General features: G+C 68.2%; 48 protein-coding genes (1 of these 48 cut by a window edge). 28 read left to right on the top strand and 20 right to left on the bottom strand.

Going from position 1 to position 50,944, the window contains the following annotated elements; all coding sequences use genetic code 11:
• The 8 genes from ACM14_RS12905 to acs form a co-directional block, all read left to right on the top strand.
• Positions 1 to 462 (top strand): malonate decarboxylase subunit alpha (locus ACM14_RS12905; RefSeq protein ID WP_175403268.1); only part of this gene is annotated, 462 nt, incomplete at its 5' end.
• 10 nt (positions 463 to 472) lie between these two features.
• Positions 473 to 805, top strand: a complete 333-nt coding sequence (gene mdcC / locus ACM14_RS12900; RefSeq protein WP_012203694.1) for a malonate decarboxylase acyl carrier protein — start codon at positions 473 to 475, stop codon at positions 803 to 805.
• A complete protein-coding gene (locus ACM14_RS12895; protein WP_063327115.1) occupies positions 802 to 1,719 on the top strand; it encodes a biotin-independent malonate decarboxylase subunit beta in 918 nt (305 codons plus the stop codon). Before mdcC ends, ACM14_RS12895 begins: the two co-directional genes overlap by 4 nt.
• Before the next feature lie 5 nt (positions 1,720 to 1,724).
• Complete coding sequence (locus ACM14_RS12890) at positions 1,725 to 2,426, top strand: biotin-independent malonate decarboxylase subunit gamma (RefSeq protein WP_065346339.1); 702 nt, start codon at positions 1,725 to 1,727, stop codon at positions 2,424 to 2,426.
• A gap of 14 nt (positions 2,427 to 2,440) precedes the next feature.
• Positions 2,441 to 3,139, top strand: a complete 699-nt coding sequence (gene mdcG, locus ACM14_RS12885) for a malonate decarboxylase holo-[acyl-carrier-protein] synthase (RefSeq protein WP_254662047.1) — start codon at positions 2,441 to 2,443, stop codon at positions 3,137 to 3,139.
• Positions 3,136 to 3,996 (top strand): triphosphoribosyl-dephospho-CoA synthase MdcB, encoded by an 861-nt coding sequence (mdcB, locus tag ACM14_RS12880; protein ID WP_065346337.1) that lies wholly within the window; start codon positions 3,136 to 3,138, stop codon positions 3,994 to 3,996. The genes mdcG and mdcB overlap by 4 nt, the downstream gene beginning before the upstream one ends.
• Positions 3,993 to 4,904, top strand: a complete 912-nt coding sequence (locus ACM14_RS12875; protein WP_065346336.1) for an acyltransferase domain-containing protein — start codon at positions 3,993 to 3,995, stop codon at positions 4,902 to 4,904. Before mdcB ends, ACM14_RS12875 begins: the two co-directional genes overlap by 4 nt.
• Positions 4,905 to 4,981: 77 nt before the next feature.
• Complete coding sequence (gene acs, locus ACM14_RS12870) at positions 4,982 to 6,952, top strand: acetate--CoA ligase (RefSeq protein ID WP_065346335.1); 1,971 nt, start codon at positions 4,982 to 4,984, stop codon at positions 6,950 to 6,952.
• 35 nt (positions 6,953 to 6,987) lie between these two features.
• On the opposite strand, the gene ACM14_RS12865 is transcribed toward acs, so the two are convergent.
• From ACM14_RS12865 to ACM14_RS12850, 4 genes are all read right to left on the bottom strand, one after another.
• A complete protein-coding gene (locus ACM14_RS12865; protein WP_065346334.1) occupies positions 6,988 to 8,325 on the bottom strand; it encodes an MmgE/PrpD family protein in 1,338 nt (445 codons plus the stop codon).
• 71 nt (positions 8,326 to 8,396) lie between these two features.
• The gene (locus tag ACM14_RS12860; protein ID WP_065346333.1) at positions 8,397 to 10,499 is read right to left on the bottom strand and encodes an acetate--CoA ligase family protein; all 2,103 of its coding nucleotides are present in this window, start codon (positions 10,497 to 10,499) and stop codon (positions 8,397 to 8,399) included.
• 4 nt (positions 10,500 to 10,503) lie between these two features.
• A complete protein-coding gene (locus tag ACM14_RS12855; RefSeq protein WP_065346332.1) occupies positions 10,504 to 11,295 on the bottom strand; it encodes an enoyl-CoA hydratase/isomerase family protein in 792 nt (263 codons plus the stop codon).
• A gap of 33 nt (positions 11,296 to 11,328) precedes the next feature.
• Entirely contained in the window at positions 11,329 to 12,306 is a 978-nt protein-coding gene (locus ACM14_RS12850) for a tripartite tricarboxylate transporter substrate binding protein (RefSeq protein WP_065346331.1), read from the bottom strand.
• 276 nt (positions 12,307 to 12,582) lie between these two features.
• On the opposite strand from ACM14_RS12850, the gene ACM14_RS12845 reads away from it, so the two are divergent.
• The 8 genes from ACM14_RS12845 to ACM14_RS12810 all read left to right on the top strand — a co-directional run bounded on the left by ACM14_RS12845 (position 12,583) and on the right by ACM14_RS12810 (position 21,163).
• Positions 12,583 to 13,371, top strand: a complete 789-nt coding sequence (locus tag ACM14_RS12845) for an IclR family transcriptional regulator (RefSeq protein ID WP_065346330.1) — start codon at positions 12,583 to 12,585, stop codon at positions 13,369 to 13,371.
• Positions 13,372 to 13,557: 186 nt separating this feature from the next.
• The gene (rpoH, locus tag ACM14_RS12840) at positions 13,558 to 14,502 is read left to right on the top strand and encodes an RNA polymerase sigma factor RpoH (RefSeq protein ID WP_012203622.1); all 945 of its coding nucleotides are present in this window, start codon (positions 13,558 to 13,560) and stop codon (positions 14,500 to 14,502) included.
• 97 nt (positions 14,503 to 14,599) lie between these two features.
• Complete coding sequence (locus ACM14_RS12835) at positions 14,600 to 15,592, top strand: tripartite tricarboxylate transporter substrate binding protein (protein WP_034390683.1); 993 nt, start codon at positions 14,600 to 14,602, stop codon at positions 15,590 to 15,592.
• A gap of 19 nt (positions 15,593 to 15,611) precedes the next feature.
• Complete coding sequence (locus tag ACM14_RS12830) at positions 15,612 to 16,358, top strand: sterol desaturase family protein (protein WP_012203620.1); 747 nt, start codon at positions 15,612 to 15,614, stop codon at positions 16,356 to 16,358.
• Positions 16,355 to 17,299: a fatty acid desaturase gene (locus ACM14_RS12825; RefSeq protein ID WP_065346329.1), complete on the top strand. Its 945-nt coding sequence runs from the start codon at positions 16,355 to 16,357 to the stop codon at positions 17,297 to 17,299. The genes ACM14_RS12830 and ACM14_RS12825 overlap by 4 nt, the downstream gene beginning before the upstream one ends.
• 15 nt (positions 17,300 to 17,314) lie before the next feature.
• Positions 17,315 to 19,267 (top strand): StlD/DarB family beta-ketosynthase, encoded by a 1,953-nt coding sequence (locus tag ACM14_RS12820; protein ID WP_065346328.1) that lies wholly within the window; start codon positions 17,315 to 17,317, stop codon positions 19,265 to 19,267.
• Positions 19,267 to 20,244 carry a hypothetical protein gene (locus tag ACM14_RS12815; RefSeq protein WP_043824665.1) on the top strand — a complete coding sequence of 326 codons (978 nt, stop codon included), beginning with the start codon at positions 19,267 to 19,269 and terminating at the stop codon, positions 20,242 to 20,244. Before ACM14_RS12820 ends, ACM14_RS12815 begins: the two co-directional genes overlap by 1 nt.
• Positions 20,245 to 20,479: 235 nt before the next feature.
• Complete coding sequence (locus tag ACM14_RS12810) at positions 20,480 to 21,163, top strand: Crp/Fnr family transcriptional regulator (protein WP_065346327.1); 684 nt, start codon at positions 20,480 to 20,482, stop codon at positions 21,161 to 21,163.
• 115 nt (positions 21,164 to 21,278) lie between these two features.
• Here the strand turns inward: ACM14_RS12810 and ACM14_RS12805 are convergent, their stop codons facing one another.
• From ACM14_RS12805 to ACM14_RS12785, 5 genes are all read right to left on the bottom strand, one after another.
• Entirely contained in the window at positions 21,279 to 23,039 is a 1,761-nt protein-coding gene (locus ACM14_RS12805; RefSeq protein WP_254662046.1) for a bifunctional diguanylate cyclase/phosphodiesterase, read from the bottom strand.
• A 17-nt stretch (positions 23,040 to 23,056) separates the two neighbouring features.
• Entirely contained in the window at positions 23,057 to 24,634 is a 1,578-nt protein-coding gene (locus tag ACM14_RS12800) for a PAS domain-containing methyl-accepting chemotaxis protein (protein WP_065346325.1), read from the bottom strand.
• Positions 24,635 to 24,795: 161 nt separating this feature from the next.
• Positions 24,796 to 25,410, bottom strand: a complete 615-nt coding sequence (locus ACM14_RS12795; RefSeq protein WP_084027359.1) for an SCO family protein — start codon at positions 25,408 to 25,410, stop codon at positions 24,796 to 24,798.
• 210 nt (positions 25,411 to 25,620) lie between these two features.
• Positions 25,621 to 26,310 (bottom strand): hypothetical protein, encoded by a 690-nt coding sequence (locus ACM14_RS12790; protein WP_065346344.1) that lies wholly within the window; start codon positions 26,308 to 26,310, stop codon positions 25,621 to 25,623.
• Positions 26,297 to 27,070 (bottom strand): SURF1 family protein, encoded by a 774-nt coding sequence (locus tag ACM14_RS12785; RefSeq protein WP_065346324.1) that lies wholly within the window; start codon positions 27,068 to 27,070, stop codon positions 26,297 to 26,299. The genes ACM14_RS12790 and ACM14_RS12785 overlap by 14 nt, the downstream gene beginning before the upstream one ends.
• 29 nt (positions 27,071 to 27,099) lie before the next feature.
• Here ACM14_RS12785 and ACM14_RS12780 point away from each other — a divergent pair, with 29 nt between their 5' ends.
• A complete protein-coding gene (locus ACM14_RS12780) occupies positions 27,100 to 27,342 on the top strand; it encodes a twin transmembrane helix small protein (protein ID WP_013803982.1) in 243 nt (80 codons plus the stop codon).
• A 70-nt stretch (positions 27,343 to 27,412) separates the two neighbouring features.
• On the opposite strand, the gene ACM14_RS12775 is transcribed toward ACM14_RS12780, so the two are convergent.
• The 7 genes from ACM14_RS12775 to ACM14_RS12745 form a co-directional block, all read right to left on the bottom strand.
• Entirely contained in the window at positions 27,413 to 28,294 is an 882-nt protein-coding gene (locus tag ACM14_RS12775; protein ID WP_012203607.1) for a cytochrome c oxidase subunit 3, read from the bottom strand.
• A gap of 70 nt (positions 28,295 to 28,364) precedes the next feature.
• Positions 28,365 to 28,577, bottom strand: coding sequence for a DUF2970 domain-containing protein (locus ACM14_RS12770; RefSeq protein WP_013803984.1), 213 nt, complete (start codon positions 28,575 to 28,577; stop codon positions 28,365 to 28,367).
• Complete coding sequence (locus tag ACM14_RS12765) at positions 28,574 to 29,194, bottom strand: cytochrome c oxidase assembly protein (RefSeq protein WP_013803985.1); 621 nt, start codon at positions 29,192 to 29,194, stop codon at positions 28,574 to 28,576. Before ACM14_RS12765 ends, ACM14_RS12770 begins: the two co-directional genes overlap by 4 nt.
• A gap of 24 nt (positions 29,195 to 29,218) precedes the next feature.
• Positions 29,219 to 29,326 carry a cytochrome oxidase small assembly protein gene (locus ACM14_RS32250; RefSeq protein ID WP_012203604.1) on the bottom strand — a complete coding sequence of 36 codons (108 nt, stop codon included), beginning with the start codon at positions 29,324 to 29,326 and terminating at the stop codon, positions 29,219 to 29,221.
• A gap of 23 nt (positions 29,327 to 29,349) precedes the next feature.
• On the bottom strand, positions 29,350 to 31,020 hold the full coding sequence (gene ctaD / locus ACM14_RS12760) for a cytochrome c oxidase subunit I (protein ID WP_012203603.1): 1,671 nt from the start codon (positions 31,018 to 31,020) through the stop codon (positions 29,350 to 29,352).
• Positions 31,021 to 31,055: 35 nt separating this feature from the next.
• Positions 31,056 to 32,237, bottom strand: a complete 1,182-nt coding sequence (coxB, locus tag ACM14_RS12755) for a cytochrome c oxidase subunit II (protein WP_013803986.1) — start codon at positions 32,235 to 32,237, stop codon at positions 31,056 to 31,058.
• 664 nt (positions 32,238 to 32,901) lie between these two features.
• Positions 32,902 to 33,804 (bottom strand): trans-aconitate 2-methyltransferase, encoded by a 903-nt coding sequence (locus ACM14_RS12745; RefSeq protein ID WP_065346322.1) that lies wholly within the window; start codon positions 33,802 to 33,804, stop codon positions 32,902 to 32,904.
• Between the two features lie 89 nt (positions 33,805 to 33,893).
• Here ACM14_RS12745 and ACM14_RS12740 point away from each other — a divergent pair, with 89 nt between their 5' ends.
• The 3 genes from ACM14_RS12740 to ACM14_RS12730 all read left to right on the top strand — a co-directional run bounded on the left by ACM14_RS12740 (position 33,894) and on the right by ACM14_RS12730 (position 35,667).
• A complete protein-coding gene (locus ACM14_RS12740) occupies positions 33,894 to 34,628 on the top strand; it encodes a ComF family protein (protein WP_065346321.1) in 735 nt (244 codons plus the stop codon).
• 52 nt (positions 34,629 to 34,680) lie between these two features.
• A complete protein-coding gene (gene trmL, locus ACM14_RS12735) occupies positions 34,681 to 35,178 on the top strand; it encodes a tRNA (uridine(34)/cytosine(34)/5-carboxymethylaminomethyluridine(34)-2'-O)-methyltransferase TrmL (protein WP_065346320.1) in 498 nt (165 codons plus the stop codon).
• 183 nt (positions 35,179 to 35,361) lie between these two features.
• Positions 35,362 to 35,667 carry a DUF4148 domain-containing protein gene (locus tag ACM14_RS12730; RefSeq protein WP_013803990.1) on the top strand — a complete coding sequence of 102 codons (306 nt, stop codon included), beginning with the start codon at positions 35,362 to 35,364 and terminating at the stop codon, positions 35,665 to 35,667.
• A 154-nt stretch (positions 35,668 to 35,821) separates the two neighbouring features.
• Here ACM14_RS12730 and ACM14_RS12725 read toward each other — a convergent pair whose 3' ends face one another.
• Both ACM14_RS12725 and ACM14_RS12720 read right to left on the bottom strand, forming a co-directional pair.
• Positions 35,822 to 36,286, bottom strand: coding sequence for a MaoC family dehydratase (locus ACM14_RS12725; protein ID WP_034390662.1), 465 nt, complete (start codon positions 36,284 to 36,286; stop codon positions 35,822 to 35,824).
• Between the two features lie 76 nt (positions 36,287 to 36,362).
• Complete coding sequence (locus ACM14_RS12720) at positions 36,363 to 36,992, bottom strand: LysE family transporter (RefSeq protein WP_012203595.1); 630 nt, start codon at positions 36,990 to 36,992, stop codon at positions 36,363 to 36,365.
• Positions 36,993 to 37,275: 283 nt separating this feature from the next.
• Here ACM14_RS12720 and kefC point away from each other — a divergent pair, with 283 nt between their 5' ends.
• A complete protein-coding gene (gene kefC, locus ACM14_RS12715) occupies positions 37,276 to 39,159 on the top strand; it encodes a glutathione-regulated potassium-efflux system protein KefC (protein WP_065346319.1) in 1,884 nt (627 codons plus the stop codon).
• A gap of 10 nt (positions 39,160 to 39,169) precedes the next feature.
• Here kefC and ACM14_RS12710 read toward each other — a convergent pair whose 3' ends face one another.
• Complete coding sequence (locus ACM14_RS12710; protein ID WP_017405387.1) at positions 39,170 to 40,060, bottom strand: LysR family transcriptional regulator; 891 nt, start codon at positions 40,058 to 40,060, stop codon at positions 39,170 to 39,172.
• Between the two features lie 106 nt (positions 40,061 to 40,166).
• Here ACM14_RS12710 and ACM14_RS12705 point away from each other — a divergent pair, with 106 nt between their 5' ends.
• The gene (locus ACM14_RS12705) at positions 40,167 to 40,766 is read left to right on the top strand and encodes a short chain dehydrogenase (RefSeq protein ID WP_012203592.1); all 600 of its coding nucleotides are present in this window, start codon (positions 40,167 to 40,169) and stop codon (positions 40,764 to 40,766) included.
• Between the two features lie 78 nt (positions 40,767 to 40,844).
• Positions 40,845 to 41,303, top strand: coding sequence for a DUF1841 family protein (locus tag ACM14_RS12700; protein ID WP_012203591.1), 459 nt, complete (start codon positions 40,845 to 40,847; stop codon positions 41,301 to 41,303).
• Between the two features lie 92 nt (positions 41,304 to 41,395).
• Here ACM14_RS12700 and ACM14_RS12695 read toward each other — a convergent pair whose 3' ends face one another.
• A complete protein-coding gene (locus ACM14_RS12695; protein WP_012203590.1) occupies positions 41,396 to 42,070 on the bottom strand; it encodes a cytochrome c in 675 nt (224 codons plus the stop codon).
• 116 nt (positions 42,071 to 42,186) lie between these two features.
• On the opposite strand from ACM14_RS12695, the gene ACM14_RS12690 reads away from it, so the two are divergent.
• The 5 genes in view from ACM14_RS12690 to ACM14_RS12670 are tightly spaced (at most 31 nt apart) and all read left to right on the top strand, a layout consistent with a single transcriptional unit that may run on beyond the window.
• Entirely contained in the window at positions 42,187 to 43,041 is an 855-nt protein-coding gene (locus ACM14_RS12690; RefSeq protein WP_012203589.1) for a MoxR family ATPase, read from the top strand.
• Positions 43,042 to 43,052: 11 nt separating this feature from the next.
• Positions 43,053 to 43,763, top strand: a complete 711-nt coding sequence (locus ACM14_RS12685; protein WP_065346318.1) for a GNAT family N-acetyltransferase — start codon at positions 43,053 to 43,055, stop codon at positions 43,761 to 43,763.
• A gap of 31 nt (positions 43,764 to 43,794) precedes the next feature.
• A complete protein-coding gene (locus ACM14_RS12680) occupies positions 43,795 to 44,982 on the top strand; it encodes a VWA domain-containing protein (protein ID WP_012203587.1) in 1,188 nt (395 codons plus the stop codon).
• A gap of 4 nt (positions 44,983 to 44,986) precedes the next feature.
• The gene (locus ACM14_RS12675) at positions 44,987 to 46,909 is read left to right on the top strand and encodes an autotransporter assembly complex family protein (RefSeq protein WP_175403267.1); all 1,923 of its coding nucleotides are present in this window, start codon (positions 44,987 to 44,989) and stop codon (positions 46,907 to 46,909) included.
• 2 nt (positions 46,910 to 46,911) lie between these two features.
• On the top strand, positions 46,912 to 50,944 hold the 5' portion of the coding sequence (locus ACM14_RS12670; protein ID WP_065346317.1) for a translocation/assembly module TamB domain-containing protein. Its footprint extends 326 nt past the window's final position; the window shows 4,033 of its 4,359 coding nt (coding positions 1–4,033); the start codon lies at positions 46,912 to 46,914; the stop codon falls past the right edge of the window.

Here is a 50,944-nt window from a genome sequence, read left to right as displayed (position 1 = left end):
GCGGGCCGCAGCGGCGCGGCAGGCACGCCGCGCGGGCAAAAGCTGGTGGTGCAGATGGTGGAGACCTTCCGCGAGCACATGCAGCCCGCCTTCGTGGAGCGGCTCGATGCCTGGACGCTGCAGGAGCAGGCCGGCATGGACCTGCCGCCCATCATGATCTACGGCGAGGACGTGACCCACATCCTGACGGAGGAAGGCATTGCCAACCTGCTGCTGTGCCGCAGCGACGAAGAGCGCGAGCAGGCCATCCGCGGCGTGGCCGGCTACACGGCCGTGGGCCTGGCGCGCGACCGTCGCATGGTGGAGAACCTGCGTGACCGCGGGGTGATCCGCCGTCCGCAGGACCTGGGCATCGACCCGCGCCAGGCCACGCGCAATCTGCTGGCCGCGCGCAGCATGCGCGATCTGGCCCAGGCCTCGGGCGGGCTGTACCAGCCTCCCCGCCGATTCAGGAACTGGTAGGAGAGACGATATGAGCGAGATACCCGCAGGGCTGGAGTCCCTGAGCTATTGCTTCGCAGGCGGCCGGCCGGCCGGCGCCTTTGCCCCCGTCCTGGTCGGCGTGGTCGGCTCGGGCAACCTGGAGGTGATGCTGGAGAGCACGGGCGGCGATGGCTGCGAAGTGCAGGTGCAGACCTCGGCACACGGCTTCGGCGCCATCTGGCAGGCCGTGGTGGAGGATTTCCGCGAACGCCACCCCGTGGGCGGCGTGCGCGTGTCCATCAACGACATGGGGGCCACGCCGGCCGTGGTCAGCCTGCGGCTGGACCAGGCACTGGCCGAACTGCAGGGAGGCCAGCCATGATCAGCTACGCGGAATGCACGGCGCGCGAGCGCCTGGCGAAGCTGCTGGATGCCGGCAGCTTCCATGAATGGCTGCCGCCCTCCGAGCGGCTGACCAGCCCGCATCTGGCACAGCTGGGCGTGCCCAGCGCCTTTGACGACGGCGTGGCCATCGGCCGGGGCCTGCTGGGCGGGCGCACGGTGTTCGTGGCCGCGCAGGAGGGCGAATTCATGGGCGGGGGCGTGGGCGAGGTGCATGGCGCCAAGCTCGTGGGCCTGCTGCGCCGCGCCCTGCTGGAGCGGCCCGCGGCCGTGCTGCTGCTGGCCGAGTCGGGCGGCGTTCGGCTGCATGAGGCCAATGCCGGGCTGATCGCGGTGTCGGAGGTCATGCGCGCCCTGCTGGACGTGCGCGCCTCTGGCATCCCTGTGGTGGTCCTCATCGGCGGGGCCAACGGCTGCTTCGGCGGCATGGGCATCGTGGCGCGCTGTGCCGACCAGGTGGTGATGAGCGACATCGGCCGCCTGGCCATGTCGGGACCGGAGGTGATCGAGGCCTCGCACGGCGTCGATGAATTCGATGCGCGCGACCGCGCCCTGGTCTGGCGCACCACGGGCGGCAAGCACCGCTGGCTGTGCGGCGACTGCGATGCGCTGGTGGCCGACGATGTCGAGGCCTTCCGCGCCGCCGCCATCGCCGCGCTGGACCACTCCCGTCCGGTGAGTCTTGAAGGGCTGCTGCAGGAGCATGCGCTGCTGCGCGCGAGGCTGGACACCCTGGACGCTCTCAAGGCGGGCAGCGCCATCGGCCCGCAGGACGAGGCCATGCGCCTGTGGCAGGCCCTGGGCGTGCCTGACGCCTGGCGCGTGCCCGACCTGGACGCCGCCGCCGTGCGGGCCTTGCGCACGACGCCCGCCACGGGCATTTCACAGGAGTAGCCGCCATGCAATGGAACACACTTGCCGAGCACCTGTTCGGCCCGGGCCACCAGATTCGCGCCAACGGCGATTTCCTCGAAGGCCACGCCGTGTTCGATGGCCAGCCCCTCACCATCGTCGGCACCACGGGCCACGCGCCCATCGGCGTGCGGCTGGCCCTGGCCCAGGCCCGCGTGGTGCTGGAGACGGTCAGCGCGCACCCTGGCCGCCCCATCGTGCTGCTGATCGACACGCAGGGCCAGCAACTGCGCCGCCATGACGAGCTGCTGGGCATCAACCGCGCCATGGCCCACCTGGGCACCTGCATCGACCTGGCACGGCGCCGGGGCCACCGCGTCATCGGCCTGGTCTATGACCAGGCGCTGTCGGGCGGCTTCATCACCTCGGGCCTGATCGCCGATGCCTGCTACGCCCTGCCCGAGGCCGAGATCCGCGTGATGCGCATCCCCGCCATGTCGCGCATCACCAAGCTGCCCGAGTCCCTGCTCAATGCCCTGTCCGAGTCCAACCCGGTGTTCGCGCCCGGCGTGGGCAACTACGTGGCCATGGGCGGCGTGCGCGGCCTGTGGCAAGGCGATCTGCAGGCGGCGCTGCGCGACGCCCTGGCCCACAGCCCGCGCGAGGACATGCGCGCACTGGACGGCGCCGAGCGCGGCGGCCGCAAGCTGGCCGCCGAGGTGGTGCAGCGCGTCCTGGCCGCTGGATGAAGGCAGGCCGCAGCATGCTGGACACCCTGCACCGCCACCAGCTGGTGAACCTCGGCCCACAGGCCTGGGCGGACCTGCTGGAACGCCCCTGGGATGCGCAGGCGCGCGAGATCCTCACGCACTGGCGCGACCATGCACTGCCGCTGGTGGTCGCGCGGCAGTCGGCCGACCATGCCGCAGCCGGCCTGATGGCGCTGGGCCTGCCTGCGCCCGGGCGCTGGCAGCGGCGGCGCATGGGCTTCGATGTGGCGCGCGGCGCGGCCATCGGCACCCGCGAATTTCCCTCGCTGGACGAGCTGATGGCCTCGCACACGATCTCGTACTCGGCCTCGCCCCTCGCCACATACGGCGCCTTGCAGCAGTGCCTGCGCGCTGCCGGGGCGACGGGCTCTGTCTTCGGCAGCCACGGGTGGCAGTGCATCACGGGCCTGCCCTATCTGCGGCCCGGCTCGGACATCGACCTCTGGGTGCCGGTCGATGGCGCCGAACAGGGCGATCGGCTGGCCAGCCTGCTGCAGGCCGTGCCGCAGGAAGGCCCGCGCGTGGATGCCGAGCTGGTGTTTCCCGGCGGCTGGGCCGTGGCCTGGCGCGAATGGGCCGCCTGGCGTGCAGGCAGGGTGCGATCGGTCCTGGTCAAGGGCCTGCACGGGGTGGCACTGCGTGAAGACCATGACTGGTGTGCGTCGGCTGCGGCGCCTGGAGTTCCTGCATGAAACCTGCCCTTCTCCACCCGGCCCGGACCTTGACATCGACCGGGCATATCGGCCGCGCGGCCACGCTGGCCCTCTACGACGAGCTGTCGCTGACACCCAAGCCCGGCCTGGTGACCCTGGTGAACCGCGGCAGCCATGACGACATGGATGCCCACAGCTTCATGCGCAGCCTGTTCGCGCTGCGCAGCTACTTCCCCAAAATGGCCCAGGCAGGCAGCCAGAGCGCATCGTTTCCCGTGCTGGAGCGCCTGGGCATCGAGGCGGAGCAGCGCATGCTGGCCGCCACCGGCGGCATCAACACCCACCGTGGCGCCGTCTTCATGCTGGGCCTGCTGTGCGCGGCCGGCGGCGCGGTGCTGGCCGAGCAGGCCTGCATTCCCGGCGCCGCATGGCTGCGCGAGGCCCTTTGCCGCAACTGGGGCGATGCGCTGCAGCAGCGCAGCCTGCGGGCCTCCGCCCTGCCCGGCGGCGTCGCCGCGCGCCGCCACGGCCTGCGGGGCGCATCGCAGGAGGCGGCCCTGGGTTTCCCCGTCCTGTTCGACACCGCCGTGCCGGCGCTGGCCAGAGCGCATGCCAGCGGGCTGCCCGCTCCCTTGGCGCGGCTGGAGGCCCTGTTCCACATCATGGCGGTGCTGGACGACTGCAACCTCGCCCACCGCGCGGGCATGCAGGGGCTGCGCCATGGCCAGGATGCCGCGCGGCGCTTTCTCCAGGCCGGCGGCTGCGCGCATCCCGACGGCCTGTCCAGGGCGCAGGCCATTTGCGACGATTTCGTGGCGCGCCGCCTTTCACCAGGCGGCGCGGCTGACACCCTGGCGGCGGCCTGCTGGGTGCTGCGTGTCTGCGAGCGGCCATGAGCTTTGCACTGCTGTTTTCGGGCCAGGGTACGCAGCATCCCGCCATGCTTCCCTGGCTGGCGGACGATGCATGGACACAGGCAGTCTGCGAACAGCTGCAGGTTGCGCACTGGCGCGACAGGTTGGCGGATGCGCCGTGGGCCGAGTCCAACGCCGTGGCCCAGCCCCTGCTGGCAGGCCTGGCCATGGCCGCGTGGATGCAGCTGTCCCCGCAACTGCCCGCGCCTTCGGCCGTGGCGGGCTACAGCGTGGGGGAACTGCCCGCATTCGGTGCCGCGCGCGCGCTGGATGCCTGCGACATCGTTGCCCTGGCCGCGCGCCGCGCGGCGGCCATGGACCGCTGCGCGCAGCAAATGCCCGGCGGCGGGCTGCTTGCCGTCAGCGGCCTGCCGCCCGCACGCATGGCCGCCTTGCTGGAGACGATCGGGCTGGCCGTGGCCATACGCAACGGCCCAGAGAACCTCATCCTGGGCGGCTCCCATGCGGCGCTGGAGCAGGCGCAGGCGCTGGCAGTGCGCCAGGGCGCGCATGCCACCCGGCTGCGCGTGCAGGTGGCTTCCCACACCCCGTGGATGCGCCAGGCCGCCCAGGCCTTCGCACAGGACCTGGGCCAGGTGGCCGTGCACGCGCCCGCCGTGGCGCTTTTCAGCAACACGGCCCGGCGGGTGCGTGACGCCGCAGGTGCCCGTGCAGCCCTGTCCGAGCAGATAGCGGGCACGGTGCACTGGGACGACTGCATGGACAGCATTGCCGCACGCCAGGTGCGGTGCGTTCTGGAAATCGGCCCCGGCCAGGCGCTGGCACGCCTGTGGAACCAGCGCCATCCGGACATTCCGGCCCGCTCCTGCGACGACTTCCGCAGCGCGGCGGCCATTGCCGGCTGGATAGGCCGGCACTGCGGGGACTGACGCCCCGGGGCCTTGCGCCTGAGCCTTTGCGCCGGCTTCGTGACCCCCTTGATTTCTAGACCCAGGAGACAACCACCATGAGCCAAGACCTTGCACCGTCCTATCCCCCATCTGCAGAGCTGGCCCGCAATGCGCGCGTGAGCGGGCGCGCCGCCTACGACCGGCTCGTCGCAGAGGCGGACGCCGATCCCCAGGCGTTCTGGGGCCGGCTCGCGCGCGAGTTCGTCGCGTGGAAGCGCCCGTTCACGCGCGTGCTCGATGAAAGCCGCGCCCCGTTCTACGAATGGTTCAATGACGGCACGCTCAACGCCAGCTGGAACTGCCTGGAGCGCAACATCCAGCGGGGGCTGGGCGAGCGCACGGCCCTCATCTTCGAAGCCGATGACGGCGCGGTGACGCAGGTGACCTATGCGCAGCTTCTTGCCCGGGTCAATCGCCTGGCCAACGCCCTGCGCAGCCTGGGTGTCGGCAAGGGCGACCGCGTCGTCATCTACATGGCCATGTCGATTGCCGGCGTGGCCGCCATGCAGGCCTGTGCACGCATAGGTGCCATTCACTGCGTGGTGTTCGGCGGCTTCTCCGCCACGGCGCTGCGCGACCGCATTGCGGACACGGGGGCCTGCGCCGTCATCACGGCAGACCAGCAAGTGCGGGGAGGACGGCAATTGCCCCTCAAGAGCATCGTGGACGAGGCCCTGGCCCAGCCCGGCTGCGAGCAGGTCCGCCACGTGCTGGTGGCACGGCGCACGGGCGGCGCCATCGCCATGCACCAGCCCCGAGACCTGTGGCTTGAAGAAATCACTGCAGCCCAGAGCGATGTCTGCGAACCGGAATGGGTGCAGGCTGAGCATCCGCTGTTCCTGCTCTACACCTCGGGCTCTACCGGAACCCCCAAGGGCGTCCAGCACGCCACGGGAGGCTATCTGCTGCATGCCGCCGTGACCTGCGCCTGGACCTTTGACATGCAGCCCTGCGATGTCTTCTGGTGTACGGCGGACATCGGATGGGTGACCGGCCATACCTATATCGCCTACGGCCCGCTGGCGCTGGGCGCCACGCAGGTGGTGTTCGAGGGCGTGCCCACCTACCCGGACGCGGGACGCTTCTGGAAAATGATCGAGGCCCACGGGGTGACGGTCTTCTACACGGCGCCCACGGCCATTCGCTCGCTGATCAAGGCTGCCGACGCCGATGCGCAGGTGCACCCCGCGCGCTACGACCTGGGCAGCCTGCGCATCCTGGGGTCCGTGGGCGAGCCGATCAATCCCGCCGCCTGGCACTGGTACCACGAGCAGGTGGGCGGGGGCCGCTGCCCCATCGTCGATACGTTCTGGCAGACGGAGACGGGCGGGCACATGATCACGCCGCTGCCCGGAGCCACGGACCTGGTGCCCGGCTCCTGCACGCTGGCCTTCCCGGGCATTGCCGCCGCCGTGGTGGACGAGGCCGGCAACGAGCTGCCCTGGGGCGACAGCGGCATCCTGGTGATCAAGCGCCCCTGGCCCTCCATGATCAGGAACATCTGGGGCCATCCCGAGCGGTTTGTCGCCAGCTACTTTCCCGAAGAGTTCAAGGGCCGCTACTACCTGGCGGGAGACGGCGCGGTCCGCGATGCGCGCACCGGCTACTTCACCATCACCGGCCGCATCGACGATGTGCTCAACGTCAGCGGCCACCGCATGGGCACGATGGAGATCGAGTCCGCCCTGGTGGCCATGACCGACCTGGTGGCGGAGGCCGCCGTCGTGGGGCGGCCCGATGACACGACGGGAGAGGCCATATGCGCCTTCGTCGTCCTCAAGCGTTCGCGGCCCAGCGGCGCCGAGGCGGCCGACATCGCCCGGCTGCTGCGGGAGTGGGTGGCCAAGGAGATCGGGCCGATCGCCAAGCCCAGGGACATCCGGTTCGGCGACAACCTGCCCAAGACCCGCAGCGGCAAGATCATGCGGCGATTGCTGCGCAGCATTGCACGCGGCGAGCCCATCGTGCAGGACACCTCCACCCTGGAGAACCCGGCGATCCTGGAGCAGCTGTCACAGGCCTGCTGAAGGCCAGGCTGCAATCCACAAGCGATGCAGTCCTGTCAGGCCGCGAGGCCTGCAAGGCAGCCCGCCCGTTCAAGCTCCCAGATGTTGGAAAGCAGCTGCCGGGCACGTCCCTCGCCGGCAACGGGCGCGGCAAGCTCGATGAACTTGTCCTCCAGTTCCCCATCCGACAAAGGCAGCTCGGGATCGCCCTTGCGGTCCGGCTGGAACCAGCCATGGCGGCGGCCATCCCTGGTGACGATCTCCACGCGTGCCGATCTCTTGCCAGGGAAGGCCCGGTCGATTTGCGGGTCCACCGCAACCTGGACGCGCCCAAGCATTGCGCGAACGGCGGGATCGGCCAGGCGCTCCGGGGTGTACGCCGAAAGCCGCACGCTGCCATGGACCAGGGCCGTGGCCACCACGAAACGAAGACTGAAGCGGGCTTCGTTTTCCGTCGCAGGATCGGTGTAGCAGGCGATATCCAGGGCCGGGCCATAGGTGGCCACGGCCACGCTGCAGATGTCGTCCGCCCGCAAGGCATGCTGGCTGCGCAAGGCCAGCGCGGCGTCGATGGCGGCGAACGTATGGCCGCAGCCGACGTGGTTCTTGAAGGTGAGCCGGGTGATGTGGAAGTCGCTGCCCAGCGTCGCACCGATGTCTGACCAGTCGGGTCCGTCGCTGACTGCGCGGCCCAGGCCCAGTTCTCCATCCAGCACGTCCAGCGATCCCGTCACCCCCTGGTGCGCAAGCTGCGCGGCCAGCAGGCCGGCCTCCGCTGCGCGCCCGGCATGCAGGGGCTTGGACATCGAATCCATGCGAAATGCCTGCTGCAACCCGGCAGAGAAGGTGGCCGCCGTGGCCAGTGCATGGGCGAATTGCCCTGCATCCAGCCGCAGCGCATACCCTGCGGCTGCCGCTGCCCCGAAGACGCCCACGGTGCCGGTGTTGTGCCAGAAGCGGTAGTGGGCCCGGCCCAGGGTCACGCCGATGCGGGTGGAAACCTCATAGCCCAGCACCACGGCACGCAGGAAGTCCAGGCCACTGGCCCCTGCCTGCTGGCTTGCCGCCAGCGCCGCCGCAATGGTTGCGGCCCCGGGGTGGTACATGGCATCGCGGAAGCTGTCGTCCACCTCGGCGGCATGGGCCGCCGAACCGTTGAACAGTGCCGCCGCCCGCGCCGTGGCCATGCGGCCGTTTCCAAGCCGGCAGGAGCCGCTGTCCAGGTCCTCGGCAAGCACCTGCTCCAACTGTGCAAGAGGGGCCGCGCCCAGCCCCGGGAACAAAGCGGCATACCAGTCGATCACGGCACGCTTGGCATGGTGGATGACGGCTTCGGGAAGCTCGGTACGGTGGTATCGAGCGGCAAACTGCCCGAACACTTCGGTCGCATGCATGTGTGGTTTCCTTGGATTGGCCCTCAATGAGGCCGTCTTTTTCTGGAAGAAATGTGCAGTACCTGGCACCCTCAGACCAGAACCAGCACACCATCGGCAGCGCACACGCCCTGGCCCTGCGGCAGCACGAACACCGGGTTGATCTCCGCTTCGATCACGCGGTCGCCCAGCTGGGCGGCCATTGCAGAGAACGCGACGATGGCATGGGCCAGCGCATCGACATCGGCCCTGGGCCGGCCGCGAAAGCCGTCCAGCAGCGGCCAGGTCTTGAGCTCCCTGGCCATCTCCAGGGCGTCAGACAGGCTCAGCACACCCAGCTGAGAGCCGTCGTCCGGCAGCAACCGCAGCGTGGTGTCCTGGAACAGCTCGGCCGTCACGCCTCCCATGCCCAGCATCACGGCGGTGCCCAGCGCATCCTTGTGCAGGCCAAGAATCAGCTCGGTGCCACCGGCCACCATCTGCTGCACCAGGAACCGGTCCGGGCGCACGCCCGCCCTGGCCTGCACGTCGTCCACCATCGCACCCAACCGGGCACCTATGGTTTGCGCAGTCAGGCCGACGGCGACACCGCCCACATCGCTCTTGTGCGTGATCCGGGACGAAAGGATCTTGAGCACCACCCGGCCGCCCAGTTCGCGCGCTGCGGCTTCGGCCTCTTCGGCATTGCGCACCACACGCTCGGCCGCGCACGGCACGCCGAAACGGCGGAAAACGGCCTTGGCCTGCGCTTCATCGAGGCAGCCACCGGGCAGATCCGGTTCCTGCAGGGTGTCCTTGCCGACGACTTGCTCGGAAAGCGCACCCTGGAAGCCGTTGACGCGCAGCATGCCCGCCAGCGCGGCCGTGCAGCTTTCCGCCGCAGCGAAGGCCGGCACGCCGCGTTGCGTGAGCAGCGCGCCGATTTCCGGCGCATGCGGGCTGACGTAGGCCAGCACCGGCTTGTCGGAGTGGGGCAGGCAGTCCTGGATGGCACCGGCCAGCAGCTCGGGCATGGCCAGGCTGGAGGAGCCGACGATGATCACCAGCGCGTCGTAGCTGGGGCTTGCCAGCAAGGCATGGATGGCGCCGCGCAGCAGGTCGGGACGCAGGCCCGCCAGGGTCACGTCGATGGGGTTGCGGTCCAGCACGGCCTCGCTGCCGGTCTGCAGCGCGCGCAGTGCGTCGGCGGTCGCCTGGTCAGGGGCCGGCGTGTCGAATCCGGCCACTCCCAGATCGTCCGACACCAGGGTGCCCGCACCGCCGGTGGACGTCAGGATGGCGATGCGCCTGCCGCGCAGCCTGCGGCCCGTGGCCAGCGCAGCGGGCACGTCCAGCAGGTCGGCAAAGCTTTGCGCACGGATCACGCCGACCTGCCGGAACAGCGCGTCGTACATGCGATCCGCACCGGCCATGGCGCCGGTGTGCGATACGGCGGCCTTGGCGCCGGCCTCGGAGCGGCCGATCTTGAAGGCCACCACGGGCTTGCCGGCACGCGCGGCCTTCAGGCAGGCGGCACGGAACCTGGCGGGATGGCGCACCGTCTCCACATACAGCGCGATCACCTTGGTGGCCGGGTCATCGGCCAGGTGGTCTATGAAGTCGGCCAGTTCCAGATCCACTTCGTTGCTGGTGGAGATGAGCTTGGACAGGCCGATGCCACGCGCGGCGGCGCGCGACAGCAGCGAGCCCAGGATGCCGCCGCTTTGCGAAACGACACCGATGCCTCCGACGGGGAACTCGTCCATCTCCAGCGCGCCCGAGGGCGACAGCACGATCCGGTCGGTCAGGTTGACCAGCCCGATGGTGTTGGGCCCCAGCAGGCGCATGCTGCCGGCCGCCTCGACCAATTGCCGCTGGCGCAGTGCGCCCTCCTCGCCCGTTTCCGTATAGCCGCTGGCCAGCACGATGGCTGCCGCGCAGCCCAGCGCCGACAGCTCTCTGACGGCCTGATGCGCACGCTCGGCGCCCAGCAGCACGACGGCCACATCAGGCACTTCAGGCAGCGAGGCCACATCGGGATAGCAGGGTAGATCGCCGATGCGCTCCACGCGCGGATTGACGGGAAGAATGCGGCCGGCAAACCCGTGCTTTTGCAGGTAAGCCACCGGGCGGCCCGTGGTTTTCTTCAGGTCGGCAGAGGCGCCTATGACGGCGACACTGCGCGGCGACAGCAGCTTGGCAATGGCTTCGCTCATGGCATCACTCCTTGCCGGCCGTCTTGGCCAGGAAGGCCTCCACCGATGCGCGGTGTTCACTGCTGGTGTAGCAGATGCCCTGGGCCTGGCTGCCCTGGGCGAAGACATCGTGCGAAGACAGCTCGAAGCTCTGGTTCAGGATGGTCTTGGTCAATGCCAGCGCGGTGGCAGAAGCCGAGGACAGCTCGCGCGCCCAGGCCTGGGCGTCTGCCACCAAGGTCTCGGCACTGGCCTGGCGGTCCACGATGCCCAGGGCCAGGGCTTCCGGCAGCTTGACCTGGCGGCCCGTGAAGATCAGCTCCTTGGCCTTGGCCAGGCCCACACGGCGCGGCAGGAAGTACATGCCGCCGCCGTCCGGGATGATGCCGCGCAGCACATAGCTCCACGCGAAGCTGGCCCATTCGCTGGCGATCACGAAGTCGCAGGCCAGCGCCGTGTCTGCCCCCAGGCCCGAAGCCGCGCCGTTGACGGCGGCGATCACGGGCTTGGGCATGGTGTGCAGCAGGGCCTGGACATGGTGCACGCGCTGCTGGCGCTGCCAGCCGTTGAAGCCCACCTCGCCCGCGGGAGCATTCATGCGCCTTTGCATTCCGGCAATGTCCCCGCCTGCGCAAAATCCCTTGCCCGCGCCTGTCAGCACCAGGGCCTTGATGGCCTTGTCTGCCGCCACGCGCTCCAGGGCATTGATGAACTCGGTGCGCATGTCGTCACTCATGGCGTTGCGCTTGTCGGGGCGGTTCAGGGTCACGGTCGCCACCGCATCGGCGACATTCAGTTGGATCAGTTCGTAGTTCATGGCGTGCTTTGAAAGCGATCGCAGGCCGTGCGATCAATCGGGATGGATGTTGTTTTGCTTGACGATCTGCGCCCAGCGCCTTTCCTCGGCCTGCACATAGGTGTCCAGTTCCGCCGCAGGTCCGGCATTGACCATCAGGCCCTCGTGCTCCAGCTTGCGAACGAACTCCGGCGAGCGGGCCGCCTTGCGGGCTGCGGCGTTCAGGCGGTCGATCACGGCGGCAGGTGTGGCTGCCGGCGCGTACAGGCCGTACCAGCTCTCGACGCGGTAGCCCGGGACGGTGACGGCGATGGGTGGCACGTTCTTGAAGGCCGCAGACGGCTCGGCCGTGGTGACCCCCAGCACACGCAGCTTGCCGTTGTCGATGAAGGTGGATACCGCAGCCGCCGTGGCAAACATCATGTCCACCTGCCCGCCCATGAGATCGGTGAGCGCCGGGCCTGCGCCGCGGTAGGGCACATGGGTGAGCCTGACCTTGGCAAGGTTGGCAAACAGCTCACCCGCCAGATGCGCCGAAGTCCCGGCGCCCTGCGAGGCATAGGTCAGCTTGTCGGGACTGGCCTTGGCGGCGGCCATCACGTCCGCCACCGTCTTGTACGGGCTGGCGGCGGGCACCACCAGCACGTTGGGGCCGCGGCCGATCAGGATCACCGGAGCAAAGGCCTTGTTGCTCCCGTACGGCAGCTTGGCCTGCAACGCCGGATTGACGGCGTGCGCGAACGAAGCCACGACCACGGAGTAACCGTCCGGCGCACTCTTGGCAACGTTGTCGGTGCCGATGATCGTGCCGGCACCGGGCTTGTTGTCCACGATGACGGGCTGGCCCAGGTCCTTGGCCATCTCGGCCCCCAGCGTGCGGGCGATCAGGTCCGTTCCACCGCCTGGCGCAAAGGGCACGACGAGGCGCACGGGCTTTTCAGGGAAGGCTGCAGATGCTGCGCTGCAGACAGTCGCGAGCACGGCAATGAACGCAATGGCCCTTGCACAACGGCGGGCGGCGAAACTGGGCATGGTGTGTCTCCTGGTTCTATGGACAGAGGTCCGGTCACTGCGCCAGCGTTGCGATGACGCTGGCGACTGGCTTGTGAAAGCTTAGGGAAACGCACCGCGCTTGTGACCCCCCATATTCCAACCAGTGAAATTCCAAAGCGGGCGCGCCAGAGCCTGCGGCTGCATTTCCCTTGCATTCGGTGGAATACTTGGCTTCCATCAGGCGCCCGTACCCGGGCAGGAAGAACACAGCTTTCGACACCGGGGCAAGCGCGTCCTCCCACCAGCGGCAGCAGCATGACGAACAGGCGATCCCCCATCCTCCATGACAAGCCGGGACAGTCCCCGAGCAACCGCTCCCTGGAAAGAGGCGTCGAAATACTCCGTGCGTTCAGGCCCGGCTCGGAACTGCTGGGCAACAGCGACCTGGCGGAACGCACCGGCCTGTCCAAGGCCACGGTCACCCGGCTGACGCAGACCCTGGTGGGCTGCGGCATGCTGCAGGCCGACCACCCAAGCCGGGCCTTTCGCCTGGCCCCGGCGGTCCTGAGCCTGGCGCACGCCATGCGCACGGGCTCGACGGTGCTGTCGATTGCGGCGCCCCTGATGCGCACCCTCGCCGAGACACGCAGGATCAACGTGGGCCTGGCATGTCCCGACCGGGACGAGATGGTCTACCTGGAATCCATCCGCTACAACCGCCGGATCGTGCTCAGGCATGTGGTCTCGGGCCAGCGCGTTCCCATGGAACTGACGTCGCTGGGGCGCGCCTACCTGGCGGCGGCGCCATCGGCCAGGCGCAAGGCCTTGCTCGACAGCTTCAGGCTCAAGAGGGGCGCCCAATGGCCTGCGCTGGAGCAGCAGATCCAGGCGGCGATCAAGTCCGTGAAAAGCCAAGGCTTCTGCGCCGCATCGTGGCAGCCGGAAGTGGTTGCGCTGGCCACGCCGCTGGTGACACCCGATGCCATCTATGTCCTGAACTGCAGCGTCTCCACCACGGAGCCTTTGCCGGCCATCGTGCAGGAGCTGTACCCGGCCTTGCTGCAACTGGGCCGGCAGATTGAAAGCCTGCTGGAAAAACTGTAATGCTCTCCCAGCAGTATGCGCCCACCGCTGGCAAGCAGGGTTTCCAAAAATCGCTCAGACTAGGCACAAACGACTTTTGGCACTCCAAAAATGAGTGCAACCGTCTGAAAAACCCACGGAACTTTGGCTTTAGCACTCGGTCATAACGAGTGCTAATATGAAGGAATGGAAGAAAGGAACTCTGCAATGACAAACGCCTCCGGCTCCATTGCGACCACCTTGGCACCCGCTAACCCCTGGGCCCTGGTGCCGCCTCTGGGCAATTTGGATGCCTACATTTCCGCGGTCAACCGCCTGCCCATGCTCACCCTTGAGGAAGAGCAGGACTACGCCCGCAAGCTCAAAGAACACAGCGATCTGGACGCCGCAGGGCGTCTGGTGATGTCCCACCTGCGCCTGGTGGTGTCCATCTCGCGCCAGTACCTGGGCTACGGCCTGCCGCACGGCGACCTGATCCAGGAAGGCAACGTGGGCCTGATGAAGGCCGTCAAGCGCTTCGACCCCGATCAGAACGTGCGCCTGGTGAGCTACGCCATGCACTGGATCAAGGCCGAGATCCACGAGTACATCCTGAAGAACTGGCGCATGGTCAAGGTCGCCACGACCAAGGCCCAGCGCAAGCTGTTCTTCAACCTGCGTTCCATGAAGCAGGGCCTGAAGTCCGACGCCGCCATGGCCGAGGACGGCGCCATGCTGCGTGACACGCTGACCTCGGGCGAGATCGACGCCGTGGCCGAGAAGCTCAACGTCAAGCGCGAAGAAGTCATGGAGATGGAAACGCGCCTGGCCGGTGGCGACGTGCTGCTGGACCCCTCGCCCAGCGACGATGGCGAGCAGGCCTTCGGCCCCATCGCCTACCTGGCCGATGGAGCACACGAACCCACGGCCATGATCGAGTCGCGCCAGCGTGACCACCTGGCCACCGACGGCATTGCCATGGCGCTGGATTCGCTGGATGACCGCAGCCGCCGCATCGTCGAGGAGCGCTGGCTCAAGGTCAACGACGACGGCTCGGGCGGCATGACGCTGCATGAGCTGGCCGCCGTGTACGGTGTCAGCGCCGAGCGCATCCGCCAGATCGAGGTGGCTGCCATGAAGAAGATGAAGAAGGCCCTGGCCGAGTTCGCCTGACGGCCTGACGGCCTGGGCTGACAGGCCGCTTCACGACAAACCCGGATAATCTCCGGGTTTTTTATTGCCCGCAGCCTTTGCGGCCCCCACGAACCCCATGCCCGCCAGCGCCATCTCGCCACTACGCCGCCTCTTCGCCAATGCCTTGGCCACCGCCCTGGCTTCGGCCCTGCTGCCTTGCGCTGCCGTGGCGGGCGACAACTGGCCCAGCAAGCCGCTGCACCTGATCGTCGGCTTTCCCGCAGGATCTTCCCCGGACCTCACGGCGCGCGCACTGGCCGAGCCGCTGGAAAAGCGCCTGGGCCAGCCCGTCATCGTCGAGAACAAGGTGGGCGCCGGCGGCAACATCGCAGGCGAGCAGGTGGCCCGTGCGCGCGACGGCCATACCTTCAGCGTGATGATCAACGGCAACCTGACGATTGCCCGCCTGCTCAACCCCGCCGTGCGCTACGACCCTGTGAAGGATCTGCAGCCCGTCAGCCTGATCGGCGTGGCGCCCCTGGTGCTGGTGGCTCCGGCCGGCGCGCCCGAGGGCCGGGCCTTCCTGGAAGCCGCTGCCCAGGCCGGCAGCCGCTGGAGCTACGGCTCCCCTGGCGTGGGCACGGTGGGCCACCTGGGCATGGAGCTGCTCAAGAGCCGCTCCGCGCTCAGGCCCGAACACATTCCCTACCCCGGCTATCCGCAGGTGTTCAACGCCATCCAGGGCGGCGACCTGCAGCTGTCCATGCTGCCGCCCGCACTGGCCATGGCCCAGGTGCAGGCCGGCAAGCTGCGCGGCGTGGCCGTGACCTCGGCCGCGCGCAGCCCGCTGGCGCCGGGACTGCCCAGCCTCAAGGAGCTGGGCGTGGGGGATTTCGATCTGGAGATCTGGAACGCCGTGGCCGCGCCCAAGGCCATGCCCGCCGCCCATGTGCAGAAGCTGGCCGAAGCGGTCAGCGAGATCGTGCGCTCGCCCGAGATGCGTGCACGCCTGGCCGCCCAGGGCTGGCAGGCTGTCGGCAGCTCGCCCGAGGGCCTGGCCCTGCGCATACGCCAGGATGTGACGGCACTGGGCCGCATCATCCGCGAACAGGGAATCCACGCGCAATGACGTGCTCGATCACACTGCCATGACCGCTGCCCAAGCCTTCACCGAACTCAACGCCTGGCAGGTCATGGCCTGGGGCCTGCTCTTCTTCGGCGTGCTGTACACGGCCGGCGGCTGGGGCATGACGGCGCTCACGCGCTGGCTGCAGCGGCGCGGCGTGGGCCGCGTGCTGGACACGCGCCCGCTCAAGCCCGACCAGTTGCGCCGCGAATGGCGCCAGTCGCTGCATTCGGTGCTGATCTTCGGCATCGGCATGATCGTGCCCTGGGGCCTTCTGCAATTGGGGTGGGCGCGGCTGGAGCCCGATGCAGGCCCCTGGCGCATTGCCATCGAAATCGTGGTGCTGCTGATCTGGAACGATGTGCATTTCTGGATCAACCACCGCCTGCTGCATACGCGGCTGCTGGGGCGCTTTCATGGTGACCACCACCGCTCCATCGTCACCACGCCGTGGTCCACCTACAGCTTTCATCCCATCGAGGCGCTGATGCTGGGCAACGTCATCCTGCTGCCCATGGTGGTGCATGACTTCAGCTTCTGGTCGCTGGCCTCGGTGCCGGTGCTCAGCCTGCTGCTGAACGTCATAGGCCACTCCAACTACGACTTCTTTCCCGGGGTGTCCGACACGCATGCGCTGGCCGCCAGCCGGCGCCACCATCTGCACCATGCCCGGCCCAATGGCAACTACGGCTTTGCGCTGGCCTTCATGGACCGGCTGATGCGCACGCGCGTGGCACTGCCCGCCACGGCCCGGCCCAGGACGGAATGAGCCGACCGCCTGCTCGCCACGTCCAGCCCCGGCTGCCCCGGCTGCCCCGGCTGCGCCACTGGCGCGACCTGCAGTCGCTGGCCTATCTGGTGGCACTGCCGCTGATCGTGTGGTGGCAGTGGCAGCATGGCTGGAACCTGTGGCTCTACGGGATCGAGCTGTTCCTCACGCTGGGCGTGGGCGTCATCCACCACAACCACACGCATTTGCGCATGTGGCGCGGGCGCTGGGCCAACCGCTTCACCGACTACTGGCTGACCCTGCTGCAGGGCCACCCGACCTTTGTGTTCTGGCCCGCCCATGTGGCCAACCACCACCGCTTCCGCCACGGCCCGCGCGACATGGCACGCACCTACCGCTTCGGCGGCGACCACAACCATCTGCTGGGCTACCTGCTCCACCCGCTGCAGGCCGGCTGGGTGCTGTACCCGCTGTTTCTGCGCTGGCTGGGCCAGCTGCGGCGGCATTGGCCCGGCGCCTTTCGCTACTGCATGGGCCAGTACCTGCTGTGGCTGGGCAGCTGGGCACTGCTGCTGTCGCTGGATTGGCAAAAGGCCTTGCTGCTGGTGATCGTTCCCCAGTTGCATGGCCTGCACTGGCTGCTGGCCACCAACTACCTGCAGCACGCCCATGCCGATGGCCGGCCGCTGACGCGCGGCCAGCGGATGGACAGCGCCACGCCACTGAACTACGCGCGCAATTTCGAGGGCTGGGTCAATCCGCTGCTGTTCAACATCGGCCTGCACACGGCCCACCACGAGCGGCCCCAGGCCCACTGGTCCGAGCTCACGCGCCTGCACAGCGAACACTACCGCCAGCGCGTGGCCCCTGCGCTCAACGAAGGCGGACTGCTACCCTACATGGCCCGCGTCTTCGTGCTCGGCACGGTCTGGCCGCCGGCGCGCACGCGTGCGCAAATGCCTCCCGGAACATACGACTGATACGACCCTGAACCCATGCCCGTCGCCTATTCCAACGTCTATCTGCATGCCGCAGGCATGTTCCTGCCCGGTGAACCCGTGGACAACGCAGGCATGGATGCCTACGTGGCGCCGCTCAACCGCCTGTCCGAGCGCCTCAAGCGCCGCATCCTGGCCGAGAACGGCATTGTCCAGCGCCACTACGCCATAGACGCCGAAGGCCGCACCGTCCACAGCAACACGGCCATGGCCGCCCAGGCCATCCATGACTGCCTGGCGCAGGCCGGGCGTGCGCTGGGCGATGTCGGCTTCCTGGCCAGCGGCTCGTCGGGCGGCGATGCGCTCATGCCCGGCTTTGCCAACATGATCCAGGGCGAGATGGCCGCGCCGCCCATGGAGACCCTGTCCGTGCACGGCGTCTGCGCCGCCAGCGTGGGCGCGCTGCAGGCAGCGGCCCAGGCCGTGGACCGCGCGCCCGACTCGCTGGCCCTGGCCGTGGCCAGTGAAATGCCCTCGCGCCTGTTCAAGCGCTCGCGCTTCGCGGCCCAGGGATACAACACGGACTTCGACGCCCACTTCCTGCGCTGGATGCTGTCCGATGGCGCAGGCGCCGTGCTGCTGGGCGGCCCGCAGGCCCTGCCCCAGGCGCCCGGCCTGCGCCTGAAGCTGCGCTGGACGCACCTGCGCAGCTTTGCGGGCGACTACCCGGTCTGCATGCAGCTGGGCCTGACGCCCGACCGCGCCACCAGCCACCTGGACTTTGCCGCCTGGGGCGATGCCGAGGCCGCAGGCGCGCTGTCGCTGCGCCAGGACATCCGCCTGCTGCCGCACCTGTTCGATGTCTGCATCCACGAATACGCCCACCTGGCGCACACGGGCTGGGTGCCCGAGCGCGGCATCGACCATTTCCTTTGCCACTACTCGTCCGAGCGCTTCATCCCCGTGGTCGATGAGCTGCTGGGCAAGGCCCAGCTCGGCATCCCGCGCGAGCGCTGGTGGAGCAACCTGGCCTGGCGCGGCAACACGGGCGCGGCCTCCATCTTCGTGATGCTGTCCGAGTTCCTGCGCACGGAATCGGCACGCCTGAAGCACGGCGACACCGTGCTGTGCTTCATTCCCGAATCGGGCCGCTTCACGGCCGGCTACATGCTGCTGGAAGTGGAAGATGCGGCCCAGGCTCCCACCGCCACCCCGGCCACGGCCGCAGCACGCAGTGCCACCGCCGAAGCTTCCGCTGCCCCGGACCTGCTGCCCGATGTCTCCACCATCGCCCCGCCCCACGACCCGAACCAGGCCCCGGCCACGCTGGCGCCGCTGCTGACCGAACTGGCCAGCCTCTGGCAGGACTACCGCTCGCGCGTGTGGCGCACGCCGCTGCTGCAGCGCATACGCACAGGCAGGCTGCAGACGGCGGACTACGTGCGCTGGATGAGCCACTGGGTTCCCCAGGTGCGCGAGGGCAGCCTGTGGATGCGCGAGGGCGCGGCCTCGCTGACCGGCGAGCACGCGGCGCTGGCTGCGCTGATCGACGTGCATGCGGGCGAGGAGCAGAACGACTTCCGCATCCTGCACGAGGACTACCTCAAGGCCGGCGGCACCGAGACCGACCTCACCCGCCTGCGCCGCAACCCCGGCGGCGAGGCGCTCAACGCCTATCTGCACGGCCTGGCCGCCACGCCCAATCCGGTCGGCCTGCTGGGCGCCATCTACATCATCGAAGGCACGGGCCAGCGCATCGTACCCAGCCTGCTGCCGCTGCTGCGCGCCAGCCTGCCGCTGCCGCCCGATGCCTTCCGCTTCCTGGAATACCACGGCGCCAACGACGAACACCACCTGGAGCGCTGGCTCATGGCCGTGCAGATGGTGATGGCGCTGGACGGCACAGACGGCAGCGGGGGCACGGCGGCGCAGGCCATCGTGCGCACCGCGCGCCACACGGCGGCGCTGTACCTGATGCAGTTCGAGCATGTCCTGCCCGAGGAGCACTGATGCAACCACCAGACTTCATCGAACCGCCCCACGACGAGCGCGACCCCAGCCCCTGGCGCGCGCTGTACCTGGACCAGAGCACGCCGCTGCCCGACGACGTCAAGGCCGCCTGGCTGCGTGACTGCAGCAGCGGCTCGCGCCAGTACCTGCTGCCCTTCCTGCGGCCGCTGGCACGCACCAGCATCGTGCTCATCCAGATTCTCAAGGTGCTGCTGCCGCGCAACTGGGCGCACTCCAGGCTGCTGCACCGGCTGCTGGCCTTCAGCATGAACCGCTTCGTCTCGCCCGAGGCCAACTGGCTCATCCTGCGCCATTTCCACCTGGGCTCGCAGATCCTGGCCTTTGTCGCGGCCAACGCGCCCACGCCCGTGTCCACCACACCGCTGGAGCCGGACAGCATCGACGACATCAAGGACGACCTGTTCCTCAGGCACGACCTGAACCTGTTCAACTTCGTCATCCGCCTGAACAACGCGCTGCGCGCAGCAGGCCAGGAACTGCAGCCCGTGGCCGAGCCCGACTTCGCCATGCTGCGCAACCCGCCCCTGCGCCTTGAGGACATGCCGCGCGGCCGCCTGAACCTGCTGGACCTGCAAAGCGCCATCGAGGTCTACACGCCCGTCTACCAGCTGCTGCTGACCGACAACGACTTCTGGCGCGCCAGCAACTCGCTGCAGCTGGACGAGACCGTGGCCATCTATGCGGCCAAGATCCTCGCCTCGCCCGAGCACCTGGTCATGCTCAACAACAAGCACCCGCTGGTGCCGCTGTCAACCCTGCGGGCCGGCCACCGCCTGGTGCTGCACGGCCTGTCCACCGAAATGCTGCACTGCCTGCTGATGAAGGTCGCCAGCGGCGACATCCCGCTGCCCGCCCGCGAGTTGGCACGCATGCGCGAGGCGGCCCGCGCCCACGGCAGTGGCAGCAGTGACAGCAGCGGCAGCGCCAACAACGCCGACAGCACCGCAGCCGTCTGACCCAGGTCAAGAAACAGCGGCAGATGGCCGCCATCCCGCGCGAAACGCGTTACATCGCGTTGCATTCAACGGCATAGCCCGCTAGCCTGCACGGCTTCTCCCGGGGCGCGCCGCCCGGGTCCACTGCCGGTGCCCTGGGTGGCTGTCTGCCCGCCCAGGCAGCGGCGCATCCTAGCCTGCGTGCCCCATGCCATCGTCGTCCTCCACGCCTTCAGCGGTTCGCTGCAGCGAATGCATGCGTTCGTCCCATTGCCTGCTGGGCCAATTGCCCGAGCCCGCATTCCAGCAATGGCTGCCGCATATCCGCGAACGCGGCTTGGCCAAGGGCCAGAAGCTCCAGGCACAGGGCAGCGTCGCCCATGAATTCCAGGTGATCAAGATCGGCTTCGTCCTGGCCATCCGCCGTGGCGGCGACGGCGTGCAGCGGCCCGTGGCGCTGTTCGGCAACGGCCATGCGCTGGGCAGCCCGGGCTGGCTGCAGCAGCCCTCGGCCATGCACTTCGAGGCACTGGGCCCGGGGCGCATCTGCTGCGTGGACATCGCCACCATCACGCGCCGCGGCCTGGTCGATGCCGCCTTCGTGCGCGCGCTGGCCGCCAGCTACACCTGCAACAACGCCCTGCTGGCGGAATGGGCCCACATCGTCCGCATCCCCGGCGTGCTGCGCCAGCTGGCCGCCACCCTGATGCAACTGGCCGCGCTGCAGTCAAGCCTGCTCGTGCGCCTGCCCAGCCAGGGCGCACTGGCCGCCCTGCTGGCCACCACGCGCGAAACCATCGCGCGCAGCCTTGTGCGCCTGGTGCAACTTGGCGCGCTGGAGCGGCCGGATCGATGGCATTGCGTGCTGCAGCCTGCGGTGTTGTTGAGGATCAGTGGGGGTGGGGTGAGGGAGGTGGGGTGCGAGGGGCGTGGCGGTTGATCGGGCGGACCGGAAGGCTTGCCGACCTGTTGCAACATCAAGCGCCAGGTTTGGCAGAACCGTCGCCCTGCTCACCATCGCTGCCTTCCCATCGCAACAGTCCGCAGTTTGATGCTCAAGCGCCTCTTGCCTCTTCCTCCTGCTGCGCCAGCAAGGTCGCCACGGGCTTGTGAATCAGCGCGGGAATCTGCTCGGCCGGCATGGCGCGGGCGAAGAGCCAGCCCTGGTAGGCGTCGCAGTCCAGGATGCGCAGCAGGCGCAGTTGCTCGGCTGTTTCTACGCCTTCGGCGACCACCTGCAGGCCCAGGGTGCGGGCCAGCGCGATCACGGCCTTGACGATCTTGGCGTCGGCCGGGCTGTCGAGCATGGGGCCGATGAAGGTGCGGTCTATCTTCACGCGCGAGACGGGCAGATCGCGCAGGTGGGCCAGCGAGGAGTAGCCGGTGCCGAAATCGTCCAGCACCACGCAGACGCCGGCCGCCAGCAGGCTGCCCAGCAGCTCGCGCGCCTGCAGAGGGTCGGTCATGGCGGCGGACTCGGTGACCTCCAGCTCCAGCAGGTGCGGCGGCACGCCATGCCGGGCCAGGCTGGCCATGAGGCGCTGCTGCAGGTCGGCCTGGCGCAGTTGCTGGGCCGAGAGGTTGACCGCCACGCGCAGCGGCATGCCTGCGCGCAGCCAGTCGCCGGCCTGGCGGCAGGCAGCATCGATCACCCACTCCCCCAGAGCCAGGATCAGGCCCGTGGATTCGGCCACGGGCACGAAGCGTTCGGGCGAGACCCAGCCCATCTGCTCGTCGTTCCAGCGCAGCAGGGCTTCCACGCCCTGGACCTGGCCGCCCAGCACCTGCACCTGGGGCTGGAAGTGCAGGCTCAGCAGACCCCGGTCCAGGGCACGCTTGAGGCGTTCGTGCAGCAGCACTTTCTCGGCCATGGCCTCGCCCATGGCGCTGGCATAGCGCGCATAGGAGGAGCGGCTGCGCTGCTTGGCGTCGTACATGGCCATATCGGCATAGCGCATGAGGGTGGCCGCATCGCCCGCGTCCTGCGGATAGAAGGCTGCGCCCACGCTGGCACCGAAGTTCAGCGCGTAGTGGCCTATGGTGCAGGGCCGGCACAGCTCGTGCAGCAGCGCGTCGATGCGCTGGCGCAGATCGGGCTCGTTGCAGGGCTGCAGCAGGGCGGTGAACTCGTCACCGCCCATGCGCGCCAGCGTGGCCGAGCCGCCCAGCGCGACCTGCAGGCGGCGCGCCACCTCCTTGAGGACCTGGTCGCCCACGTCGTGGCCATAACCGTCGTTGATGGCCTTGAAGTTGTCGAGGTCGAGCAGCAGCAGCGCAAAGGACGCGGGGCCGGCGCCCGATTCAGACTGCGCCTGCGCCTGCGAGATCGCCTGTTCCACCTGCAGCCCGAACTGCCAGCGGTTGAGCAGGCCCGTCAGGGTGTCGTGGGTGGCGTGGTAGTGCATGCAGGCTTCCATCTGGCGCAGCTGCGACAGGTCGCGCACGAAGGCCACGGCCACGCCGCTGCCGTGCGGCGAGTGGCCCAGGGCGATGTCCACCGACAGGCGCTTGCCGTCCTTGCGCAGCAGCCACAGATCCCGCCCCTGGCCCATGGGCCGGCGCGCGGGCTGGGCGAAGTAGGACTGCAGTTGCGGCCCGTGGGCCGCCTGCGCCTCGGCCGGCAGCAGCATGTGCAGCGAGTGGCCCAGCAATTCGGCGGCGCCATAGCCGCTCATGGCCTGCATGGCGGGATTGGCCAGCAGGATGCGGCCGCTGCGGTCCACAAGCAAGATACCGTCGGGCGCGGCCTCCATGGCCACGCGCTTGAGGTCTTCGTCCAGCGCCTCGCCCGGTGCGGCGGGATCGCCGGCAACCATGCTCCAGCCCGCCGCCATCATGCGGACGCCCCGCTGCCGTGAAAGACCGATGCCGCAGCCTCCAGCGCCTGCGCCTGTCCGGCCAGCAGCTGTGCGTGCCCGATGGTGTCGCGCGCCAGGGCGGCATTGTGCTGGGTCATCTGTTCGAGCTGCTGCACGGCGGCCTGCACCTGCTGCACGCCGCCGGCCTGGGCCTGGCTGGCGGCCTGCATGCCTTCGGCCAGCACCAGTTGCTCGCGCATATCGGCCTGCACGGCCAGCATGGCCTCGCCCACTTCACGCGCCATGGCGCAGCTTTGCGCCACCTGCTGCTGCGATGCCTCGATCAACGCCTTGATCTGGCGCGCGGCGTGGGCGCTGCGCTGGGACAGGCCGCGCACCTCGTCGGCCACCACGGCAAAGCCCTTGCCGTGTTCCCCCGCGCGTGCCGCCTCCACGGCGGCGTTGAGCGCCAGCAGGTTGGTCTGGAAGGCGATGCCGTCGATGAGCGAGCTGATCTGCCCCACCTGGTCGCTGGTCTGGGCAACGCCGCGCATGCCCTGGTCCAGTTGCACGACCATGCGGCTGCTCTGGCCTGCCATGTCCACGCCGTGCCGCGCGCGGGCGGCGGCCTCGCCGGCCTGGGCGCTGCTGCGCTCGATGGCGCTGGCCAGGGCCTGCATGGCCTGGGCCGATTGCTCCAGGCTCGCGGCCGCGGCTTCGGTGCGGTCGCTCAGTTCGGTGCTGCCCTGCTGCACGGCCAGCGCGCAGCGGCGCACCTGGTCGCTCTTGCCCTGGATGTCGCCGACCAGGGAGACCAGGTTGAGTCCGGTCTGCCGCACGGCGCTGCCGATGGCACCGATCTCGTCCGTGCGCTGCAGGAACCGTGCATCGGTCTGCTGCCCGCTGGCCACGGCCTGGGCCTGGCCGCGCAGCGCCGCCAGGGGCATGAGCAGCCGGCGGCGCAGCCACTGCCCGGACGCCGCACAGGCCAGGCTCCAGATCAGCCAGGCCGGCCAGACCTGGGCCAGCGGCACGGCCGATGCCTGCAGCGCGGGTGACCACAGCCCGGCCGACCCCAGCAGCCACAGGCCGGCCACCACGGCCTGCACGCGCCAGGCCAGTGGCCGAAAGCGCCACCACCGCTGCAGCGCGCCCACGGCGCCACGCCCCACGGGAAAGCCCCGGTGCAGGCCAAGCGAGTGCACGCCGGCATTGATCTGTTCATAGAGCGCCGCATGCTGCTGCACCTCGCGCGGCTCGGGCCGGGTGCGCACGGACAGGTAGCCGACCACGGCGCCCGCATGGCGTATGGGACTGGCGTTGGCGCGCACCCAGTAGTAGTCGCCGTTCTTGCGCCGGTTCTTGACCAGGGCGCTCCAGGGCAGCCCGCGCTGGATGGTGGACCACATGTCGGCAAAGGCGGCGGCCGGCATGTCGGGATGGCGCACGATGCTGTGGGCCTTGCCGTAGAGCTCGGCGGCCTCGAAGCCGCTGACGCGGATGAAGGCATCGTTGGCATAGACGATGCGTCCCTTCAGGTCGGTGACGGAAAGAAGCGTCTCTCCTTCGCTCAGAGGGTACTCACGCTGGGTGACGTACACGTTTCGCCGCATGGATCAGGTCTCTCGGAGATGGGCGGGGCGTCGGCATGACACCCCCAGGCGGGGCCCACTCTAAGCAGTCCTGAGGCGATGCACATCAGGGATGGTGTGCTGCAGCGCACCTAAACGCAGTCAATGTGACGGGGGTCACATTGGCTGCGGCGCGCGCAGGATCAGGAGCGCTTTTCCTGCAGCAGGGCCTTGACGTCGGCGCCCAGCACCTCCGGGCCGCCGCCGTATCGCGCATACACGCGCAGGCGGCCGGCCGTGTCATAGACATAGCTGCCGGCCGAATGGTCCAGCGTGTAGGTGCCTTCGGTCTTGCCGGGCACTTTCTTGTAGAAGAGCTTGAAGTCCTTGGCCACGGCCGCCGTCTCGTCCGGCGTGCCGTGCAGGCCGACGAAGCCGGGGTCGAAATTGCCCAGGTAGGCCTTGAGCACCTCGGGCGTGTCGCGCTCGGGGTCCAGGGTGACGAAGACGCCCTGCAGCCTGTCGCCATCGGCGCCCAGCTGCTGCTTGACCTCGACCAGCTCCTGCAGGGTGGTGGGGCAGACATCGGGGCATTGCGTGTAGCCGAAGAAGACCACGACGACCTTGCCCGCAAAGTCCTTGATGCTGCGCTGCTTGCCGTCCACATCGCGCAGGGGAATGTCCTTGGCGTATTCGGCGCCCGTGACATCGACGCCCTGGAAACTGGTCTTTGCCTCGCGCGAGCATCCGCTCAGCGCCAGGGCGCCCCATGCCATGGCGGTCAAGCCCAGAACGCGCAGCGCTGTCCGTTTGTTCATGCTTCCTCAACAAGGTAGTTGCCGCAGGCTGCGTGGCCGCAAAGGCTGCGCGCCGGCCCGGGCTGGAAAGGGAAAAGGCGAAAGCGTCCGCTGAAGGCGCTTTCGCACAGCCGCAAACCATAACCCATAACCGCAAGACCCCGGCGCTGCGGGGCCTGCCTGCCGGCCTACCGGAGCCTGCCAGGACCTACCAAGACCTACTGGCCAGCCTTACTCGCCGTCGCCCGGACGCCCTGCCGTGTCCCAGGAAGCCGATGCACGCAGCAGCCGGTCCAGGTCGCGCTTGGCCTTGCCGGCATCGGCCATGCCCAGGCCTGCGGGCATGCGCATCATCCAGTGGCCCTGCGGGTCCACCACGTACAGGTGGTCCTGCAGCGCATGGCCGGGCGCGGGCTGCAGCCAGCCGCGCAGCACGGCCTCGGGCACGCGCAGCACCGTGGCCTGGCTCAGCGCAGGGCGCAGGTGCGCGGGGACGGGTGCGTCGTCGGAGATGAGCCAGACCCGGTCCAGCCGGTCCTTTTCGCGGCCCAGTGTCTCGCGCAGCTGGCGCTGCAGATAGAGATGGCTTTCGCAGGCGCTGCCGCAGGCACCGCCCGCCACGCTGAGAAGCAGCCACTGGCCCTTGAGCGACTGCAGCGGCAGCGGCGCGCCCTCCAGCGTGGTGGCCGTGGCCGAAGGCAGGGCCGGCTGGGCCGCGATCAGCTCGCCAAAGCTGCGCTGCTGGCCAGGTCGCAGCACGTAGTAGGTGAAATAGGAGGCCACCACTGGCGCGGCGCAGACCGCGAACACGGCCAGCATCTTCCAGCGGCCGCTGCGCGTGCGTTGCGCGCCGGCAAGGGCCGGCTGCAAGGGTGGCAGGCCATGGACAGTCATCTCCAGGGGAGTCTCAGGAGCGGGCATGGCGCGGGCGGACAAAGCGTCGGACGATTTGGAACCAGACATACAAAAGCGTGATCAGGGCCGCAAGTCCAAACCATTGGAACGCATAGCCATGGTGTTTCTCGACACCGGCCGTCACAACGGGCCAGTCGCGCCGCAGGCCTTCGCTGGCTTCGCCGGTCTGCAGCAGGCTCCATTCGCGCAGCGGCAGCCCGGAGGCCAGGGCCCATTCGGCAATGTCCACATTCTGTCGGATGCGCGACTTTTGCCCATCAGGGTCTGCCCCTGCACGGCCGAATTCGTAGAGCCGGGACGGCGCGGCCTCCATGCGCCCCTCAACGTTCACCAGGCCTTCGGGCGTCTGCACCTCGGGCAAGGCCGTGCGGTCCAGGAAGTTGCGCGGCACCCAGCCGCGCTGCACGGCAATCACCACATCCTCATGCGGCGCGGCCAGCCGCAGCGGCGTGAGCACAAAGAAGCCCGGCTGGCCCTGCATCTGGCGGTTGTCCAGGTACAGCGATTGCCCGGCAATCCAGTGGCCCTGCAGTCGCACGGGCCGGTGCAGCCAGGGCGCCGCCTCGGTGTTCAGGGCAGCACCGGGCTGCATGGGCGCCAGCTGCGCGTTGTCCAACGGCGGCAGGCCCTGCTGGCGCTGCACGGCATCGAACAATTGCTGCTTGTAGGCCGCGCGCTGCAGTTGCCAGCGGCCCAGGGACAGTGTGATGGCCACGCCGATCAGCGCGGCCAAGGTGATCAGTACAAACCGCCAGCGGTCTGGCATTCTGGAAACACGCACCGGATAATCCACCCATGAAATTCGTGATCGTTCTCGCCCTGCTGGCCATTGTCGCCAGTCTGGGCAGCGCCTTGTTCTTCATGATGCGCCGCAATCCCGAAGACCAGGAGGGTCCGGGCGACGACCGGCGCCGCAGCCGCGCCATGTTCCGCGCACTGGCGCTGCGCGTGGGCCTGTCCATCACGCTGTTCCTGTGCGTGCTGCTGGCCGCCAAGCTGGGCTACATCCATCCCACCGGCTGGACCGCCGGGCAATAAACAGGCCCCCTGCTCCCGCAAACAAAAAGAAGCGCCCAGGCGCTTCTTTTTGCATGGGGCGGGCAGACCCTCACATCCAGTACACGAGGACGTAGAGGAACAGCCAGACCACGTCCACGAAGTGCCAGTACCAGGCGGCACCCTCGAAGCCGAAATGCCGCTCGGAGGTGAAGTGCCCCGCATGCAGGCGCATGGTGATGAAGAACAGCATCAGCATGCCCACGAAGACGTGGAAGCCGTGGAATCCCGTGAGAAGGAAGAAGGTCGAGCCGAACACGCCCGAGGACAGCTTGAGGTTCAGCTCGGTGTACAGGTGGTAGTACTCGTAGCCCTGCACGCACAGGAAGACGAAGCCCAGGACCACCGTCATCCACATGAAGGCGATGGTGCGGGCGCGGTGGCCGGCCTGCAGCGCATGGTGGGCGATGGTCAGCGTCACGCCCGAGGTCAGCAGCAGCGCCGTGTTGATGGTGGGCAGCCAGAACGGGCCCACGGTCTGGAAGGGCTCGACGCTGTTGGCCGGCGAGGCCGTGGCGCCGGCCGCCATGCTGGGCCAGACGGCCTTGAAGTCGGGCCAGAGCAAAGCGTTGTCCAGGCTGCCCAGCGCGGGCACCGAATGCGAGCGCGCCCACCACAGGGCGGTGAAGAAGGCGCCGAAGAACATCACCTCGGAGAAGATGAACCAGCTCATGCTCCAGCGGAAGGACAGGTCGATCTTGCGCCCGTACTTGCCCGACTCGCTCTCATGCGCGGCTTCCCGGAACCAGAAAAAGAGCACGGCCAGCCACCAGACCAGGCCAAGGCCCAGGCTGTACATGCCCCATTCATGCCCATTGATCCAGTTGCCCGCGCCCAGGATCACGAAGAACAGCCCCGCCGCCGCCATGACGGGGTGGCTGGACTCGGCCGGCACGTAGTAGTAAGGCGTTTTGCCGTGGGTGGTTGCACTCATTGCTCAGCTCCTGAAATTCTTGGTTCTCGGTTTCCCGTCTATCACTCTCTGTCCCCGATGGCCGCACCGCTCAGACCACGAGCTTGACCAGCGCGATCAATCCCAGCACCAGCACGAAGATGGCCGCCAGCCCCACCGCAATCACATGCAGCGGCGTGATGCGCTCCCCGTCCTGCTGGTACTCGCTTCCCCTGCGCACGCCGAAGAGCGACCAGGCCACGGCGCGCACCGTGCGCCACACGCTGGGCGGGCGGCGCGGCTCCCGTGGCTGCGGCGCATTCATGAGGCGGGCTCCTGCTTCGGCCCTGCCGCCACCGGCGCCTCGCCTGTGGGTGCGGCCGGCGTCCTGCCACCCACCTCGAAGAAGGTATAGGACAGCGTGATCGTGGTCACATCCTTGGAGATGCGCGGATCGATCACGAAGGCCACCGGCCATTCGCGCTTTTCCCCGGGCTCCAGCGTGTACTGCGAAAAGCAAAAGCACTCCAGCTTGTTGAAATGCGCGGCCGCCTGGCGTGGCGCATAGCTCGGTATCGCCTGGGCCGCCATGCGGCGGTCCTGCACATTCTGGAACTCGTACATGACCGTGGCCAGCTCGCCCGGATGGACCTGGATGGAGCGCTGCGCCGGCTTGAAGTCCCAGGGCCCGCGCGCATTGGCGTCGAACTCCACGGTGATGGTGCGGCTCTTGTCCACCTGCGAGTTGGCGGGCAGCTTCACATCGCGCCCGGCCGTGCCGTTGCCCGGCACCTGGCGCTCGGACAGCGACAGGATGTTGATGCCCGTGAGCTCGCAGATGTGCTTGTAGATGGGAATCAGCACGTAGCCGAAGGCAAACATGCCCAGCGCCACCACGGCCAGCTTGCCCACCATCTTCGCGTTTTCACTGCGCACGCTCACGGACGTCCCTCCTGTTGCCTGCCCTCAATGGAGCACGGTGATCTTGATCACGAAGCCGGCCAGAAAGACCAGCGCCACCGATACCAGGATCAGCGCCAGCCGCAGGTTGGCTTTTCGTTGCTGTGCGTCCATGTGCATCTCCCTTGGGGCTTGCATCAACCGATGATGCGGGTGGCGGTGGCATCGAGCTTGGGCGGCGTCTCGAAGGTATGGAACGGCGCCGGCGAAGGCACTTCCCACTCCAGGCCCTCGGCGGCCTCCCAGGGCTTTTGCGGCGCCTTCTCGCCCTTGCCGCGCATGGCGGGCACGACGACGAAGAGGAAGAAATACACCTGCATCAGGCCGAAGCCCAGCGCGCCCAGCGAGGCCACCATGTTGAAGTCGGCGAACTGCATGGGGTAGTCGGCATAGCGGCGCGGCATGCCGGCCAGGCCCAGGAAGTGCATGGGGAAGAAGGTGACGTTGAAGAAGATCAGCGAGCCCCAGAAGTGGATCTGGCCGCGCGTCTCCGAATACATCACGCCGGTCCACTTGGGGGCCCAGTAGTAGTAGGCCGCGAACATGGAGAACAGCGATCCGGCCACCAGCACGTAGTGGAAGTGGGCCACCACGTAGTAGGTGTCCTGCAGCTGGATGTCGATGGGCGCCATCGACAGGATCAGGCCCGTGAAGCCGCCCATGGTGAACACGAAGATGAAGCCCACCGAGAACAGCATGGGCGTCTCGAAGGTCATGGAGCCGCGCCACATGGTGGCCACCCAGTTGAAGATCTTCACGGCCGTGGGCACCGAGATCAGCATGGTGGCGTACATGAAGAACAGCTGGCCCGTGACGGGCATGCCGGTGGTGAACATGTGGTGCGCCCACACGATGAAGGACAGGATGGCGATGGACGAGGTCGCATACACCATGGAGGCATAGCCGAACAGCTTCTTGCGGCTGAAGGCCGGCACGATCTGGCTGATGATGCCGAAGGCCGGCAAGATCATGATGTAGACCTCGGGGTGGCCGAAGAACCAGAAGATGTGCTGGTACATCACCGGGTCGCCGCCGCCTGCGGGGTTGAAGAAGCTGGTGCCGAAATGGCGGTCCGTCAGCGTCATGGTGATGGCGCCGGCCAGCACGGGCATGACGGCGATCAGCAGGTAGGCCGTGATCAGCCAGGTCCAGGCGAACATGGGCATCTTCATCAGCGTCATGCCGGGCGCGCGCATGTTCAGCACGGTGACGATGATGTTGATGGCGCCCATGATGGAGCTGGCGCCCATGATGTGCATGGCCAGGATGGAGGTGTCCATGGACGGGCCCATCTGCAGCGTCAGCGGCGCATACAGCGTCCAGCCCGCGGCGGGGGCGCCACCGGGCATGAAGAACGAGCCCACCAGCATCAGGCCGGCCGGGATCAGCAGCCAGAAGCTGAAGTTGTTCATGCGCGCGAAGGCCATGTCGGAGGCGCCGATCTGCAGCGGCAGCATCCAGTTCGCAAAGCCCACGAAGGCCGGCATGATGGCGCCGAACACCATGATCAGGCCGTGCATGGTGGTCAGCTGGTTGAACAGCTCGGGGTTGACGATCTGCAGCCCGGGCTGGAACAGCTCGGCGCGGATCAGCAGCGCCAGCACCCCGCCCACCATCAGCATGGTGAACGAGAACAGCAGGTACAGCGTGCCGATGTCCTTGTGGTTGGTGGCGAACATCCAGCGCCGCCAGCCCGTGGGCGTGGCGTGGTGGTGATGGTCGTCATGCCCGTGTCCATGCTCGTGCTCATGCGCATGTTCGTGGCCCTCGCCCGCAGGGCTGTGGATGGGGGGAAGTACGGCGCTCATGCTGTTATCTCCAATCGCTCATCTGTCTTGCGGGCTCACTGGCCGGGGAACTTGCCGGTGCGGGCGGCCACGAACTCGGCCGGCTGCACCAGCTGGCCGGTCTTGTTGGACCAGTGGTTCTTGGCAAAGGTGACCACGGCGGCCAGCTCGGTATCGCTCAGCTGTTTCCAGGCGGGCATTGCGCCGTTGGCACGGCCTTCCAGCACCACATGCATCATCTCGGCCGTGGGACCCAGGACGATGGGGCTGCCGTCCAGCGGCTTGATGGGACCGGCGCCCTTGCCGTTGGCCTGGTGGCAGGCCGCGCAGTTGGCGGCATAGACCTTCTCGCCGCGTGCCATCAGGTCGGGCAGGCTCCAGACCTTGCTGGGGTCGTCCTTCTTGGCGGCGGCGATCTTCTTTTGCTCGTCCACCCAGGCCTTGTAGCCGTCGCTCGACAGCACCTTCACGTGGATGGGCATGTAGGCATGCTCCTTGCCGCACAGCTCGGCACACTGGCCGTAGTAGTCGCCGGTCTTTTCGGCACGGAACCAGGTGTCGCGCACAAAGCCCGGGATCGCATCCTGCTTGATGCCGAAGGAAGGCACCATGAAGGAGTGGATCACGTCATTGGCCGTGGTGATGATGCGCACCTTGCGGTCCACGGGCACGACCAGCGGGTTGTCCACCTTGAGCAGGTAGTCGTTGGGTGCCTTGGAGACATCGCCGCTGTCGGACAGCGCGCGGTGGCTGCTGTCCAGCGTGGAGATGAAGCTCAGGCCCTCGCCTTCGCCGTTGATGTAGTCGTAGCCCCATTTCCACTGGTAGCCCGTGGCCTTGATGGTGACATCGGCATTGGTGGTGTCCTTCTGCGCCACCAGCACCTTGGTGGCCGGCAGCGCCATGAGCACGACGATGATGAAGGGCACGATGGTCCATACCACCTCGACCGTGGCCGATTCGTGGAAGTTCGCCGCCTTGGCGCCGCGCGATTTGCGGTGCTTCCAGATCGAATAGAACATCACGGCGAACACGCCGATGAAGATCACCGTGCAGATGATCAGCATCATCCAGTGCAGGTAATGCTGCTCATGCGCGATGCGCGTGACCGCCGGATGAAGGTTGAGCTGATTGACGGCCGGGCCGCCTGGCAGATCTGTCGTCGCATGCGCAAGGGAGCCTCCCCCTGCCACACTCATCAAGCCCCAGAGAACCAGCTTGGTGGAAATGCTTTTCATAGTTTTCACTTACATCTAAGCCTCGGGTTATCCACTCGCTCCGCTGCGCCGGCGTGGGGGCCGCGCAGCCAGACCGTTCAACGCCTGCCCAAAGGGCAACTCCCGGCCTCAACTGTCCGAGCATGCATGAAAGCGCCGCAGATGTGCCTGCGCGCAATCACCAATAGCGTGCCAGCCGGCATCAACGGCAGCTCGGACGTGGGACCAGGATTCGGGCGTACAGCCATCCCCGCCTGCGCCTGCAGGCGCATGAATTCGGAGGACAGCAGCAAGGTGGACGGAAGAATGCGCGCACGCCGGCCATTCAGGGCATGTGTGCCATGGGGGCTGGGAGCGGATTGGAAAAGGGGGCTCATGCGGCCCGGCATGCGACGCAGAAGAGGGGACAGCAGGGACAGAAAGACCAGTGCCCGCTCCCAGAGGAACAGGCACTGCTGCAGCCGGTGATGATCAAACTCGTGGGCAGGCCGCTCCTGGATGGGTCGGCCCGTTCTCGTTCCCGTGGCAAAACGAAACACCAAATCGTCTCCCCTTTCGGCCTGCGGACCGCTGGTCTTCTCCCGGCCCGGGAAAGCGAGCCCAGGGAAAAGCTGTTGTCTCTGTCAGCTCGGGAAAAGTGTAGACGTTTTTGTTTTCGATCAATGACCGGAAAGCGACATTGGGGCTATCGCAAACCCGTGTTGCGCGGCTGGCGCAGCATGCTGCGCATGTCCTCCAGCGATACGGCGCTGCTGGACTCCAGGCGCACGCGCGGCTGCGGCTTGTAGGCGTGGCCGTAGACGATCTCGAAGGTCAGCGCCAGCTGCCCGTCGGGGCCGGCCAGGCGCTCGCGCAGGGCATCGTGCAGGCGCTGCTGCCAGCGGCGGCCGCGCAGGGCGGCAAAGCGCTGCGGATGGAAGTTGCGGCCCAGCTCGCGCAGCTCCTGCAGCAGCCGCTCGGGCGTGGCAAAGGTCAGCGTGATGTGCTCCATGTCCATCACCGGCTCGCTGAAGCCTGCGTGCACCAGCATGTCGCCCCAGTCATGCATGTCGGTGAAGGCCTGGCCGGCGGGCGGCCAGCCGAGCTGGGCGTAGATGGCGTGCAGCTCGCGCAGCGTATCGGGCCCCAGGCAGGAGAACATCACATAGCCGTCCACGGACAGCGCCTGGTGCCAGCGCGTGATCAGCGCCTGCGGGTCGGCCTGCTGGTGCAGGGCCATGTTGGCCCACAGCATGTCCACGCCGGCAGGCTCGGGCTCGCCGAAGCGCGTGGCGCCCCCGGTCCAGCGCGCGGGCTGCCACCAGCGCGCGCCCAGCTGCTCGCGGGCTGCGGCCTCGTGCGAGGGCGAGGCTTCATAGACCAGGCATTCGGACTGCGCATAGCGCTGGCGCAGCAGCGCATGGGCCTGCAGGCCGCCGCGCACGGGCTGCCAGTGGCACCAGCGCTGGGGCGGCTTGACGATCCAGTCCAGCCGCTCCTGCATGCGGCGCGCCACCTCCTCATGCAGCCACGGCGAGGCCGCAGGCGCGGCCCGCTGCCAGCGCAATGCGGCGGCCGGATCGATGGTGGGGGGCAATTCGTGGGACATGGCTGGGCGGGGAATCCGGGCTCCTCGAAAGACAGGCACCCGGCCCCGGAGCAAAGGGGTGGCGGACGCGGCGCGAGTATATTGACTCCATGCCCAACCTGCCTGCGTCATGGCTTTCGCACTGGCATGCCGGCCTGCCCAGCCAGTGCGCCGTCTGCCGCCGCTGGCCGGCGCAGCGCCTGTGCCAGGACTGCCGCTTGCGCTGGGCCAGGCCGCTGCCGCGCTGCGGGCTTTGTGCCATGCCGCTGCCAGCGGGGCACGGCGCCAGCGGCGGCCAGCAGGTCTGCGGCGCCTGCCTGGTCAAGCCCCCGCCACTGACGCACTGCCTTGCCGCGCTGGACTACGCCTATCCCTGGCACACGGTGATCGGCGACTTCAAATTCCGGGGAGACACCGGCCTGGCACGCAGCCTGGCCGCCCTGCTGCTGGAGCAGCACGGGGCCCGCGAGCAGCTGGAGCAATGCGATCTGCTGCTGCCCATGCCCCTGTCTGCCCAGCGCCTGCGCGAACGCGGCTTTCACCAGGCCCTGGTGCTGGCCCGTGCGCTGTCAGGCCCATCCACCCGCGGCAAGCTGCGGCACCAGGCCGTGCAGCGCGCCCACACGGCACAGGCCCAGCACGACCTGCCGCGCGCCCTGCGCCTGCGCCAGCTGCGCGGGGTCTTTGCGGTGCCGCTGGCGCAACTGCCCCATGTGCGCGGCCGCAAGGTCCTGCTGATCGACGATGTGATGACCACGGGCGCCAGCCTGCATGCGCTGGCCACCTGCCTGCGCCGCGCAGGCGCGGCCGAGGTCAGCGCCCTGGTGCTGGCGCGCACGCCCTGATCGTGGGGGTTCGGGGCCCGGGGGCATAGGCCGCCGCGAGACAATACGGGCCATGTTCCATATCGTTCTCGTCGCGCCGGAGATCCCGCCCAATACCGGCAATGTGATCCGTCTGGCCGCCAACACCGGCTGCAGCCTGCACCTGATCGAGCCGCTGGGCTTTTCCATGGAAGACCGCCTGATGCGCCGCGCCGGCCTCGACTACCACGAGTACGCGCCCGTGCGCCGCCATGCCGACTGGCAGGCCTTCCTGCAGGACTGCCAGCCGGACCGCCAGCGCATGTTCGCCATGACCACGCACAGCAGCAGCCCCGCCCACGCCATCGGTTTCCAGCCCGGCGACTGGCTGGTGTTCGGCTCCGAAAGCAAGGGCCTGCCCGCCGAGGTGCGCGAGCAGTTCCCGCCGCAGCAGCGCCTGCGCCTGCCCATGCTGCCGCAGCAGCGCAGCCTGAACCTGTCCAATGCCGTGGCCGTGACCGTGTTCGAAGCCTGGCGCCAGCAGCAATTCGCGGGCGCTGCCCTGGCCGAGGGAGCAGCCGGCGCGGCCTGAGCGATCGGCCGGACCAGGCGGAAAGTTCCCGGCCGATTGTTTCAACAGCTGAAAAAGCGCATTGCCAATCCAAGGGTTTTTCCCGATTCCAAGGCGTCCTACATTTGAGTCATGGGCTCTACGTTACCAAGCGATTTCCGCAAAGAACGCCCTGTCCCAGAAACAAAACAAAGGACTTGAATCATGAAGAACACCCGCCGTTTTGCCGTCCTGGCCGCCCTCTCCATCTCCGCCATCGCCGCCCAGGCTGCCGGCTTCGACTACGCCGACAACAGCAGCTACCCGCCCGAAGTGAAGACCCAGAGCACGCTGACACGTGCCCAGGTCATGGCCGACCTCAAGGCCGCCCAGGCCAATGGCACCATGCCCTCCGTCGCCGAAGGCTACCTGCCCATCCAGAACACTGCCACCGCCACCGTGAGCCGCGATGAAGTGCGCCGCGAAGCCGCCGCCGCCGAGCGTTCGGGCCAGCTGAACTTCGGCGCCTGAGCCTCAGCCCTCCGCAACCGCTGCCACCACGCAGCCAGCCCGCAGGTGCCCCCTGCGGGCTTTTTTCATCGCCGGGCCGCCCCAAGATGAAAAGCGCCCCCTTGGGGGGCAGCGGACCTTGCGTAGCAAGGGTCGCGTGGGGGTCAGTTTTGATTCAGGCCTTGGCGCCGTAGTTGCGGGCCACGGACTCGGCCACGCAGGCGGGCTTGTCGGCGCCTTCGCGCTCCACGGTCACCAGCCAGGTCATCTGCAGGCCACCGGGTTCGATGGGCTCGGCGGCCTGCAGCGTCAGGCGCGCACGCAGGCGGCTGCCCACGGGCACGGGAGAGGTGAAGCGCACGCGGTTGAGGCCGTAGTTCACGCCCATTTGCGCGCCTTCGATGTGAAAGCAGTTCTGGAAAAACTGGGGGATCAGCGACAGCGTCAGAAAGCCGTGCGCAATCGGCGCGCCGAAGGGGCCCTTGGACGCGCGCTCGGGGTCCACATGGATCCATTGCTGGTCGCCCGTGGCATCGGCGAACAGCTGCACCTGCTGCTGGGTGATGGTGATCCAGTCGCTGACGGCGACTTCCTGCCCCACGCAGGCACGCACTTCGGAATAGGAATGGAAGGTTTTCATGCCCCAAATGGTAGGGGCCGGTGCCGCGCGCTCCATGTCGGGCGCGCGACAGGCTAGGGTTAGTCCAGGGTGGATGTCACCTGGACGCGCGCTGAACAAAGAACAGCCCCGTGCCCACGGCCATCAGCAGTGCGCCGAAGACCCGGTTCTGACTGCGCACCGCACGTGCGCTGCGCATGAAGCCGCGCAGGGCGCTGGCGCTGGCCGCATAGCCGTGCATGACCATGGTGTCCACGGCCAGCATGGTGGCGGCCAGGATCAGCAACTGCAGCCACAGCGGGCGGCTGGTGGTCATGAACTGGGGCAGCACGGCCACCATGAAGATGATGCCCTTGGGATTGGTGGCATTGGTCAGGAAGCCCGTGAGCACGCGGCGGCGCACGCTGAGCTCGGGCATGGATTCCTGGGTGGCCAGGGGCGCGGCACCCGAGCGCCATTGGCTGATGCCCAGGTAGATCAGATAGCAGGCGCCGACGATCTTCACGGCGTTGAACGCCCATTCGGAGGCCAGCAGCAGCGAGCCCACGCCCGCGCCGGCGATCAGCAAGATGGTCAGCAGCCCCAGCTGCAGCCCGAAGATGGTGGCGCTGCTCTTGCGCACGCCATACGACAGGCCATGGCTCATGGACAGCACGGCGCCCGAGCCCGGGGAGACCGCAATGATCCAACAGGCCACAAAGTAGGCGATCCAAGTATGCCAATCCATGCCAAACACCTTAAAAATACGGAGCAGGCCGGCATCTTAAAACTGTGCAGCCGATGTGGTGCACTGCCGCAGCAAAGCCGGATGGGGCGGTGAAGCATTCGGTGGCATTTTTCATCGCCGGGCCGCCCCAAGATGAAAACGGCCCCCTCGGGGGGCGGCGGACCTTGCGCAGCAAGGGGAGCGTGGGGGGCATTTTTAACCCTGTCAGAAAGCTGACCCGGCTGTGAGAGTGACACAATCAATTACCCCAGGGTAAACACCAACCCCAAGATCCCAAGCTCCCATGGAACACAGCGCCCCCATCTGGCTGACCTACGGCTTTCTCTATCTCACCGCCGCCGTGCTGGCCGTGCCCATTGCGCGTGCCCTGGGCCTGGGCGCCATCATTGGCTACCTGGGTGCCGGCATTGCCATGGGCCCCTGGGGACTGTCGCTTGTCAGCAATGTGGATGACATTCTTCACTTTGCCGAGTTCGGCGTGGTGCTGATGCTCTTCGTGATCGGGCTGGAGCTGCAGCCCAGCCGCCTGTGGGAGCTGCGCCGGCCCATCCTGGGATGGGGGCTGGCGCAGATGCTGGCCTGCACGGGCGTGCTGTTCCTGGCGGCCTGGGCCTTCGGCTTTTCCTGGCGCGTGAGCCTGATCGCGGGCATGGGCCTGGCCCTGTCGTCCACGGCCATCTGCCTGCAGGTCATGGCCGAGCGCAACCTCATGCGCACGCCCAGCGGCCAGGCCGGCTTTTCCATCCTGCTGTTCCAGGACGTGGCCGCCATTCCCATCCTGGCGCTGATCCCCATCCTGGGCGCGGTCAAGGCCGCCAATGCCACGCACACCGACAGCCACCTGTGGCTGCAGGTGCTCAAGACCGTGGGCACCATCGCCGCCGTGGTGGTGGGCGGCCGCCTGCTGCTGCGCCCCCTGCTGCGCTGGATCGCGCGCAGCCGCACGCCCGAGATCTTCACGGCCACCTCGCTGCTGCTGGTGGTGGGCATTGCCATGTTGATGGTGCAGGTAGGCCTGTCCATGGCGCTGGGCGCCTTCCTGGCCGGCGTGCTGCTGGCCGACAGCGAGTACCGCAGCGAGCTGGAGACCAACATCGAGCCCTTCAAGGGCCTGCTGCTGGGCCTGTTCTTCATGGCCGTGGGCATGAGCATCGACTTCGGCGTGCTGCTGCGAGCGCCCTGGGCCATGGCCGCCATGGTGCTGGGCTTTCTGGCGCTCAAGGGCGCCGTGCTCTACACCCTGGCCCGCGTGCTGAAGCTGCCCTGGCGCGAGCGCCCGGTGTTCACCCTGCTGCTGGCCCAGGGCGGGGAGTTCGCCTTCGTGGTGTTCCAGACGGCGGCGCAGTACAAGGTGTTCCACCACAGCATCTCGTCCATGCTGGTGGCCGCCGTGGCCCTGTCCATGCTGATCGGCCCGCTGGTGCTGGTGCTGATGGACAAGCTGCTGCTCAAGCGCTTTGCCGACATGAAGGATTGCCAGGTCGACGGCGCGGGCCAGACTGCCAGGCCCCATGAAATATCGGAGCCGCAGGACGCGCAAATCATCATTGCGGGCTTTGGCCGCTACGGCCAGATCGTGGCACGCGTGCTGCTGACCCAGGGCGTGCCGGCCACCATCCTCGACCACAGCGTGGAGATGCTGGAAGTGGCCCACACCTTCGGCTACCGCGTGTTCTTCGGCGATGCCACGCGCATGGACCTGCTGCGCATTGCCGGCGCGGACAAGGCGCGGGTGCTGGTCATTGCTGTGGACTCTTCCGAGCAATCGCTGAAGATCGCTGCCCGCGTGCGCAAGCGCTTTCCGCACCTGGAGATCGTGGCCCGCGCGCGCGACATGGCCCACTGGTACCAGTTGCGCGACCTGGGCGTGCACCATGTCGAGCGCGAAGTCTTCGAGTCCAGCCTGGTCTCGGCGCGCACCGTGCTGGAACTTGCGGGCCACAGCCCTGCCGAGGCCCAGCGCACCACCACGCGCTTTCGGGAGCACAACCTGGAGCTGATCGAGCGCATGTACCCCCACCACAAGGACCAGGCCCAGCTCATTGCCGTGGCCAAGCAGGGCCGCCAGCAGCTGGTCGAGCAGATGGCCAAGGAGCGGCAGGAGGCCGAGGCGCAGCAGGAGAAGGACCAGGCGCCACAGGAAGCCCCGCCGCCGCCCGGCCCCTGAAAACCGGGCCTCAGGCCGCGCCCAGCGCCCGCACCATGTGGTCCACGAACTGCGCCAGCTTGGGCAACTGGCGGCGGTCCGGCAGATAGACCAGGTGCACCGGGCGCGGCAGTGGCACGCAGTCCTGCAGCACGGGCACCAGCCGGCCCGCAGCCAAGTCGGCGGCCAGCAGCACCTCGGGCTGCAGGATCAGGCCCAGGCCGCGCAGCGCCGCATGGCGCAGCCCGTCGCCGCTGTTGCAGCGCAGGCGGGCGTCTTCGGGCCACTGCACCGAACCCGAGCCGTCGCCGCGCAGAATCCATTCCGATCGGCGCTGCCAGACCGCGTAGCTCAGGCAGTCATGGCGCGCCAGATCGTCCACGCCACGCGGATGCCCGCGCCGCCGCAGGTACGAGGGCGCCGCCGCAATCACCATGCGATAGGGCTGCAGCGGCCGCGCCACCAGGCCTTCGCCGCCTACGGGGCCGATGCGCACGGCCACGTCGATGTTCTCGCCCACCAGGTCGGCCATGCTGTCGCTCAGTTGCAGGTCCACGCGCACCAGCGGATTGGCCAGCTGGTAGTCGGCCACCAGCGGCGCGATCACATGGTTGCCCAGCGTGGTCGGCGCGCTGATGCGCAGCAGGCCCTGCGGGGCACTGCGGCTGCGCTCCACGGCAGACTCGGCCCAGCGCAACTGCTCGAAGACCTGGCGGCTGTCCTCGTAGAAGCTGCGACCCACCTCGGTCAGGCTGTGGCGCCGCGTGGTGCGCTGCAGCAGGCGCGCGCCCAGGTGGGCTTCCAGTTGCTGCACATGCTTGCCCACCATCACGGCCGAGATGTCCAGGCGCCGCGCGGCCTGGGCAAAGCTGCCGTCCTCGACCACGGCCATGAAGACCTCCATATTGCGCAGCTTGTCCATGGATTGCTAACCAATGCTTAGTAGTACAAAAAGATTTCGCTACTTTATGGCATAGGCAATTTGCAAAACACTGGAGGCCTGTTCACTCCTTCCGAAAGAAAACCGCATGAAGATCCTGCTCATCGGTGCCACCGGCACCATTGGCCGCGCTGTCCACGCCCTGCTGGCCCCGCGCCATGAGATCGTCACCGTGGGCCGCAACAGCGGCGACCTGCGCGCCGACTTCACGCAGCCCGAGACGCTGCAGAAAATGTTCGAAGCCGCCGGCCAGGTGGACGCCATCGTCAGCACGGCCGGCAAACTGCACTTCGGCCCGCTGTCCGAGATGACGGCCGAGCAGTTCAACTCCGGCCTGCAGGACAAGCTGCTGGGCCAGGTGCGGCTCGCCCTGCTGGGCCAGCGCTGGCTGCGCGACGGCGGCTCCATCACGCTGACCAGCGGCGTCGCCGCCACCGAGCCCATCCGCCACGGCGCCAATGCATCGACGGTGAATGCTGCCCTCCACGGCTTCGTCACCGGCGCTGCGGTCGAATTGCAGCGCGGCCTGCGCATCAATGCCGTGAGCCCCACCCTGCTGACCGAATCGGCCCAGGCCTATGGCTCGGTCTTCCCCGGCTTCGAGACCGTGCCCGCCGCGCGTGTGGCCCTGGCCTACCAGCGCAGTGTGGAAGGCGCCCAGACCGGCAGGGTCTTCGAAGTGCTCTGACCCCTGTCTTGCGGCGGGCCCCCGGCAAAGTCCTTGCGTGCCCGCCCAAAAGGGCTGCGTGCTACGCTGCGCGCCACCATGTTCAACCCCACCCAAGCCGATGTGCGGCGCTTTTTCTGCGGCGTGCGCACCAAGATGCTGAACGGCGCGCCGATGGAGGCCATAGAGACGCTGGCCAGCCTCTGGATTGCCGAGCATCCCGAGTATTTCGATGACCTCGCCGACGTGGACGCCGCCTTGCTGCGCGACTACGACGCCACGCCCGGCGTGACCAATCCTTTCCTGCACCTGTCCATGCACCTGTCCATCAGCGAGCAGTGCAGCATCGACCAGCCGCGCGGCATACGCCAGGCGGTGGAGCTGCTCAGCCGCCGCCTGGACTCGCTGCACGACGCCCACCACGCCACCATGGAATGCCTGGGGCAGATGCTCTGGGAAAGCCAGCGCTCGGGCCGCCCCCCGGATGGCGAGGCCTACATTGCCGCCGTGCAGCGCCGCGCCACCAGCGACGGCGCCAAGGCCACGGGCGGCGCATAGTCCCGGCCGTTCAGCGCCTCAAGACAACGCCCGGAACAAAGCCCGAAAAAAGCCCGCAATTGCGGGCTTTTGCTTTGGAGGAAAGGCGCGACCTACTGCGATTTCTGGCCGAGGCGGAAATGCGGCTGGGGCAGGGTCTGCAGCTCGCCATCGAGGCTGCCGATGTAGTTGGCCAGCGCCTTGAGTTCGCTGTTGGTGAACTGCTTGGCAATGCCGGCCATCACGCCGTTGCTGCGGCCGATGTGGGGGTTGCCTTCGGTCTTGTAGGACTTGAGGGCAGAGTACAGATAGTCCGCATACTGGCCCGCCACCTTCGGGTAGCTGGGGTCGATGGGCTTGGAAAAACCCTGGCCGTGGCAGGAGACGCAGGCCCCTTTTTGCAGCAGCGCGGCAACCTGGGTGCTGGGCTCGCGGACCTTGGCGTCGGCGGCCTTGGCCACGCCATGCTCGGCGTAGTAGGCGGCCACGTCGGCCATGTCCTGCTCGGTCAGCGGATCGGCGATGCCGCGCATGGTGGGGTGCTTGCGCTCGCCCTTCTGGTAGGCCTGCAGCGCGGCCACGATGTAGGGTGCGCCCTGTCCTGAAATCTTGGGGACCTTGTACACCTCGGGGAAGCTGGCCTGGTAGCCCTGGATGCCATGGCAGCCAATGCACATGGCGATCTTCCCCTCCCCTGCCTTTGCGTCACCTTTGCTTTGCTGGGCCTGTGCCACAGGGGTCACAGATGCGACAGTCAGCGCCAATACCGTGGTCAAAGTTTTTATCATTTTGCGCGCACAATCCTTCAAGAGTTCTGACGGATGCCTACTGCTGAGCGGGTAGCGCGAACGATTATGGCAGTCACCGTCAAGCGTCCCCATCAATACTTACGCTGATACCGCCCATGAAATTTCAAGGTTCCGAGAACTACGTCGCCACCCAGGATTTGATGCTCGCGGTGAATGCCGCAGCCACCTTGCAGCGCCCGCTGCTGGTCAAGGGAGAGCCCGGCACGGGCAAGACCATGCTGGCCGAGGAAGTGGCTGCAGCGCTGGACATGCCGCTGCTGCAGTGGCACATCAAGTCCACCACCAAGGCCCAGCAGGGCCTGTATGAATACGACGCCGTCAGCCGCCTGCGCGACTCGCAACTGTCCGACATCGACGGCGGCGAGCGCGTCAAGGACATCCACAACTACATCATCAAGGGCGTGCTGTGGCAGGCCTTCACGGCAGACCGGCCCGTGGCCCTGCTGATCGACGAGATCGACAAGGCCGATATCGAATTCCCGAACGATCTGCTGCGCGAGATCGACCGCATGGAGTTCTACTGCTACGAGACGCGCGAGATGATCCGCGCCAAGCACCGGCCGCTGGTGTTCATCACCTCCAACAACGAAAAGGAGCTGCCCGACGCCTTCCTGCGCCGCTGCTTCTTCCACTACATCAAGTTCCCCGACGCCGACACCATGCGCCAGATCGTGGCCGTGCACTTCCCCAAGCTGCAGGGCGAGCTGCTGACCGCCGCGATGAAGGTGTTCTACGACGTGCGCAACCTGCCCGGCCTCAAGAAGAAGCCCTCCACCAGCGAGCTGATCGACTGGCTCAAGCTGCTGGTGGCCGAGGACATTCCCGTGGAGTCGCTGCAGACCGCCGAGGGCAAGGTTGCCGTGCCGCCGCTGGTGGGCGCCCTGCTCAAGAACGAGCAGGATGTGAGTCTGTTCGAGAAGCTGGTCTTCATGAACCAGCGCAACCGCTGAGGCCTGCGCCCATGCCCCATCCCGAACACACCAACGACACGGGCGTGCCGGCCCTTACCGGCCAGGTGACGACCATTCCCGTGGCCGGCGCGGTGGCGCACCAGGGCTTTGTGCGACCTGTGGTCATGCGCTTCAACGGCGTGCGGCTGGAGCCCCTGGCCATCGCCCATGAAGCCGGGCTGCGCGAGGCCGTGCAGGACGGCCAGCTGTGGCGCATCCGCGTGACCTCGGCGCCCGAGCCCGGTGATGTGCGCGCCTATATCGAAGCCGCGCTGGAGCAGCGCAGCCAGGGCAAGCGCTTCGCCTTTGCCGTGCTGGACGACGACAGCGGCAAGGTGCTGGGCACCAGCAGCTACCACGACATCCTGCCCGAGGTGCGCCGCGTGGAGATCGGCTACACCTGGTACGCGCGCAGCGTGCAGCGCACCCATGTCAACACCTCGGCCAAGCTCATGCTCATGGGCCATGCGTTCGACACGCTGTCCTGCCATGTGGTGGGCTGGCGCACGGATTGCTTCAACTTCGCCAGCCAGCGCGCCATCGAGCGCCTGGGCGCCAGGAAGGACGGCGTGATCCGCGGCCACGCGCTGCGCCGCGACGGCACCATCCGCGACACCGTGATGTACAGCCTGCGCAGCGGCGAGTGGCCCGAGTCGCGCGCCCAGCTGCTGGACCAGCTGCAGCGCCATTCGGACGGCAGCACCGCCGTGGCGCGCACATGAGGGCGCGTACGCCGGGCCCTCGGGAGATGCCATGCTGATCGACTTCTTCTACACCATGCGCGCGGCCAAGCTGCCCGTCTCGGTCAAGGAGTTCCTGACCCTGCTGGAGGCACTGCAGGCCGGCGTGGTCGGCCCCAAGAGCGACGACGCCTGGAGCCTGGACGACTTCTACCACCTGGGCCGCACCGTGCTGGTCAAGGACGAGAAGCACTACGACAAGTACGACCGCGCCTTTGCCGCCTACTTCAAGGGCGTGGAGATGGTGGCTGACCTCACGCGCGAAATTCCCCAGGACTGGCTGAAGAAGCTGCTGGAGCGCGAGCTCTCGCCCGAGGAAAAGGCCGCCATCGAGGCCATGGGCTGGGACGAGCTGATGGAGACGCTCAAGAAGCGGCTCGAAGAGCAAAAGGAGCGGCACGAAGGCGGCAACAAGTGGATAGGCACGGGCGGCACCAGCCCCTTCGGCCACGGCGGCTACAACCCGGCCGGCGTGCGCATCGGCGGGCCGGGCCGCAACAAGAGCGCCGTCAAGGTCTGGGAGCAGCGCGCCTACCGCGACTACGACGACACGCAGGAGCTGGGCACGCGCAACATCAAGGTCGCGCTGCGCCGGCTGCGCAAGTTCGCCCGCGAAGGCGGCGAGCTGGAGCTGGACCTGCCCGACACCATCCGCAGCACGGCCGCCAACGCGGGCTACCTGGACATCAAGATGATCCCGGAGCGCCACAACAACGTGAAGGTGCTGCTGCTCATGGACGTGGGCGGCACCATGGACGAGCATGTGCAGCGCGTGGAAGAGCTGTTCTCCGCCGTCAAGAGCGAGTTCAAGCACCTGGAGTTCTACTACTTCCACAACTGCGTCTACGACTTCATGTGGAAGAACAACCGCCGCCGCTTCGCCGAGAAGTTTCCGACCTGGGACATCATCCGCAAGTACAACAAGGACTACAAGCTGATCTTCGTGGGCGACGCCACCATGAGCCCCTACGAGATCCTGCAGCCCGGCGGCAGCGTGGAGTACATGAACGAGGAGCCCGGCGCCGAATGGCTGCAGCGCCTGACGCATGCCTTCCCGCGCTTTGCCTGGATCAACCCCGAGCCGCCCGGCGTCTGGCAGTACCGCCAGAGCATCAGCATCATCCAGCAGCTCACGGGCAACCGCATGTACCCTTTGACACTCAAAGGTCTGGAAGACGCCATGCGCCTGCTGTCAAAATAGGCCGATGCCCAAGCTCCCCCCCGCGACAGCGCCGGCCCGAGGGCCGGCGTTTTTGTTTCTGTTGAGTGCAGCCCTGATGCTCGGTGGCTGCAGCCTCCTGCCGTCCAAGAATGATGACAAGGACACGGACCCGTCGCTGATTGCAGCGACCGGCGACCCGGCCTTCTCGCTCGTCGTCGATGCGCCCAAGGAAGTGCGCGAGCTGCTGGAAAAGCACCTCGAACTGCGCCGCTACCGCTACCAGAGCGATCTGCAGCGGCGCGAGCTCACGCGGCTGCTGGGCGCCACCGACGCCAACGTGCGCGACCTGATCGGCACGTTGGGCTACTTCAGCCCCACGGTCACGGTGGAGATCAAGGAAACGCCCGAATCCGAAGAGGCCCCGCTGCAGGTCACCGTCAAGGTGGACCCGGGCGAGCCCGCCACCATTGCGCGCAGCCAGGTGCGCTTTGCGGGCGTCAATGCCGATGATCCCGACGGCGCCTCCCAGCGCGCCACCATCGAAGAGGACTGGCCGCTCCAGCCCGGCCAGCGCTTCAGCCAGTCCAACTGGAGCCAGGCCAAGAGCCAGGGCCTGCGCACGCTGCAGTCGCGCCGCTACCCGCTGGCGCGCATCGACTCCAGCCTGGCCGACATCGACGCCGACACGCATGAAGCCGATGTCAGCGTGGCCTACGCGCCCGGCCCGGCCTACACCTTCGGCCCGCTGCGCATCGAAGGCGCCCAGCGCTACGACCCCGTGGGCACGGCCCGCATCGCACGCCTGCCCGAGGGCGAGGAATACGACCAGACCGCCCTGGTCGACGCCCAGCTGCGCCTGGCCAGCAGCGGCTACTACGACTCGGTCTTCCTCACGCTGGCCAACGTACCCCAGCAGGGAGAAAGCGCCGCCGAGGATGAGGAGGCCCTCAAGCGCAAGGGCGCCCAGGTCACCACGCCCGTCATCGCCCAGGTGCGCGAGGCCCAGATGCAGAAATGGGTCTTCGGCGTGGGCATGAGCACCGACACCGGCCCGCGCCTGAGCGTGGACCACATCCACAACCGCCTGCCCTGGCTGGGCTGGCGTGCCGTCACGCGCATGCGTTTCGACCGCAAGAACCCGCTGATCTCCACGCAGTGGACCGCCCTGCCCGATGAAACACTGTGGCGCTGGTTCACCACGGCCAAGGCCGAGCGCGCGCCCTCGGGCGACTTCGATGTCAACAGCCTGCAGCTGCGCGCCGGCCGCACCAAGTCCGAAGACCACATCGACCGCAACTACTACCTGCAGTACGACTACGCCAAGACCCAGGGCGAGGGCGCGCCGCCCTCCAGCTCGTCGGTCACGGCCAACTACGGCTGGACCGGGCGCTACTTCGACAGCACGCTGGCGCCCTCCTCGGGCTTCGGCTTCGCCTGGGAAGTCGGCGCGGGCACCACGCTCACGCCCCAGCGCACGCCGTTCGGCCGCGTCTCCGGCCGCTGGCTCAGCCTGATTCCCATCGGCGAGGTCGATCCCGAGACCAAGCGCCGCAGCCGCCTGGCGCTGCGCGCCTCCGGCGGCGCCCTGCTGGCCCGCAAGGATGCCGACCTGCCCGTCACCCAGCTGTTCATCACCGGCGGCGACAACACCGTGCGCGGCTACGGCTACCAGAGCATCGGTGCACGCACCGACAGCGGCAAGGTCATCGGCGGGCGCTACATGGCCGTGGGCAGCATCGAGTGGCAGCGACCCATCGTCATCAAGGGCAACACGCAGGACTGGGAGCACGCCGTCTTCCTGGACGCCGGCACCGTGGGCGATGCGCCCGACTCCATGTACATGCGCGTGGGCGTGGGCACTGGCCTGCGCTGGCGCAGCCCCGTGGGACCCGTGCAGGCCGACATCGCCTGGGGCGCCCAGGAAAAACAGCTGCGCCTGCACCTGCGCCTGGGCTTCAACTTCTGACCATGGTGGATTCCCGCTTGAATACCCCTGCCTCCTCCGCCGCGCCAGATCAAAGCCCCCAGGCGTCCCCTCCCCAGCCGGCGCCCCCGCCCGCGCCCCGCCGCCGCCGCTGGCTGCGCGCCCTGCTCTGGTTCTTCCTGGTCCTGGTCCTGCTGCTGGCCGCCCTGCTGGGTTCCGCATGGTGGTGGGCCGGCCGCGCAGATTCGCTGGCCTACACCCTGCAGCGCGTGGCCGGCTGGCTGCCCGCAGGCCAGAGCCTGCAGGCCAAGGAAGTCACCGGCACCGTGCGCCAGGGCGGGCGCATCGGCTGGCTGCAATGGCAAAGCCCCACCATGAAGGTGGAGCTGCGCGACGCCACCATTGGCTGGCAATTGCGCCCCCTGCTGTCGCGCACCGTGCGCCTGGGCGAAGTGCGCATCGCCGAGCTGAGCATTGCCAGCACGCCCGACCCCGAGGACAAGAAACCCGTCGAGCCACTGCAGCAGCTCGTGCTGCCCGTGAAGATCGACGTGCCCTTCCATGTGGAGCGCATCGTCTGGCAAGGCCCGCCCCAGGCCGAGGTGCTGGGCCTGCAAGGCCACTACGTCTACGACGGCAGCGAGCACCAGCTGGACGTGCGCGACCTGCAATGGGCCGATGGCAACTACCAGGCCAGGCTGCGCCTGCAGGCCCGTGCGCCCATGGCCATCCAGGCCGAGCTGCAGGGCGACCTGCAGGCGCCGGCCCTGGCTTCGGACGACGAGGCCTCCACGGCCAAGGCCCCCAAACCTGCACCGCTGGCCGTGCAGGCCAAGGCACAGATCGACGGCACCCTGGCCACCGCCGCTGCGCAACTGGGCATCAAGCTCCAGGTTGATGCCAAGCCCGGGACGGTGTCCGAGGAAACGCCTGCCCCTCCCGCCGTACAGAAATCCGCCAAGGCCGATGGCAAGAACGGCAAGGCCAGGGAGCGCAAGGAAGCCGCCCCCGTGTCCGAACCCATGCATGCGGACATCGAGGCCAGCATCCGGCCCTGGCAGCCCCAGCCGCTGCAGACCGCGCGCGCCCAGCTCAGCCAGATCGACATCGCCGCCTTCTGGCCCCAGGGACCGCGCACCCGCATCAGCGGCGAATTGCAGGCCGGGCCGGATGGCAAGGCAGCTGATACAGCCCAGGCACCAGCCACGACACCAGGCACGGCACCCGCCACGGAACAGGCATCGGACCAGGCACCAGGCTCGGCCATCGCCACCACCGCCTGGCAGCTGACGACACGCCTGAACAACGCCATGCCCGGCCCCTGGGACCGCCAGCGCCTGCCGCTGGACCAGATCGAGGCCGCGGTGCGCTATGACGGCCAGCAGTGGCTGCTGGAGCAGGCGCAGATCGCCATAGGCTCGGGCAGCATCGACGCCCAGGGCCGCTTCGAGCCCGCCACCAAGGTCTTCGAAGGCCAGGCCAAGGTCCAGCGCCTGGATCCCGCCGCGCTCTACAGCATCCTGGAAGCCGCACCGCTGCAGGGCGAGCTGCGCGCCAGCACCACGGCCGAGCAGCAGGTGGACTTCAGCGTGGACATCCAGGCCGCAGCCGCGCCCGCGGGCGGCAAGCGCCAGCCCCTGCGCATAGAGAAACTCGCCACCAAGGGCCGCTGGGCCCAGCCCGTGCTGTCGCTGGAGAACCTGCAGCTTGATGCACTGCAGGCCTCGGTGCGCAGCCGCAGCCTGCAGTTCGACACCGAACAGCAAAAACTGCAGACCGTGCTGAAGGCCGAGCTGCCCGGCGCCGAGCTCTCGCTGGACGGCCACATCAGCCCCGCCGCAGGCCAGGGCAGCAGCCAGCTCAAGCTGTCGTCACTCACCGCCCTCACGCAATGGCTGCGCAAGCTGCCCGGCATGAAGGACCCGCTGGCCGGCACCCTGATCGAAGGTCAGGCCCAGCTGGACGCCAGCTGGCGCGGCGGATGGGGCGCACTGCAAAAGCGCATGAAGGCCGCCGTGGGCGACCCGCTTCCCGCCAGCGGCCTGCAACTGCAGGCCGACCTGCAGGCCGCCAAGCTGCGCTACCTGCCCGCCAACACGCCGCCCGAGCAGGCGCTGGAGCTGCCCGAGCTGCGCCTGGCCCTCAAGGGCTCGCCCGAGCAGGCCAGCCTCACCCTCACCGGCCAGGCGAAGCGTGGCACGCAGACCGCGCAGATCGACACGGCCCTGCAGGCAGGCCTTGCCACGGCGCGCGGTGCCGCGCCCCTGGACTGGCAGGCCAGCATCGACAGGCTGCAGGCACGGCTGAATCCGGGCCAGGACCTGCCCGGCCCCTGGCAGTTGCAACTGGCGGGCAAGCAGCCCGTGCAGATTGCCCAGCGCACCACGGGCCGTACCGTCCTGTCCACCACGTTCACGGCATCGGCCGGCAGCCTGCAGGTCACGCCGCCCACGCTGGCCCAGCGCCGCGCCAATGCCGAGGCGCCGCAGCCCGTGCTGCTGGCCTGGGACGACACCCGCGCCACCCAGGGCGGCGACGGCCGCTGGGCCCTGCGCAGCACCGGCCGCGCCCAGGCCCTGCCGCTGGCCTGGGTCGATGCCCTTTCCATGGCCGAGGAGCCTCCGCTGGCCGCCATGGGCCTGAGCGGTGACCTGAGCTTCAATGCCCGCTGGGACCTGGACACCACCGGCCCCGCGCTCAAGGCCGAACTGCTGGTCGAGCGTGCCGCCGGCGACCTGCGCCTGGCCGTGGAAGACGGCTCGGGCACCACCGTCATCCACACCACCGGCCCGCGCTCCAGCAAGCCCGGCGAAGTGCGCACGCATACCGTGCGCGGCGCCGGCATGCGCGCCCACATCAAGCAGGCCCGCCTGAGCGTGCGCGCCCAGGGCGACGACGTGCAGGCCAAGCTTGAGTGGGACAGCGAACGCGCCGGCACCCTGACCGCCCAGCTGGGCACGCGCCTGGCCCAGCAGGACGGCACCTGGACCTGGCCCGAGAAGGCCCCGCTGTCCGGCCAGATCGACGCCCGCATGCCCGACATCGGCATCTGGGCGCTGTTCGCCCCGCCCGGCTGGCGCGTCACCGGATCGCTGCAGGCCAAGGCCGAGATCAGCGGCGACCGCCAGAACCCGCAGTGGCAGGGCAATCTCTCGGCCGACGGCCTGAGCATCCTGTCCGCGCTGGACGGCATCGACCTGCAAAACGGCGTGCTGCGCGCCCGCCTGCAAGGCAACCGGCTGGACCTGACCGAACTGCGCATGCAGGGCGGGCGCGGCAGCAATGCGCGCATCCTGGGCTACAGCGGCAACCTCACCACGGCACCGCGCGAAGGCGGCGAACTCACGGGCTCGGGCTTCGTGCGCTGGGACCCGCCCAATGCCGATGGAAGCAACTCCGGCCTGAGCATGGACCTGCGCGCCCAGGCCACCAGGCTGCAGGTGCTGGTGCGCGCGGACCGCCAGGTCAGCATCTCCGGCGGCCTGCAGGCCAAGCTGGAGCAAGGCCAGTTCACGCTGCGCGGCGACCTCACCACCGACCGCGCCACCATCATCCTGCCCGAGGAATCCGCCCCATCGCTGGACTCCGACGTGGTCGTGCACTCGGCCGCCTCGCGCAAGGCCGAGCAGGAAGCGGCGCGCAAACAGCAGCAGGCCGACCGCAAGGCCCAGGCCCGCGCGGAAACCATCAAGCTGCCCGACATCCTCGTCAAGCTCGACCTGGGCCGCGACTTCGCGCTGCAGGGCTACGGCATCACCACGCGCCTGGAAGGCGCGCTGGAAGTGCAGGGTCCCACCGTGGCGGGCGGCCCGCCGCGCATCACCGGCGAGATCCGCACCGTGCAGGGCCGCTACCGCGCCTGGGGCCAGTCGCTGGACGTGGAGACCGGCCTCATCCGCTTCAACGGCCCCTACGCCAACCCCTCGCTGGACATCCTGGCGCTGCGCCCGAACATCGCCGTGCGCGCAGGCGTGCAGGTGCAGGGCACGGCCAACGCCCCGCGCGTGCGCCTGTACTCCGACCCCGAAATGCCCGATGCCGAAAAGCTCTCCTGGGTGGTCATGGGCCGCGACCCCG

The organism is Delftia sp. JD2 (assembly GCF_001682645.1).
GTDB classification, from domain to species: Bacteria; Pseudomonadota; Gammaproteobacteria; order Burkholderiales; family Burkholderiaceae_C; genus Comamonas; species Comamonas acidovorans.
This window is presented reverse-complemented; position numbering and strand designations above follow the sequence as displayed.

What these genes read in the sequence shown, in the direction of transcription:
- ACM14_RS12815 (WP_043824665.1), top strand. Translation starts at nt 19,267, where the DNA reads ATGCAACCACCAGACTTCATCGAACCGCCCCACGACGAGCGCGACCCC.
- ACM14_RS12790 (WP_065346344.1), bottom strand. Translation starts at nt 26,310, where the DNA reads ATGCCCGCTCCTGAGACTCCCCTGGAGATGACTGTCCATGGCCTGCCA.
- ACM14_RS12805 (WP_254662046.1), bottom strand. Translation starts at nt 23,039, where the DNA reads ATGGTTGCCGGCGATCCCGCCGCACCGGGCGAGGCGCTGGACGAAGAC.
- ACM14_RS12875 (WP_065346336.1), top strand. Translation starts at nt 3,993, where the DNA reads ATGAGCTTTGCACTGCTGTTTTCGGGCCAGGGTACGCAGCATCCCGCC.
- ACM14_RS12730 (WP_013803990.1), top strand. Translation starts at nt 35,362, where the DNA reads ATGAAGAACACCCGCCGTTTTGCCGTCCTGGCCGCCCTCTCCATCTCC.
- mdcC (WP_012203694.1), top strand. Translation starts at nt 473, where the DNA reads ATGAGCGAGATACCCGCAGGGCTGGAGTCCCTGAGCTATTGCTTCGCA.
- ACM14_RS12785 (WP_065346324.1), bottom strand. Translation starts at nt 27,070, where the DNA reads ATGCCAGACCGCTGGCGGTTTGTACTGATCACCTTGGCCGCGCTGATC.
- ACM14_RS12865 (WP_065346334.1), bottom strand. Translation starts at nt 8,325, where the DNA reads ATGCATGCGACCGAAGTGTTCGGGCAGTTTGCCGCTCGATACCACCGT.
- ACM14_RS12810 (WP_065346327.1), top strand. Translation starts at nt 20,480, where the DNA reads ATGCGTTCGTCCCATTGCCTGCTGGGCCAATTGCCCGAGCCCGCATTC.
- ACM14_RS12890 (WP_065346339.1), top strand. Translation starts at nt 1,725, where the DNA reads ATGCAATGGAACACACTTGCCGAGCACCTGTTCGGCCCGGGCCACCAG.
- ACM14_RS12745 (WP_065346322.1), bottom strand. Translation starts at nt 33,804, where the DNA reads ATGTCCCACGAATTGCCCCCCACCATCGATCCGGCCGCCGCATTGCGC.
- acs (WP_065346335.1), top strand. Translation starts at nt 4,982, where the DNA reads ATGAGCCAAGACCTTGCACCGTCCTATCCCCCATCTGCAGAGCTGGCC.
- ACM14_RS12720 (WP_012203595.1), bottom strand. Translation starts at nt 36,992, where the DNA reads ATGGATTGGCATACTTGGATCGCCTACTTTGTGGCCTGTTGGATCATT.
- ACM14_RS12780 (WP_013803982.1), top strand. Translation starts at nt 27,100, where the DNA reads ATGAAATTCGTGATCGTTCTCGCCCTGCTGGCCATTGTCGCCAGTCTG.
- ACM14_RS12775 (WP_012203607.1), bottom strand. Translation starts at nt 28,294, where the DNA reads ATGAGTGCAACCACCCACGGCAAAACGCCTTACTACTACGTGCCGGCC.
- ACM14_RS12675 (WP_175403267.1), top strand. Translation starts at nt 44,987, where the DNA reads ATGCCCAAGCTCCCCCCCGCGACAGCGCCGGCCCGAGGGCCGGCGTTT.
- mdcB (WP_065346337.1), top strand. Translation starts at nt 3,136, where the DNA reads ATGAAACCTGCCCTTCTCCACCCGGCCCGGACCTTGACATCGACCGGG.
- ACM14_RS12680 (WP_012203587.1), top strand. Translation starts at nt 43,795, where the DNA reads ATGCTGATCGACTTCTTCTACACCATGCGCGCGGCCAAGCTGCCCGTC.
- ACM14_RS12830 (WP_012203620.1), top strand. Translation starts at nt 15,612, where the DNA reads ATGACCGCTGCCCAAGCCTTCACCGAACTCAACGCCTGGCAGGTCATG.
- ACM14_RS12740 (WP_065346321.1), top strand. Translation starts at nt 33,894, where the DNA reads ATGCCCAACCTGCCTGCGTCATGGCTTTCGCACTGGCATGCCGGCCTG.
- kefC (WP_065346319.1), top strand. Translation starts at nt 37,276, where the DNA reads ATGGAACACAGCGCCCCCATCTGGCTGACCTACGGCTTTCTCTATCTC.
- rpoH (WP_012203622.1), top strand. Translation starts at nt 13,558, where the DNA reads ATGACAAACGCCTCCGGCTCCATTGCGACCACCTTGGCACCCGCTAAC.
- ACM14_RS12795 (WP_084027359.1), bottom strand. Translation starts at nt 25,410, where the DNA reads ATGAACAAACGGACAGCGCTGCGCGTTCTGGGCTTGACCGCCATGGCA.
- ctaD (WP_012203603.1), bottom strand. Translation starts at nt 31,020, where the DNA reads ATGAGCGCCGTACTTCCCCCCATCCACAGCCCTGCGGGCGAGGGCCAC.
- coxB (WP_013803986.1), bottom strand. Translation starts at nt 32,237, where the DNA reads ATGAAAAGCATTTCCACCAAGCTGGTTCTCTGGGGCTTGATGAGTGTG.
- ACM14_RS12845 (WP_065346330.1), top strand. Translation starts at nt 12,583, where the DNA reads ATGACGAACAGGCGATCCCCCATCCTCCATGACAAGCCGGGACAGTCC.
- ACM14_RS12855 (WP_065346332.1), bottom strand. Translation starts at nt 11,295, where the DNA reads ATGAACTACGAACTGATCCAACTGAATGTCGCCGATGCGGTGGCGACC.
- ACM14_RS12825 (WP_065346329.1), top strand. Translation starts at nt 16,355, where the DNA reads ATGAGCCGACCGCCTGCTCGCCACGTCCAGCCCCGGCTGCCCCGGCTG.
- ACM14_RS12690 (WP_012203589.1), top strand. Translation starts at nt 42,187, where the DNA reads ATGAAATTTCAAGGTTCCGAGAACTACGTCGCCACCCAGGATTTGATG.
- ACM14_RS12695 (WP_012203590.1), bottom strand. Translation starts at nt 42,070, where the DNA reads ATGATAAAAACTTTGACCACGGTATTGGCGCTGACTGTCGCATCTGTG.
- ACM14_RS12860 (WP_065346333.1), bottom strand. Translation starts at nt 10,499, where the DNA reads ATGAGCGAAGCCATTGCCAAGCTGCTGTCGCCGCGCAGTGTCGCCGTC.
- ACM14_RS12725 (WP_034390662.1), bottom strand. Translation starts at nt 36,286, where the DNA reads ATGAAAACCTTCCATTCCTATTCCGAAGTGCGTGCCTGCGTGGGGCAG.
- ACM14_RS12835 (WP_034390683.1), top strand. Translation starts at nt 14,600, where the DNA reads ATGCCCGCCAGCGCCATCTCGCCACTACGCCGCCTCTTCGCCAATGCC.
- ACM14_RS12800 (WP_065346325.1), bottom strand. Translation starts at nt 24,634, where the DNA reads ATGCGGCGAAACGTGTACGTCACCCAGCGTGAGTACCCTCTGAGCGAA.
- ACM14_RS12770 (WP_013803984.1), bottom strand. Translation starts at nt 28,577, where the DNA reads ATGAATGCGCCGCAGCCACGGGAGCCGCGCCGCCCGCCCAGCGTGTGG.
- ACM14_RS12895 (WP_063327115.1), top strand. Translation starts at nt 802, where the DNA reads ATGATCAGCTACGCGGAATGCACGGCGCGCGAGCGCCTGGCGAAGCTG.
- mdcG (WP_254662047.1), top strand. Translation starts at nt 2,441, where the DNA reads ATGCTGGACACCCTGCACCGCCACCAGCTGGTGAACCTCGGCCCACAG.
- ACM14_RS12685 (WP_065346318.1), top strand. Translation starts at nt 43,053, where the DNA reads ATGCCCCATCCCGAACACACCAACGACACGGGCGTGCCGGCCCTTACC.
- ACM14_RS12820 (WP_065346328.1), top strand. Translation starts at nt 17,315, where the DNA reads ATGCCCGTCGCCTATTCCAACGTCTATCTGCATGCCGCAGGCATGTTC.
- ACM14_RS12705 (WP_012203592.1), top strand. Translation starts at nt 40,167, where the DNA reads ATGAAGATCCTGCTCATCGGTGCCACCGGCACCATTGGCCGCGCTGTC.
- trmL (WP_065346320.1), top strand. Translation starts at nt 34,681, where the DNA reads ATGTTCCATATCGTTCTCGTCGCGCCGGAGATCCCGCCCAATACCGGC.
- ACM14_RS12850 (WP_065346331.1), bottom strand. Translation starts at nt 12,306, where the DNA reads ATGCCCAGTTTCGCCGCCCGCCGTTGTGCAAGGGCCATTGCGTTCATT.
- ACM14_RS12710 (WP_017405387.1), bottom strand. Translation starts at nt 40,060, where the DNA reads ATGGACAAGCTGCGCAATATGGAGGTCTTCATGGCCGTGGTCGAGGAC.
- ACM14_RS12700 (WP_012203591.1), top strand. Translation starts at nt 40,845, where the DNA reads ATGTTCAACCCCACCCAAGCCGATGTGCGGCGCTTTTTCTGCGGCGTG.
- ACM14_RS32250 (WP_012203604.1), bottom strand. Translation starts at nt 29,326, where the DNA reads ATGGACGCACAGCAACGAAAAGCCAACCTGCGGCTGGCGCTGATCCTG.